This is a genomic window from Streptomyces sp. NPDC001549 (assembly GCF_042894025.1).
GTDB lineage: Bacteria > Actinomycetota > Actinomycetes > Streptomycetales > Streptomycetaceae > Streptomyces > Streptomyces kutzneri.
The window spans coordinates 74,666-130,978 of sequence record NZ_JBIAVJ010000021.1; the positions used below are offsets into that span (position 1 = coordinate 74,666).

At 71.6% G+C, this 56,313-nt stretch carries 51 protein-coding genes, 1 tRNA gene and 1 pseudogene (1 of these 53 running past the window's edge); 27 read left to right on the top strand and 26 right to left on the bottom strand.

All coding sequences use genetic code 11. The annotated features are described in order from the left end of the window. Positions 1 to 144: 144 nt before the first annotated feature. The 3 genes from ACFY04_RS29380 to ACFY04_RS29390 all read right to left on the bottom strand — a co-directional run bounded on the left by ACFY04_RS29380 (position 145) and on the right by ACFY04_RS29390 (position 5,752). On the bottom strand, positions 145 to 3,171 hold the full coding sequence (locus ACFY04_RS29380) for a tetratricopeptide repeat protein (protein WP_389121233.1): 3,027 nt from the start codon (positions 3,169 to 3,171) through the stop codon (positions 145 to 147). Further along, positions 3,168 to 5,057, bottom strand: a complete 1,890-nt coding sequence (locus ACFY04_RS29385; protein ID WP_389121234.1) for an HSP90 family protein — start codon at positions 5,055 to 5,057, stop codon at positions 3,168 to 3,170. Before ACFY04_RS29385 ends, ACFY04_RS29380 begins: the two co-directional genes overlap by 4 nt. A gap of 155 nt (positions 5,058 to 5,212) precedes the next feature. Further along, positions 5,213 to 5,752 (bottom strand): RNA 2'-phosphotransferase, encoded by a 540-nt coding sequence (locus ACFY04_RS29390; RefSeq protein WP_389121237.1) that lies wholly within the window; start codon positions 5,750 to 5,752, stop codon positions 5,213 to 5,215. 143 nt (positions 5,753 to 5,895) lie between these two features. Here ACFY04_RS29390 and ACFY04_RS29395 point away from each other — a divergent pair, with 143 nt between their 5' ends. Further along, complete coding sequence (locus ACFY04_RS29395) at positions 5,896 to 6,687, top strand: aquaporin (RefSeq protein WP_389121239.1); 792 nt, start codon at positions 5,896 to 5,898, stop codon at positions 6,685 to 6,687. Between the two features lie 152 nt (positions 6,688 to 6,839). On the opposite strand, the gene ACFY04_RS29400 is transcribed toward ACFY04_RS29395, so the two are convergent. The 4 genes from ACFY04_RS29400 to ACFY04_RS29415 are packed head-to-tail and all read right to left on the bottom strand — an operon-like array spanning position 6,840 to position 11,338. Continuing rightward, complete coding sequence (locus tag ACFY04_RS29400; protein WP_389121242.1) at positions 6,840 to 7,754, bottom strand: MerR family transcriptional regulator; 915 nt, start codon at positions 7,752 to 7,754, stop codon at positions 6,840 to 6,842. Between the two features lie 10 nt (positions 7,755 to 7,764). Beyond that, positions 7,765 to 8,685, bottom strand: coding sequence for a metal-dependent hydrolase (locus tag ACFY04_RS29405; protein WP_389121244.1), 921 nt, complete (start codon positions 8,683 to 8,685; stop codon positions 7,765 to 7,767). Then, on the bottom strand, positions 8,682 to 10,463 hold the full coding sequence (locus ACFY04_RS29410) for an SDR family oxidoreductase (RefSeq protein WP_389121443.1): 1,782 nt from the start codon (positions 10,461 to 10,463) through the stop codon (positions 8,682 to 8,684). The genes ACFY04_RS29405 and ACFY04_RS29410 overlap by 4 nt, the downstream gene beginning before the upstream one ends. Before the next feature lie 5 nt (positions 10,464 to 10,468). Next, positions 10,469 to 11,338 (bottom strand): M24 family metallopeptidase, encoded by an 870-nt coding sequence (locus ACFY04_RS29415; protein WP_389121247.1) that lies wholly within the window; start codon positions 11,336 to 11,338, stop codon positions 10,469 to 10,471. A gap of 217 nt (positions 11,339 to 11,555) precedes the next feature. Between ACFY04_RS29415 and ACFY04_RS29420 the strand changes: the two genes are divergently transcribed. The 5 genes from ACFY04_RS29420 to ACFY04_RS29440 all read left to right on the top strand — a co-directional run bounded on the left by ACFY04_RS29420 (position 11,556) and on the right by ACFY04_RS29440 (position 15,784). After that, a complete protein-coding gene (locus tag ACFY04_RS29420) occupies positions 11,556 to 12,545 on the top strand; it encodes an ABC transporter ATP-binding protein (protein WP_351150528.1) in 990 nt (329 codons plus the stop codon). Beyond that, positions 12,535 to 13,422, top strand: coding sequence for an ABC transporter permease (locus tag ACFY04_RS29425; RefSeq protein WP_389121250.1), 888 nt, complete (start codon positions 12,535 to 12,537; stop codon positions 13,420 to 13,422). Before ACFY04_RS29420 ends, ACFY04_RS29425 begins: the two co-directional genes overlap by 11 nt. After that, entirely contained in the window at positions 13,419 to 14,330 is a 912-nt protein-coding gene (locus ACFY04_RS29430) for an ABC transporter ATP-binding protein (protein ID WP_389121251.1), read from the top strand. Before ACFY04_RS29425 ends, ACFY04_RS29430 begins: the two co-directional genes overlap by 4 nt. A gap of 15 nt (positions 14,331 to 14,345) precedes the next feature. Continuing rightward, entirely contained in the window at positions 14,346 to 15,065 is a 720-nt protein-coding gene (locus ACFY04_RS29435; protein WP_301369137.1) for an ABC transporter permease, read from the top strand. A gap of 83 nt (positions 15,066 to 15,148) precedes the next feature. Further along, positions 15,149 to 15,784, top strand: coding sequence for a rhomboid-like protein (locus ACFY04_RS29440; protein WP_389121253.1), 636 nt, complete (start codon positions 15,149 to 15,151; stop codon positions 15,782 to 15,784). Between the two features lie 7 nt (positions 15,785 to 15,791). Here ACFY04_RS29440 and ACFY04_RS29445 read toward each other — a convergent pair whose 3' ends face one another. Beyond that, positions 15,792 to 16,448: a response regulator gene (locus ACFY04_RS29445; protein ID WP_389121255.1), complete on the bottom strand. Its 657-nt coding sequence runs from the start codon at positions 16,446 to 16,448 to the stop codon at positions 15,792 to 15,794. A gap of 10 nt (positions 16,449 to 16,458) precedes the next feature. Then, positions 16,459 to 17,454, bottom strand: coding sequence for a sensor histidine kinase (locus tag ACFY04_RS29450; protein WP_389121257.1), 996 nt, complete (start codon positions 17,452 to 17,454; stop codon positions 16,459 to 16,461). Between the two features lie 164 nt (positions 17,455 to 17,618). Here ACFY04_RS29450 and ACFY04_RS29455 point away from each other — a divergent pair, with 164 nt between their 5' ends. Continuing rightward, the gene (locus tag ACFY04_RS29455; RefSeq protein ID WP_389121259.1) at positions 17,619 to 18,161 is read left to right on the top strand and encodes a hypothetical protein; all 543 of its coding nucleotides are present in this window, start codon (positions 17,619 to 17,621) and stop codon (positions 18,159 to 18,161) included. A 137-nt stretch (positions 18,162 to 18,298) separates the two neighbouring features. On the opposite strand, the gene ACFY04_RS29460 is transcribed toward ACFY04_RS29455, so the two are convergent. The 9 genes from ACFY04_RS29460 to ACFY04_RS29500 form a co-directional block, all read right to left on the bottom strand. After that, the gene (locus ACFY04_RS29460; protein ID WP_314243285.1) at positions 18,299 to 19,111 is read right to left on the bottom strand and encodes an HAD family hydrolase; all 813 of its coding nucleotides are present in this window, start codon (positions 19,109 to 19,111) and stop codon (positions 18,299 to 18,301) included. After that, entirely contained in the window at positions 19,108 to 20,385 is a 1,278-nt protein-coding gene (serS, locus tag ACFY04_RS29465) for a serine--tRNA ligase (RefSeq protein ID WP_389121262.1), read from the bottom strand. Before serS ends, ACFY04_RS29460 begins: the two co-directional genes overlap by 4 nt. Positions 20,386 to 20,911: 526 nt before the next feature. Then, a complete protein-coding gene (pheA, locus tag ACFY04_RS29470; RefSeq protein ID WP_030713748.1) occupies positions 20,912 to 21,847 on the bottom strand; it encodes a prephenate dehydratase in 936 nt (311 codons plus the stop codon). Positions 21,848 to 21,889: 42 nt separating this feature from the next. Next, entirely contained in the window at positions 21,890 to 23,248 is a 1,359-nt protein-coding gene (gene efeB, locus ACFY04_RS29475; RefSeq protein WP_389121264.1) for an iron uptake transporter deferrochelatase/peroxidase subunit, read from the bottom strand. Further along, positions 23,173 to 25,254, bottom strand: coding sequence for a copper resistance CopC/CopD family protein (locus ACFY04_RS29480; RefSeq protein ID WP_389121266.1), 2,082 nt, complete (start codon positions 25,252 to 25,254; stop codon positions 23,173 to 23,175). Before ACFY04_RS29480 ends, efeB begins: the two co-directional genes overlap by 76 nt. 22 nt (positions 25,255 to 25,276) lie before the next feature. Next, positions 25,277 to 25,756 carry a copper chaperone PCu(A)C gene (locus ACFY04_RS29485; RefSeq protein WP_389121267.1) on the bottom strand — a complete coding sequence of 160 codons (480 nt, stop codon included), beginning with the start codon at positions 25,754 to 25,756 and terminating at the stop codon, positions 25,277 to 25,279. Then, positions 25,753 to 26,406 (bottom strand): SCO family protein, encoded by a 654-nt coding sequence (locus ACFY04_RS29490; protein ID WP_389121268.1) that lies wholly within the window; start codon positions 26,404 to 26,406, stop codon positions 25,753 to 25,755. The genes ACFY04_RS29485 and ACFY04_RS29490 overlap by 4 nt, the downstream gene beginning before the upstream one ends. Before the next feature lie 69 nt (positions 26,407 to 26,475). Then, the gene (locus ACFY04_RS29495; RefSeq protein WP_389121270.1) at positions 26,476 to 27,201 is read right to left on the bottom strand and encodes a YcnI family protein; all 726 of its coding nucleotides are present in this window, start codon (positions 27,199 to 27,201) and stop codon (positions 26,476 to 26,478) included. 108 nt (positions 27,202 to 27,309) lie between these two features. Next, the gene (locus ACFY04_RS29500) at positions 27,310 to 28,155 is read right to left on the bottom strand and encodes a hypothetical protein (protein ID WP_389121271.1); all 846 of its coding nucleotides are present in this window, start codon (positions 28,153 to 28,155) and stop codon (positions 27,310 to 27,312) included. 210 nt (positions 28,156 to 28,365) lie between these two features. Between ACFY04_RS29500 and ACFY04_RS29505 the strand changes: the two genes are divergently transcribed. Then, positions 28,366 to 28,809, top strand: a complete 444-nt coding sequence (locus ACFY04_RS29505) for an ATP-binding protein (RefSeq protein WP_109779343.1) — start codon at positions 28,366 to 28,368, stop codon at positions 28,807 to 28,809. 112 nt (positions 28,810 to 28,921) lie between these two features. Here the strand turns inward: ACFY04_RS29505 and ACFY04_RS29510 are convergent, their stop codons facing one another. Together ACFY04_RS29510 and ACFY04_RS29515 are read right to left on the bottom strand one after the other, a co-directional pair. Next, on the bottom strand, positions 28,922 to 30,388 hold the full coding sequence (locus ACFY04_RS29510; protein ID WP_389121273.1) for an aminopeptidase P family protein: 1,467 nt from the start codon (positions 30,386 to 30,388) through the stop codon (positions 28,922 to 28,924). A 119-nt stretch (positions 30,389 to 30,507) separates the two neighbouring features. Then, on the bottom strand, positions 30,508 to 32,064 hold the full coding sequence (locus tag ACFY04_RS29515) for a PP2C family protein-serine/threonine phosphatase (protein ID WP_389121275.1): 1,557 nt from the start codon (positions 32,062 to 32,064) through the stop codon (positions 30,508 to 30,510). 397 nt (positions 32,065 to 32,461) lie between these two features. On the opposite strand from ACFY04_RS29515, the gene ACFY04_RS29520 reads away from it, so the two are divergent. Beyond that, positions 32,462 to 33,235 carry a bifunctional DNA primase/polymerase gene (locus tag ACFY04_RS29520; protein WP_389121276.1) on the top strand — a complete coding sequence of 258 codons (774 nt, stop codon included), beginning with the start codon at positions 32,462 to 32,464 and terminating at the stop codon, positions 33,233 to 33,235. A gap of 109 nt (positions 33,236 to 33,344) precedes the next feature. Next, positions 33,345 to 33,917, top strand: coding sequence for a hypothetical protein (locus ACFY04_RS29525; RefSeq protein ID WP_389121278.1), 573 nt, complete (start codon positions 33,345 to 33,347; stop codon positions 33,915 to 33,917). Between the two features lie 180 nt (positions 33,918 to 34,097). Here the strand turns inward: ACFY04_RS29525 and ACFY04_RS29530 are convergent, their stop codons facing one another. The 3 genes and pseudogenes from ACFY04_RS29530 to ACFY04_RS29540 all read right to left on the bottom strand — a co-directional run bounded on the left by ACFY04_RS29530 (position 34,098) and on the right by ACFY04_RS29540 (position 36,744). Then, complete coding sequence (locus tag ACFY04_RS29530) at positions 34,098 to 35,072, bottom strand: DUF5926 family protein (protein WP_301369169.1); 975 nt, start codon at positions 35,070 to 35,072, stop codon at positions 34,098 to 34,100. 186 nt (positions 35,073 to 35,258) lie between these two features. Continuing rightward, positions 35,259 to 35,896, bottom strand: a pseudogene (locus ACFY04_RS29535) (ATP-binding protein). Positions 35,897 to 35,955: 59 nt separating this feature from the next. Beyond that, the gene (locus ACFY04_RS29540; RefSeq protein ID WP_184791803.1) at positions 35,956 to 36,744 is read right to left on the bottom strand and encodes a glycerophosphodiester phosphodiesterase; all 789 of its coding nucleotides are present in this window, start codon (positions 36,742 to 36,744) and stop codon (positions 35,956 to 35,958) included. A gap of 240 nt (positions 36,745 to 36,984) precedes the next feature. Here ACFY04_RS29540 and ACFY04_RS29545 point away from each other — a divergent pair, with 240 nt between their 5' ends. The 6 genes from ACFY04_RS29545 to ACFY04_RS29570 all read left to right on the top strand — a co-directional run bounded on the left by ACFY04_RS29545 (position 36,985) and on the right by ACFY04_RS29570 (position 42,495). Then, positions 36,985 to 38,475, top strand: coding sequence for a trypsin-like peptidase domain-containing protein (locus tag ACFY04_RS29545; RefSeq protein ID WP_389121281.1), 1,491 nt, complete (start codon positions 36,985 to 36,987; stop codon positions 38,473 to 38,475). Between the two features lie 100 nt (positions 38,476 to 38,575). Then, complete coding sequence (locus tag ACFY04_RS29550; RefSeq protein ID WP_389121283.1) at positions 38,576 to 39,481, top strand: LysR family transcriptional regulator; 906 nt, start codon at positions 38,576 to 38,578, stop codon at positions 39,479 to 39,481. A gap of 79 nt (positions 39,482 to 39,560) precedes the next feature. Continuing rightward, positions 39,561 to 40,109, top strand: a complete 549-nt coding sequence (locus tag ACFY04_RS29555) for a cysteine dioxygenase (protein ID WP_389121286.1) — start codon at positions 39,561 to 39,563, stop codon at positions 40,107 to 40,109. Then, positions 40,109 to 41,155, top strand: a complete 1,047-nt coding sequence (locus ACFY04_RS29560; RefSeq protein WP_389121289.1) for a YeiH family protein — start codon at positions 40,109 to 40,111, stop codon at positions 41,153 to 41,155. Before ACFY04_RS29555 ends, ACFY04_RS29560 begins: the two co-directional genes overlap by 1 nt. Positions 41,156 to 41,407: 252 nt before the next feature. Next, positions 41,408 to 42,355, top strand: a complete 948-nt coding sequence (locus ACFY04_RS29565) for a trypsin-like serine peptidase (RefSeq protein ID WP_389121291.1) — start codon at positions 41,408 to 41,410, stop codon at positions 42,353 to 42,355. Positions 42,356 to 42,407: 52 nt separating this feature from the next. Next, positions 42,408 to 42,495, top strand: a tRNA-Ser gene (locus ACFY04_RS29570). Between the two features lie 93 nt (positions 42,496 to 42,588). Here the strand turns inward: ACFY04_RS29570 and ACFY04_RS29575 are convergent. Next, a complete protein-coding gene (locus ACFY04_RS29575; protein ID WP_389121293.1) occupies positions 42,589 to 43,014 on the bottom strand; it encodes a hypothetical protein in 426 nt (141 codons plus the stop codon). A 50-nt stretch (positions 43,015 to 43,064) separates the two neighbouring features. On the opposite strand from ACFY04_RS29575, the gene ACFY04_RS29580 reads away from it, so the two are divergent. The 11 genes from ACFY04_RS29580 to ACFY04_RS29630 all read left to right on the top strand — a co-directional run bounded on the left by ACFY04_RS29580 (position 43,065) and on the right by ACFY04_RS29630 (position 53,077). Next, entirely contained in the window at positions 43,065 to 43,733 is a 669-nt protein-coding gene (locus ACFY04_RS29580) for an ABC transporter ATP-binding protein (protein ID WP_389121295.1), read from the top strand. After that, complete coding sequence (locus ACFY04_RS29585) at positions 43,730 to 43,855, top strand: hypothetical protein (protein ID WP_328789715.1); 126 nt, start codon at positions 43,730 to 43,732, stop codon at positions 43,853 to 43,855. Before ACFY04_RS29580 ends, ACFY04_RS29585 begins: the two co-directional genes overlap by 4 nt. 358 nt (positions 43,856 to 44,213) lie before the next feature. Continuing rightward, positions 44,214 to 44,675 carry a DUF6344 domain-containing protein gene (locus ACFY04_RS29590; RefSeq protein WP_389121296.1) on the top strand — a complete coding sequence of 154 codons (462 nt, stop codon included), beginning with the start codon at positions 44,214 to 44,216 and terminating at the stop codon, positions 44,673 to 44,675. A gap of 684 nt (positions 44,676 to 45,359) precedes the next feature. Continuing rightward, positions 45,360 to 45,668, top strand: coding sequence for a hypothetical protein (locus tag ACFY04_RS29595; RefSeq protein WP_389121298.1), 309 nt, complete (start codon positions 45,360 to 45,362; stop codon positions 45,666 to 45,668). 167 nt (positions 45,669 to 45,835) lie between these two features. Beyond that, positions 45,836 to 46,987 (top strand): acyl-CoA dehydrogenase family protein, encoded by a 1,152-nt coding sequence (locus ACFY04_RS29600; protein WP_389121300.1) that lies wholly within the window; start codon positions 45,836 to 45,838, stop codon positions 46,985 to 46,987. Continuing rightward, positions 46,984 to 47,967: a bifunctional MaoC family dehydratase N-terminal/OB-fold nucleic acid binding domain-containing protein gene (locus ACFY04_RS29605; protein ID WP_389121301.1), complete on the top strand. Its 984-nt coding sequence runs from the start codon at positions 46,984 to 46,986 to the stop codon at positions 47,965 to 47,967. Before ACFY04_RS29600 ends, ACFY04_RS29605 begins: the two co-directional genes overlap by 4 nt. Beyond that, positions 47,967 to 49,025 (top strand): acyl-CoA dehydrogenase family protein, encoded by a 1,059-nt coding sequence (locus ACFY04_RS29610; RefSeq protein ID WP_389121302.1) that lies wholly within the window; start codon positions 47,967 to 47,969, stop codon positions 49,023 to 49,025. Before ACFY04_RS29605 ends, ACFY04_RS29610 begins: the two co-directional genes overlap by 1 nt. Continuing rightward, entirely contained in the window at positions 49,022 to 49,435 is a 414-nt protein-coding gene (locus ACFY04_RS29615; protein WP_389121305.1) for a MaoC family dehydratase, read from the top strand. The genes ACFY04_RS29610 and ACFY04_RS29615 overlap by 4 nt, the downstream gene beginning before the upstream one ends. Next, positions 49,432 to 50,598: a lipid-transfer protein gene (locus ACFY04_RS29620; RefSeq protein WP_389121307.1), complete on the top strand. Its 1,167-nt coding sequence runs from the start codon at positions 49,432 to 49,434 to the stop codon at positions 50,596 to 50,598. The genes ACFY04_RS29615 and ACFY04_RS29620 overlap by 4 nt, the downstream gene beginning before the upstream one ends. 134 nt (positions 50,599 to 50,732) lie before the next feature. Beyond that, entirely contained in the window at positions 50,733 to 51,266 is a 534-nt protein-coding gene (locus ACFY04_RS29625; protein WP_389121309.1) for a SigE family RNA polymerase sigma factor, read from the top strand. 161 nt (positions 51,267 to 51,427) lie between these two features. Next, entirely contained in the window at positions 51,428 to 53,077 is a 1,650-nt protein-coding gene (locus ACFY04_RS29630) for a long-chain fatty acid--CoA ligase (RefSeq protein WP_389121311.1), read from the top strand. 30 nt (positions 53,078 to 53,107) lie between these two features. Here the strand turns inward: ACFY04_RS29630 and ACFY04_RS29635 are convergent, their stop codons facing one another. Next, positions 53,108 to 53,683, bottom strand: coding sequence for an antibiotic biosynthesis monooxygenase (locus tag ACFY04_RS29635; protein ID WP_389121313.1), 576 nt, complete (start codon positions 53,681 to 53,683; stop codon positions 53,108 to 53,110). Positions 53,684 to 53,696: 13 nt separating this feature from the next. Further along, a protein-coding gene (locus tag ACFY04_RS29640) for a PAS domain-containing protein (RefSeq protein ID WP_389121315.1) crosses the window boundary here: on the bottom strand, positions 53,697 to 56,313 show its 3' portion. The gene runs 725 nt beyond the window's last position; 2,617 of the gene's 3,342 nt are visible here — the last part of the coding sequence; its start codon lies beyond the right edge, outside the window; it ends in the stop codon at positions 53,697 to 53,699.

The window sequence follows — 56,313 nt, forward strand, 5'->3', positions numbered from 1 at the left end:
GCCCCCCCCCCCGCCGCCCCCCGCGCCCCGCCGCGCGGGGCGCGCCGCGCCCCCCCCCCCCCCGCCCCCCCCGGGGCCGCGGGCCCCCCCCCCCCCCCCCCCCCCCACGACCGGGACGGCGACGTCTAGGCCATCTCTTTCGACCTAGTCCCTGTCGTTCAGCTGCGCGAGCAGGCGCTCCGCGGACGGCAGGAGCCAGTCCGGCACGGCGTCCTCGGGCAGCGCCCGGGCCTCGTCGATCAGCGCGGTGACGCGCGCGGCACCCGCGTCCGCGTCGCCCCGCTCCTGCTCGGTCCAGGCCGCGTTGTTCAGGCACTGGAACCGGTCCCGCAGATGGTCGGGGCCGAGCTCGGCGTAGACCCGGGAGGCCCGGTCCCACAGCTCGATCTCCTCCAGGCGCAGCCCGTCGACCTCCGCGGGGCTCAGCCGGGCCGCCGGCTCCGCCCCGGCATCGGCCAGGTCCTGGTCCCCGTCGTCCTTGTCGTTCTCCTCGTCCTCGTCGGCGGCCTCGTAGGACTGCTCGTTCGTGTTGACGTGCCGGTCGAGCACCTGCGCCAGCTGGTGCCAGGTCTGGGCGAGTTCGGACCGCAGCTCAGGGGCTGCGGGCTCTGCCGCCAGGGCCGCTTCCAGCACCTCGGCGGCCTCCTCCATCCGCTTCCGGGCCGCCGACACCGCGGTGGCGGTGACCTCCTCACGCAGCCCCAGCCAGGCCAGGGAGCGCAGGATCCGTACCTCGGCGACCGGGACCTCGCCGGTCAGCCGGTGCAGCTCCAGGGCCCGCTCGTACGCGGCGGCCGCCTCCACGGCCAGTCCCGCGTCGCTCAGGGTGTCCGCGGCCGAATGCGCGAGGCCCGCCTGCGGACGCGGATCCTCCCAGCCCTTGGTGACCTCCGCCGCCAGCAGGTACTGCTCCGCCGCCGGCCGGGGCTCGTTCAGCCGGCGCAGCAGATCGCCCAGGAACTCCCGTACGGACACCGCCTGCTGGTCGCCGTGCTCCAGCAGGTCCGCCAGCGCCGACTGCAGGACCTCCGCCGCCTCGGCGCTCCGGCCGTCTCCCGCGTAGGCCCGGGCCAGCAGCAGCCGGGCATGCGCACCGCCGTCGGCTGTGAGCCCGGCCTGGTCGAACCAATGGGCTGCGGCCAGCGCGTGCTCCGCGCTCTCCACGGCCGCGTCACCCCGCTGCAGCAGGATGTCCGCGAGGGTCAGCCGTACGACGCCCTGCGTCTCGGCATCGGTCACCTCGGCGGCGTGCTCCAGCGCGGAGCGTGCCGCGGCCTCCGCCTCCTCGGGCCGCTCCAGCGTCATCAGCACCCCGGCCCGCAGCACCAGCGGGTCCACGGCCTGCCACGGCCGGCCCGCCAGGGCAGCCCGCGCGCCGGACGCCGCGAGCAGCGGCACGGCCCGTTCCGGGTCGCCCTGCGTCAGGGCCACCCGGCCTAGCATCTCCTCGGCTTCCGCCACCAGGTCCGCCAGGGTGCCCTCATGCGCGGCGACGAAGTCGGTCAGCGCGGCGGCCAGCTCCCCGTGGTGATCGTGGTGGTCGCCCGCATCGGGCGTCTCCACCGAGCGCAGGTACGACTCCATCCGGATCGCCGACAGTTCCACGAGCGCGATACGCCGGGCCCGCAGGGGTTCGGCGGTGTCCAGCGCCTCGGCGGACCGCAGGGCGACGCGCAGCAGTGCCCGGACCTCCGTCGGCGCGGCTCCGGACTGTGCTGCCACACCGGCCAGCCGCAGCTCGGCGAGGGCCGCGCGCTCGGCGACGCCGAGCGCCCGGTAGCCGTCCCGGACCGCGCTCAGCAGCTCCGGCGCCTCCTCGGCCCCGCGCCGCCCGGCGGCCAGGGCCTGCTGGTCCGCGAGGTCGGTGCGGACCAGCGGATCGGCCTCCGGCAGCGCGTCCAGTCGTACCGCCACCTCGGCCCACAGCGCGTCCGTGCCCGGATGGCCCAGGTCCCGGGCACGGCGGGCCCGCTCCACCAGCTCGGTGAAGGCGGCGGCCGTCAGGGCCGGCCCGGGCCCGGGGGAAGCGGGAAGGGGGGCCGAGGCGGTCTGCGGCAGCGCCGCGCTGCGCACCCCCAGCGGCAGCTCGGCCAGCAGCGGCTCCCGGCCCACCTGTGCGAGGAACCGGTCCGAGAACCGGGTCGTGCCGTTGCGCGCGTCGAACTGCCGCGCGATGTCCAGGCAGCCGGCGTACAGCACCTCGTACAGCTCGTCGACGGTCCGAGGCCTTCCTTCGTAGGACACGGCCGGGGTCCGCCCGTGCCCCAGCTCCCGCAGGCGGCGCAGCAGCACGAGGATGGCGCCGTGGAAGGCCAGCCGGTCGTCGAGGTTGGCGAGCGGAGCCACATGGGCGGCGTGTTCGGCCAGGATCTCCAGGCCGCGCGGTTCGTTGCCGGTGAGCGCGCAGAACTCGATGTGCTTGCCGACCGAGGGCAGCAGGCTCTCGTTGCCGCGGGCCATGCGGTAGCCGCGCAGGTGGTGGGAGCGCGCCTCGTCGGCCCGGCCGAGCCGCAGCAGCGGCAGCAGCGAGGTGGCGAGAAGCCGGTGGGGCTCCTCGGCGCAGGTCAGATCACCGTCGAGGACCGGCTTCCACAGCTCTAGGGCCTCGGTGTCGTCGCCGTGCAGGACCGCGTACTGACCCTGCCCGTTGAGTTCGCAGGCCCGGCAGTCGCTCATGTCGTCGCGCTCGGCGGCCAGCCAGCGCCGGAAGGCCCGCTCGGCGCGCTCGTCCTCGCCGATCGCGTCGGCGAGCCACAGCTCGGCCTCACGAACGGGCCGCTCGCTGTAGCCGGCGATCCGGTAGCGGCGTTCCATCTCGTCCAGCCAGCCGGTGGCCGACTCCAGCGGAATCCCGGGAGAGTCGGAGATGGCCGTAGCCACCCACTTGAACTGCCAGAACAGCGAATGCGCGTCCCAGTGGGAGAAGGCGCCCGGGTCCTTGTCGTACTCCTGGAGCAGCCGGGCGAAGGGGACCAGCATCCTGGACGACTCGGAGCTGTAGAGGTAGGCGTTGATCAGGTTGTCCAGGGCTTCGCGGAACAGGGCCCGGTCACCGCTCGTCTCCGCCGCGCCGGCCAGGGCCTCGGCGTGCGCGTTGCGCACGGCGCCGTTCGGCGATTCGCGGTTCTCCGCCAGACCCCGCACGATCTCCTCGCGCGTCAGCGTCGTCACTTCCGGTCCTCCTGGGCGTCGCGGGAATCGGTGGAGTGGGTCGCCCATTCCAGGAGTCCGAGGAAGGCCCGGTTGAGCAGGGTGGAGTCGGCGGGGCGCAGCGGCCGCTGGGACATCAGCAGGGCCTGTCCGTAGAGCGATTCGACGGCGGTACCGGTCAGTGCCTCGTCGGGAAGCGTGGCGATCCGGCGGACGAGCGGGTTGTTGTGGTTGAGGACCAGCCGGGCGCGCGGTGCGGAGCCGCGCAGCGCGCCGAGGATGCCGCTCCACAGGGAGTCGGCGCTCTCCAGCGCGGCGGTGCGGTCGCGCTCCTGGCGGGCCTGCCGGTCGTCGAGGTACAGCGCGGGCACGGCGACGGGCTGGAAGGCGCGCAGCACCACGTCGCAGCCCTGGGCTTCCAGCCGGGTGCGCGCGGTGGCCAGGAAGGGGGCGAGCGCCAGTTCGGCGGCGGTCGGCACCGGGTCCAGCCGCTCGGTGACGGCCCCGGCGTCGAGTTCGGTGACCTTGAGCTCCGGCCGTACGGCGGGCAGCAGGGCCAGCAGGTCCGCGTCGTAGGTGTAGCCGGCGTTGATGACGCCGAGCCCGTGGGCCGCGGCGATCGGTGCGATCTGCCGGAACTCCTCGACGGTGCGGGTGAAGTGGATGTCCGTGTGGGCGGCCGCGAACTCCTGGAGGCTCATCGAGCCGTCGCTGGTCTCGAACGGCAGCCACGGCAGCATCAGCCCGAGCAGCTCGGAGTCGTGCCGAGCCATGGACTTCACGCCGAGGTGGTGGACCTGCAGGAAGGCGGCCAGGCGGTCCGGATCGCTCGCCGCGAGCTCGGCGAGCCAGCCGCGGACACGGGCGCCGAGGGCGTCCCGTACGGCGGCGAGGGTCTCGTCGTCGTACAGGTTCTCGCGGGAGGCGGTGGGGCGCAGGGTGTCCGTGTCGAGGACGGCGCGGACGAAGAACGCCCAGTCGGGCAGCAGGTTGTCGGCCCGGTCGGTCAGCAGCATGCCTTTGAGGTGGACACGGTGTCCGGCCCGGTGGGCGGGGCTGGTCGGTTCGGGAAGGATGTACGCCACTCCGCGTACGCCGGCGACCGGCAGGTCGAGGTCGATGCTGTCGAGCGGGGTGAACCCGAAGAGCTGTGCGCAGTGCCCGGCGAGCGCGACGCGACGGGCGGCCGGGGTGGGGAAGGGGCGGTCCCACACGGCGGGCCGGTCGGTGACGGGGCGCGGCTCGCCGCCCTCGCCGTCGTCGAAGGTGATGTCGTACGGCAGCAGGGAGCCGTAGTCGCGGGCCAGTTCCTCGACCTTGGCCGGGACGGCCCATTCCGTGGCGCCCGGGCGGGCTTCCAGTACGACGGTGGTGCCGGGCTCCGGCCGTGCCTCGTGGGGCAGTTCGCGGACGGTGTACGAACCGTCGTCCGTGGCCAGCCATTCGACGGGTGCGGCCTGGGGGTCGCGGGCGGAGCGGGTGACGACCCGGATCTGACGGGCCACGACGAAGCACGCGAGCAGGCCGATGCCGAACTGGCCGAGGAACTCCTGGCGGGTCGCCTCCAGGCCCTGCTCGTTGAGATCGGCGCCTTCGCCACCGCGTTTGGAGCTACGGCCGATGGTGGCGAGCAGGGAGTGGGCCTCGGCGGCGGTCAGGCCGATGCCGCTGTCCTCGATGGTCACACGGCCGCCGGACGCCGAGAGCCGGATGCGGACCTCCGCCGCCGGGTCGAGGGCGTGGCGCGCGGTGATCGCGTCCACCGCGTTCTGCAGGAGCTCGCGGACGTAGACGCGCGGGCTGGAGTAGAGGTGGTGGGAGAGGAGGTCCACCAGGCCGCGCAGATCGACCTGGAAGCTGTGGGGCGTCGACGGGGGCGTGGACGGGGATGTGGACGTGGACGTCATAGGGCGTCACCTCGCGTGCATACGGGGATGGTTCGGTGATCGCGAGGTCCCCCCCTCACAGATCCCGGAGTGGTTCACACATTAGGGGGATGGTCGGACAATCTCTGCGTGAATTCCGGTGTCCTGAATGCCGGGCTCGGACGCCCGGCCCGGAACTACTGGAAGCGCAGGAACTGCGGCGGTACGGCGTCCACCAGCCACACCCCGTTGGCGCTGATCCGGAAGACGTGCCCGGCCGCTCGCATCGCCCCGGCGTCCACGCTGAGCACGACGGGCCGGCCGCGGCGCGCGCCGACCCGGGTGGCGGTCTCCCGGTCGGGGGACAGGTGCACATGGTGGCGGGCCATCGGGCGCAGGCCCTCGGCGCGGATCGGCTCCAAGGCGGCGGCGACGGTGCCGTGGTAGAGGTACGCGGGCGGTTCGGCCTCCGGCAGGTCCAGGTCCACGGCGACGGTGTGTCCCTGGCTGGCCCGGATCCGGGTGCCGTCGACGGCGAACCGCTGCTTGTCGTTGGCGGCGACGACGTGGTCGAGCTCGGCCCGGCTGAAGTGGAAGCCGTGCGCGGCGGCCGCGCGCAGCAGGTCGTCGATCTCCACCCAGCCGTGGGGATCGAGCACCAGTCCGATCCGTTCCGGCTCGTGTCGCAGGTGTTTCGAGACGTACTTCGACACCTTCACGGTGCGTCTTTCATCCATGGATCCAGCGTGCCCGGTCGGGCGGCCTCGCGGCACGGATTTTCCGGGGGCGGCCGGTGGTGACAGGTGGTGGACGCCCCCTATCGCTCTTCCAAGATGCGGAATATATTTTCCATTGCCACTTCTGTTCAGAGGGAGAAACCATGACAGCCCAACCCTCACTGTCACGCCGCGCCGCTGCTGAGCTGGTCGGTACCGCCGGCCTGCTCGTGGTCGTGATCGGCTCCGGGCTCAAGGCCGCCGAGCTCAGCCGCGACACCGGCGTCGCCCTCATCGCCAATTCGTTCGCCTCGGCCATCGGCCTCGGGCTGATCATCACGATCTTCGGGCCGCTGTCCGGCGCCCACCTCAACCCGGTGGTCACCCTCACCTCCTGGTGGTCCCGGCGGACCGGCGGCGAGGGCCTGGGCGGCCGCGAGGCGCTCGTCTACACCGTGGCCCAGAGCGCCGGAGCCATCGGCGGCGCTCTCATCGCGGAAGTCATGTTCGGCCGGACCCCGGGCACCTTCGCCACCCAGGTGCGCGACGGCGGTCACCTGCTCATCGGCGAGGTGGTCGCCACCGCCGGTCTCGTCCTCCTGATCCAGGGCCTCGGCCGGATCGGGCGCTCCGGGCTCGTCCCGGCGGCGGTCGCCGCGTACATCGCCGCCGCGATCTGGTTCACCTCCTCCGGTTCCTTCGCCAATCCGGCGGGCACCATCGGGCGCAGCTTCAGTGACTCCTTCACCGGCATAGCCCCCCAGTCGCTGCCCGGGTTCGTCGGCGCCCAGCTGGTCGGCGGGATCCTCGGCCTGGCCCTGTCCGTCCTCCTGTACGGGACCGGGACCGGGACCAGGTACAGGTCCAGGTCCAGGTCCCGGTTCGGCCGGAGCGCGAAGCCGGCGCCGGTGGACGGAGCGAGCCCCGCCAAGGCGGCGTACGAGACCGTCGGGTGAGACGGCGGCTCAGTTGCCCACAGGGAAAGGGGACTTGTCCACAGCCGTTTGGGCGGGTTTTGGCGGCAAACGCGTGATCCGCCCTGTGGAACCTGTGGACCGGATCCGACCGGAAGTGACCGGGCCCTCCGACGCGACCAGCCGCCCGGGCGTCACCGCTCGCCGCGGCGCGCCAGATCGTTCATCGTCCGGGCCTGGAGCTCCCGCTCCGTCGCGGCCCGGACGAACTCCGCCACATGGTCGGCACCCACCAGATCCTGCACCGCCCGTACCGTTCCGGTCGGCAGCGCCACCGGCGAGGGCCCCGTCGGCCCCGGTGCGCCGGCCGACCCCAGGTGCCGCTGAAGGTGCCGGGTCGCGAAGAGCCGCATCGCCCGCGCCAGCTCCGCGTCCACGGTCTGCTGGGCCAGCGGCCGCAGCCGCCGCACCATCGTCGCCGCCTCCGCCGCATCCGCGTCCGTGGGCGGCACCTGCCCGAGGTAGCGCGCGAAGACGTGCTCGGTGGTGAACTCCAGGAACCGCGAGGCGATGTGCTCCACCTGTCCCCGCAGTTCCCGCAGGTGCCCGGTGATCGCCGGCAGCGGCACCCCGGCCGCGTACAGCTCGGCGGCCACCGCCAGCTCCTGCGGGGAGGGCACGAGGAACTGGTCCGGGCGCCCCGGGATCCGCTCCAGCACCCCGAGCTCGCACGCCTCGTCCACGGCGTCGTCGTCCGGGCGGCCGCCGAACCGCTCGTTCAGCTCCTCCCGGCTGATCCGGGCCGCCTCCTCGTCGGTCCACGGCCCGTGTACCTCGGCGACCAGCCCGAGTACGCCGCCCAGACCACGCCCCGCGTCCCAGGCCTCCAGCAGTTCCTTGATGGAGGCCAGGGTGTAGCCGCGGTCCAGCAGATCCGCGATCTGGCGCAGCCGCGCCAGATGCGTGTCCCGGTAGACGTTGGAACGGCCCCGCCGCTCCGGTTTCGGCAGCAGGCCACGGTCCTGGTACGCCCGGATCGTGCGCACCGTCGCCCCGCTGTGGTGTGCCAGATCCTCGATCCGGTACTCGGCTACTGCCTGATCGGACAATCCCGGCTCCCTACGACATCGCGGCTCGGCCGACCGCGCCCGCCGCGGCCCGGGCGGCAGGTGAAGCCGCAAGGTACTCGACCGCCCTGCGCAGCGAGCCCTCCTGCGAGGGATGGTACGACCGCCGGAAGTAGCGGGGTATGGCCATGCCGAGCTCTCTCCACGGAGGCAGCAGGCCCTTGGCCACCGCGCGGTTGTGCGCGCCGAGCGAGTAGCGCAGCCGGCCGCCCAGCTCCGGGTCGTTGCGTATGAGGTACGAGGCTCCCCACACCCACAGCCACGCCAGCACGGGCGCGACCACGACCATCCCCTCGACGCGGCGCGCGTAGCGGGGCAGACCGGCTCCCCCGCAGTGCTGGTACATGTCGAAGGCGACGGAGCGGTGCTCCACCTCCTCCGCCCCGTGCCAGCGCAGCAGGTCCAGCATGATCTCGTCCGCCCCGGCCCGGTCGAGCCCGTCGGCCCGCAGCACCCAGTCCCCGAGGACGGCCGTGAACTGCTCGATCGCGGCGACCACGGCCAGCCGGAAGCGCAGCCACTCCCGCGCCGTGACCGGCACCCCGAACGGCGGGGCCTCTCCGAGCAGTTTCTCGAAGAGGAAGTCCACGTGCCGCGTGTACGCCTCCGTCGGCAGCCGCTGCTCGGCGAGGTGGTCCAGGGCGTAGGAGTGCTGCACGCTGTGCGTGGCCTCCTGGCCCATGAAGCCCTTGACGTCACTGCGCAGCTCGGGGTCGGTGACTAGGGGCAGGCCCTCCTTGAGGACCCTGACGAACCACCGCTCCCCGGCGGGCAGCAGCAGGTGCAGCACGTTGATGACGTGGGTGGCGGTGGGCTCGTCCGGTATCCAGTGCAGGGGGGTGGTCTTCCATTCGAAGGCCACCCGGCGCGGACCGATCGGGTGCCGGCCGATCGGGTCCGCGGACCCGCTCACAGCTTTGGCTCCAGCCTCGCGATGCGGCGCAGGGCGCGCGGGGCGAAGCGGGACATCCACAGGGCGCCCTTGGACTCCGGAGTCACGGGCACGACGGCCTCGTTGCGCACCACCGCCCGCAGGATCGCGTCGGCGACCTTCTCCGGCGGGAAGTTGCGCAGACCGTACAGCCGCGAGGAGCGCTCCTGGCGGCGCTTCTCCTCTGCTTCGTCCACCCCGGCGAAGCGCGAGGTGGCGGTGATGTTGGTGTTGACGATGCCCGGGCAGATCGCGGAGACGCCGATCGACTTGGAGGCCAGTTCTGCGCGCAGGCACTCCGACAGCATCAGCACCGCGGCCTTCGAGGTGCTGTAGGCGGGCAGGGTCCTGGACGGCAGGTAGGCGGCGGCGGAGGCGGTGTTGACGATGTGCCCGCCCTGGCCGCGCTCGGCCATCTGCTTCCCGAAGATCCGGCAGCCGTGTATGACGCCCCACAGATTGACGTCCAGGACCTTCTTCCAGTCCTCGGCGGTGGTGTCGAGGAAGGCGCCGGACAGGCCGATCCCGGCGTTGTTGACCAGGACGTCGACGATTCCGTACTCGGCGGCGACCTTCGCCGCGAGCTTCTCCATCGCCTGCTCGTCGCTGACGTCCACGCACTCGGCCCAGGCCTGGGCGGCGCCGACGAGCCGTGCCATGTCGGCCGTGCGCGCCGCGCCTTCCGCGTCGCGGTCGACGGCGACCACCCGGGCCCCGGCCTCGGCGAAGGCGAAGGCGGTCGCCCGGCCGATGCCGCTGGCCGCGCCGGTCACCAGGACCAGCTGGCCCGCGAAGCGGTCGGCGTACCTGCCCGGGGCCTTCTGCTCCGGTGCCCGCGTCGCGGGCTCTTCCCGGTCGGTGACGAACTCGGTGATCCAGGCGGCCAGCTGGTCGGGCCGGGTCCGGGGCACCCAGTGCTTGGCGGGCAGGGTCCGCCGCAGCAGATCCGGGGCCCACCGCTCCAGACCGTCGTAGAGCCGCTCGGACAGGAAGGCGTCCCCGGTCGGGGTGATCAGCTGCACCGGTGTGTGGGCGTACGCATCGGGGCGCGGCCGGCGCAGCCGCGGCCGCACGTTGTCGCGGTAGAGCCAGGCCCCGTGTGCCGCGTCCGAAGGCAGTGAGGCCGTCGGATAGGAGCCGGCCGGCACCTTCTCGATGCGCTGGAGCATCGCGGGCCACCGCTTGCCGAGCGGCCCGCGCCAGGCGAGCTCCGGCAGCACGGGGGTGTGCAGCATGTAGACGTACCAGGACTTGGCGCCCTGTCCGAGGAGCTGCGCCGCCGCCCGCGGGGTGGGCCGCGTCATCCGCTTCTTGATCCAGTGCCCGAAGTGGTCGAGGGAGGGCCCCGACATCGAGGTGAAGGAGGCGATCCTGCCCTCGGTGCGGGCGACCGTGGCGAACTCCCAGCCCTGTACGGAGCCCCAGTCGTGTCCGACCAGGTGCACGGGCCGGTCCGGGCTGACCGCGTCCGCCACCGCCAGGAAGTCGTCGGTCAGCTTTTCCAGCGTGAAGCCGCCGCGCAGCGGCTGCGGCGCGGTGGAGCGCCCGTGGCCGCGCACGTCGTAGAGCACCACGTGGAAGCGCGCCGCGAGCCGCTCGGCGACCTCCGACCAGACCTCCTTGCTGTCCGGGTAGCCGTGCACCAGCACCACCGTCGGCCGGCCTGTCTCACCGAGCTCGACGACGCACAGCTCGATCCCACCGGTGCTCACCCGGCGCTCGCGCGCACCCGCCAGACCCACCGCTCCCGCTCCACCCATGTCGCTCATGCTGCCTTCTCCTCGGCCCAGCGCCGCACGTGCGGCAGATCGTCGTCCAGCCAGAACGCGCTCTCCTCGGGGTCCCGGGAGTCGGTGACGACCAGGATCTCCTCGAACTTCGCGCCGGTACCCCGGAATCCGAGGTGTGGTTCCACCGCCCACAGGCCGGGCTGCGGCGGATGGTCGGAGAAGTGGTACGGGCTCCACAGCGGGGACCAGCCCTCACGGTGGCCGTGCAGGGCATCACTCGCCAGCCCCTTGAGGGACTGGGTGCCGAAGCCGAAGGCGGTCGGCGACCAGCGCCGCTCCTTGACCCGGTCGATCTTGTGCGCGATCACGCCGAAGGGATAGGCCCGGTGCCGGTTGGCGTACCCCTGCCGGGTCATCAGCCGTTCGACGTTCTCGTAGATCTCGCGCAGGGAGCGGCCCTCGCGCACCTGCTCCAGGATCAGCACGCGGTGCGCCTGGAGATCGGACAAGAGCCGGTCCTGCACCGGGTTGAGCCCGAGGCTGCCCGAGTAGCCGATGTCCGCCGAGTACCCCTTGTAGACCGGCGCCATGTCGAGGATGAACGGCATCCCCGGCTCCAGCTTCCGGTTGGTCGGGAAGAACTGCAGGGGGATCCTGAAGTTCGCGAAGGCGGTGCGGTCCCCGAACCAGGCGAAGGGCAGGTGGAACCAGTCCCGTACGCCGCGCTCCCGCAGCCACTCGCGCTGCATCCGCGCGGCCTCGCGCTCGGTCACCCCGGGCCGCAGCTGGGCCGCGACGGCCTCGGCGCACTCGTACGAGAGGCGCTGCACCTCTCTGAAGCCGCCCAGGTCGGCGGAGCGTCGTCCGGAGAGTCGCGCGGTGCGTTGCTTGGTGTCCCCAGCCATGTCAGCCCGTCCATCCGTGTAGCCGTACGCGCCCGTAAGTTGACACTGATGAATGTGACAATGACCGGAGATCACGTCAAGGGTCGTGCACGGACCTGTGGACAAAGTTGTCGGGTCCACATCAGCCTCCCGTACGGGCATGTACGCCTGAAGGCTGAGACGGGATCCAGCTCCAGGTCTGACGTTTCACGGGAGCTGCGCCACTAACGTCGAACCCGTGACTGTCATCGCGACCGAAAGCCTGAGCAAGCGGTACCCCCGAGTGACCGCCCTCGACCGGCTCTCCCTGGACATCGGGCCTGGTGTGACCGGCCTCGTTGGTGCCAATGGAGCCGGCAAGTCCACGCTGATCAAGATCCTGCTGGGACTGTCCCCCGCCACCGAGGGCAGCGCCGCCGTGCTCGGCCTCGACGTCCACACGCATGGCAGCGCCATCCGTGAACGCGTCGGCTACATGCCCGAGCACGACTGCCTGCCACCCGACGTCTCGGCCACCGAGTTCGTCGTCCACATGGCGCGCATGTCCGGGCTGCCGCCGACCGCGGCCCGCGAGCGCACCGCCGACACCCTGCGCCACGTCGGACTGTACGAGGAGCGCTACCGTCCCATCGGCGGCTACTCCACCGGCATGAAGCAGCGCGTCAAGCTCGCCCAGGCCCTCGTCCACGACCCCCAGCTGGTTCTCCTCGACGAGCCGACCAACGGCCTGGACCCGGTCGGCCGCGACGAGATGCTCGGCCTGATCCGCCGGATCTACACCGACTTCGGCATCTCCGTCCTGGTCACCTCCCACCTCCTCGGCGAGCTGGAGCGGACCTGCGACCACGTGGTCGTCGTCGACGGCGGCAAGCTGCTGCGCTCCAGCTCCACCAGCGACTTCACCCAGATCACCACGACCCTCGCGGTCGAGGTCACCGACTCCGACACGCACCCGGACGGCACCGCCGCCCTGCGCAAGGCGCTCACCGAGGCCGGCGTCACCCTGCACGTCGGAGAGGAGCAGGGCCTGCCCGGAGCCGGCCACATCCTCCTCGTCGAGGCCACCGGCGAGCAGACGTACGACACCGTCCGCGACACCGTCGCCGACCTGGGCATCGGCCTGGTCCGCATGGAGCAGCGCCGTCACCACATCGCGGAGGTCTTCCGCGACAACGACCAGCCCTCGCCCACCGTCCAGCAGAAGGGAGCCGGTTCCGATGGCGCCTGACACCTCGACCCAGATCCACAACATCGGCTACCGGTCCTACGACGGACCCCGGCTCGGCCGTGCCTACGCCCGCAAGTCGCTGTTCTCGCAGTCCCTGCGCGGTGCCTACGGACTCGGCCGCTCGGCCAAGTCCAAGGTCCTCCCGATGATCCTCTTCGCGGTGATGTGCGTACCCGCGCTGATCATCGTCGCGGTCGCCATCGCGGTGCCCGGCTCCACCGACCTGCCGATCAAGTACACGACGTACGCCCTGACCACGCAGGTGATCATCGGCCTCTTCCTCGCGTCCCAGGCGCCGCAGTCGGTCTCGCGGGACCTGCGCTTCAAGACGGTGCCGCTCTACTTCTCGCGGCCCATCGAACGGGTCGACTACGTCGTGGCCAAGTACGCCGCCATGGCCTCGGCCCTCTTCATCCTCACGGCGACCCCGCTGCTGATCATGTGGATCGGCTCGCTCCTCGCGAAGTTCGACTTCGCCGACCAGACCAAGGGATTCGGGCAAGGACTCGTGTCGGTTCTGCTGCTCTCGCTGCTCTTCGCGGGCCTCGGCCTGGTCATGGCCGCGCTCACCCCGCGCCGCGGGTTCGGCGTCGCCGCGATCATCGCGGTGCTCCTGATCCCGTTCGGCGCGGTGACCGCGGTCCAGGGGATCGCTTCCAGTACCGGGAACACCGGGGCCATCGAGTGGATGGGCCTGTTCTCCCCGATCACTCTCATCGACGGCGTACAGACCGCGTTCCTGGGCGCGACCTCCGCCTTCCCCGGCGGCGAGGGTCCCTCGGCCGGCGTCGGCGTCGTCTACCTGCTCGTCGCCCTCGGCCTCATCGCCGGCTCCTACGCCGCCCTGATGGCCCGCTACCGGAAGGCCGGGCTGTGACCACCATCGACATCGACCACACCTCCCGCTGGTTCGGGAACGTCGTCGCCGTCAACGACGTGACCATGAGCATCGGCCCCGGCGTCACCGGGCTGCTGGGTCCCAACGGCGCCGGTAAGTCCACCCTCATCAACATGATGGGCGGCTTCCTCGCCCCCTCCACGGGCACCGTCACGCTCGACGGCGCACCGATCTGGCAGAACGAGCAGGTCTACAAGCAGGTCGGCGTCGTGCCCGAGCGCGAGGCCATGTACGACTTCCTCACGGGACGGGAGTTCGTCGTCGCCAACGCCGAACTCCACGGCCTCGACGACGCGGCCGCCCAGCGGGCGCTCGCCACCGTCGAGATGGAGTACGCCCAGGACCGCAAGATCTCCACGTACTCCAAGGGCATGCGCCAGCGCGTGAAGATGGCCTCGGCCCTCGTCCACGAGCCGTCCGTACTGCTCCTCGACGAGCCGTTCAACGGCATGGACCCGCGCCAGCGCATGCAGCTCATGGACCTGCTGCGGCGCATGGGCGACGAGGGACGCACCGTCCTGTTCTCCTCCCACATTCTGGAGGAGGTCGAGCAGCTCGCCTCGCACATCGAGGTGGTCGTGGCCGGCCGGCACGCCGCCTCCGGCGACTTCCGCAAGATCCGCCGCCTGATGACGGACCGCCCGCACCGCTACCTCATCCGCTCCTCCGACGACCGGGCTCTCGCCGCGGCCTTGATCGCCGACCCCTCCACCGCCGGCATCGAGGTCGACCTCAAGGAGGGCGCGCTGCGCATCCAGGCCGTCGACTTCGGCCGCTTCACCGAGCTGCTGCCCCGCGTGGCCCGGGAACACGGCATCCGGCTGCTGACGGTCTCGCCCTCGGACGAGTCCCTCGAGTCGGTCTTCTCCTACCTCGTCGCGGCCTGAAAGGAGCTGGCACCCATGTACGAACCCACCGTTGCCCGGCTCACCTACCGGGCCCTGCTCGGCCGGCGCCGCGCGCTGATCCTCTTCGCGCTGCCCGCCCTGCTGATCGTCATCGCCCTCGTCGTCCGTGCCTTCGTCGGCGTGGACGACAAGGTCGCGGCCGACCTCCTCGGGGGCTTCGCCCTCGCCACCATGGTCCCGTTGATCGGTGTCATCGCCGGCACCGGAGCCATCGGGCCCGAGATCGACGACGGCTCCATCGTCTACCTGCTCGCCAAGCCGGTGAAGCGTCCGACGATCATCATGACCAAGCTGACCGTGGCGATCGCCGTCACGATGGTCTTCTCGGCGATCCCCACCCTGATCGCCGGATTCATCCTCAACGGCAACGGCCAGCAGATCGCCGTCGCGTACACGATCGCCGCCCTCGTGGCCTCGATCGCCTACAGCGCGCTGTTCCTGCTGCTCGGCACCGTCAGCCGGCACGCGGTCGTCTTCGGTCTGGTCTACGCCCTGATCTGGGAGTCGCTCTTCGGCAGTCTGGTCTCCGGAGCCAAGACTCTCAGCGTCCAGCAGTGGGCCCTGTCCGTCGCCGAGAAGGTCGCCGGGAACGGGTACGTCGACGCCACCGTCGGTCTTCCCACCGCCGTGATCCTGCTCTGCGCGGTCACCGTCGGCGCCACCGTCTACGCGGGCCAGAAGCTCCGCCGCCTCACCCTGGCGGGCGAGGAGTAAGTCCTGCCGCACCACATGCGAACCTGTGCCCCGCCCGGCCCACCGGCCAGGCGGGGCACAGGTTTGCGCGGCATCATCGGTGCATGGTCGCGCACACCGAGCCGGAGCCGTCCAGGCCACTGCGGTCCTGGATACGCTCCTCGCCCGGAACGCACATCTGGCTGCTGATCATCGCGGTCACCAGCATCATCGTCGCGATCGCACCCGACCAGGTCGACAGGGTCCTGCTCCACCGCAACAGCAGCAACATCAACCAGCTCGTCAAATACCCCGTCCGGGCACTCGTCAGCAGTGCCTTCTGGATCGCGAACCCGGCCTCTCTGGCCCTCTACGCCGTGCTCTTCGAGCTGTTCCACGCCCCCGTCGAACGCTGGCTCGGCACCCTGCGCTGGCTCCTGATCGTCGCGACCGCCCACGTCGTCGCCACCCTGGTCAGCCAGAAGATCCTTCTGACGGCCATCCAGGACCACCGGGCCCCGCACAGCATGACCCACGTCGTCGACATCGGTGTCAGCTACGGGCTCGCGGCCTCCATCGGCGTCCTCACCTACCGGCTCCCAGGCCCGTGGAGATGGCTCTACCTGGCCGGAGTGCTCGCCTTCTTCGGGGTGCCCCTGGTCACCGGCGGCACCTTCACGGACCTCGGCCATGCCATCGCGCTCTCCGTCGGCCTGCTCGCCTGGCCGCTCACCCGCAACGTTGTTTCACGTGAAACATGACGAGGATCTAGCCGGCCTCGGCCTCCGGCTCCGCTTTGGCGATGCCGTGCTCCCAGGCCCAGGCGGCGATTCCCACCCGGTTGCGGGCCCCCAGCTTGGCCTGGACGTTCGCGATGTGGGTCTTGGCCGTCCCCGCGGTGATGAACAGTTCCGCGCCGATCTCGGCGTTGGTGAGCCCCCGCGCCACCAGGCGCACGATGTCCACCTCCCGCTCCGTCAGCGGATGCGCCACGGGCCGGGCGACCGGACCCGCCTGCGTCAGCCGACTCAGCAGCCGCACCGTGATCTGCGGACTGATCAGTGTGTCCCCCGCCATCGCCGCCCGCACCCCCTCGATGAGCAGCGCCGGCCCGGACCGCTTCAGCAGAAAGCCGCAGGCGCCGTTGCGCAGCGCGGTGTGCACGTACTCGTCCAGGTCGAAGGTGGTCACCACCACCACCCGCGTCTGCGGCGCCAGCAGCCGGGTCACCTCCAGCCCGTCGAGCCGCGGCATCCGGATGTCCGCCAGCACCACATCGGGCCGCAGTTCCCGGGCCAGCGCCACCGCGCTCTCCCCGTCCGCGGCCTCCCCCACCACGGTCATGTCCGGCTGTGAATCGAGGATCAGCCGGAAACCGCTGCGAATGTCCTCTTGGTCGTCGGCTATCAGGATGCGTGTGGTCACGCCGCCATGATCACCCGAGGGTGTGCTCCTGTGCCGGGAAGACGGCGCAAACCCGCCACCCGCCGTCGGCGCTCGCGCCGGCCCGCAGCGTCCCGCCCGCCGCCTCCACCCTGCCGCGCAGACCGGCCAGCCCGGTTCCGCTCCGCCGCCGCAGCCCCAGTCCCCTCAGTCCGCCCGCGCCACGGGCCGGCGCGGAGTTGGCCACGCTCAGCTCGATCCCCTCCGCCGCCCGGTGCAGGCGCACCCGTACGACCGCCGCCCCGGGCGCGTGCCGGCGTACGTTCGTCAAGGCCTCCACGGCCACCCGGTAGGCAGTGGTGTCCGCCTCCCGTGACAACTCGCGGACCGCCGCCGGATCGGCCTCCAGCACCCCGCCCTCGAACCGCTCCACCAGCTCCGGCAGCTCCGAGGTCCCCGGGACCGAGGCGGACCGCGCACCGGCCGCCTCCCGCAGCGCGTGCACCGTCCGGTCCATCGAGGCGAGCGCGCCGAGCCCCGCCGCCTCGATCCGCTCCAGCGCGCGGACCGCCTGCTCGGGGTCCTTGTCCGCCACGAACCTGGCTGCCTGGGCCTGCACCACGATGGCACTCACGTCGTGCGCCACGAAGTCGTGCAGATCCCGGGCCAGTTCCAGCTGCTGGTCGCGCCGGCCGTCCCGGACGGCCTGGCGCATCCGGCTCGCCTGTCGGCGCAGATATCCCCCGGCCGCCAGGGCCCCGAGCGCGGGCACCGCCCAGAACGCCGCCGCCCCGCAGGCCTCCAGCCACGACGCCGTCCCCCACATCAGCGGTACCGGCCACACCGCGACGGCCGTCACGCCCAGCGAGGCCGCGACGGACCCCGAACGCACCGGGGACCAGCGGGCCACCAGGGCCAGCAGCGGCAGCAGCAGACCCACCCAGATCAGCAACCACGCCGGGGGAGCACCCAGGAACACCGCGAGGAGGCCGACGGCGCCGGCAAGGGCAAGTAACGGGGCATACGCGGCACGAAGGTTGACGGTCATGACCCGACCCTACGAGCGCACCCCGGAGACCGGCCATCTGCCGATCGGCAGAGCAGCGCCGACGTCATGGGACCCACCGGCCTGCTGATCGGCGGATGGTTCCGAAGACCTCGCCCGACCAGGATCGAGTCATCAACCAGCGCCCCCTGCAAAGGACTTGGCAGATGACCTCCAACACCGTCGTTCGCGCCTCGCAGACCGTGCCCGGAGTCTCCCCGCGGCTTCGCCGGCTCGCCCGGCTCACCTCGCTGACCGTGCTTCCCAGCTGCCTGTGGCGGCTCGCGATCGCGGTCGGCATTCCCATGGGCTGGGGCCCGGGCAGCGATCTGCACCACTCGTACTACCCGGGTACCGGGTCCCTGGTCCTCATCTTCGTCTGCGTCCTGCAGGAGTGCCTGGGCCTGCTGAGCCTCGGTATGGTCCAGCGCTGGGGCGAGGAGCTGCCCGGCTGGATCCCCGTACTGGGCGGACGCCGGATCCACCCCCTGGTGGCGGTGGTTCCCGCGACGCTGGGCGCGATCGCGCTCACCGGCATCACGGTCCTGGGCGCCTGGATCTGGAGCGAGACCAACGCCGCCAATCCCGATGCCCCCACCGGGCTCGCCCTGCAGATCTTCGACCTGACCTACGCGCCGCTGTTGCTCTGGGGTCCACTGCTGGGCATCCTCACCGTCGCCTACTGGCGCCGCCGCCGGGTCCACGGCTGATGCACGGAAATTCGCTGGTAAGGGACCTGCGCCCGGTGCAGAGTGAGTCGTGCGGGGAGCAACAAAAGGTCCGGGTCAGCCACTTCGAGCGCGCCTTGCGGCGCGGGCTGTCCCGGACCTCTCCTCCGTCGTGCGTGCTACGCGGCGCCCAGCAGACGCTCCAGCACCACCGCGATGCCGTCCTCCTCGTTGGAGGTCGTCACCTCGTCGGCCACGGCCTTGAGCTCGGCATGGGCATTGGCCATCGCCACCCCGTGCGCGGCCCAGCCGAACATCGGAATGTCGTTGGGCATGTCACCAAAGGCGATCGTCTGCGCCGCCTTCACTCCCAGCCGGCGCGCGGCCAGCGACAGGCCCGTGGCCTTGGTCAGCCCCAGCGGCAGGATCTCGACTATGCCGGGACCCGCCATGACGATGTCGACCAGGCTGCCCACGGTCTCCCGGGCCACCTTGACGAGCGCGTCGTCGTCCAGCTCGGGATGCTGGATGTAGAGCTTGTTCAGCGGAGCCGTCCAGAGCGCCTTGGTGTCGTCCAGGTATATGGCCGGCAGGCCTTCCTGCGCCTGGTACCCGGGCCCGAACAGGACCTCGCCGTCCACCCCGTCCCGGCTGGCCGCCAGGGCCAGCGGACCGATCTCGGCCTCCAGCTTCGACAGCGCCAGACCGGCCAGCTGCCGGTCCAGCGTCACCGAGGTCAGCAGCCGGTGCGCACCCGCGTCGTAGACCTGCGCGCCCTGCCCGCAGACGGCGATCCCCTTGTAGCCGAGATCGTCCAGTACGTGCCGGGTCCAGGGCACGGCCCGGCCGGTGACGATGATGTGCGCCGCGCCCGCCGCGGTGGCCGCGACGAGCGCTTCACGAGTGCGTTCCGAGACGGTGTCGTCGCCACGCAGCAGCGTGCCGTCGAGATCGGTCGCGACGAGCTTGTACGGGAACGGGGCCGGGCTCACTTGGTGATCGGCTCCAGGACCTCGCGGCCGCCGAGGTAGGGACGGAGCACCGGGGGCACCCGTACCGAACCATCGGCCTGCTGGTGGTTCTCGAGGATCGCGACGATCGTGCGCGGTACGGCGCACAGCGTGCCGTTCAGCGTGGACAGCGGCTGGGTCTTCTTGCCGTCGCGGTAGCGGATCGACAGGCGGCGGGCCTGGAAGCTGTCGCAGTTCGAGGCGGAGGTCAGCTCGCGGTACTTGCCCTGGGTGGGGATCCACGCCTCGCAGTCGAACTTGCGCGAGGCGGAGGAGCCCAGGTCACCGGTGGCGACGTCGATCACCTGGAACGGCAGCTCCAGGCTGGTCAGCCACTGCTTCTCCCATTCCAGGAGCCGCTGGTGCTCGGCCTCGGCGTCCTCCGGCGCGACGTACGAGAACATCTCGACCTTGTCGAACTGGTGGACGCGGAAGATGCCGCGGGTGTCCTTGCCGTACGTACCGGCCTCGCGGCGGAAGCACGGGGAGAAGCCGGCGTACCGCAGCGGCAGCTTCTCGGCGTCGATGATCTCGTCCATGTGGTACGCGGCGAGGGGGACCTCGGAGGTGCCGACCAGGTAGAAGTCGTCCTTCTCCAGGTGGTACACGTTCTCGGCGGCCTGGCCGAGGAAGCCGGTGCCCTCCATGGCGCGCGGGCGGACCAGCGCCGGGGTCAGCATCGGGATGAAGCCGGCCTCGGTGGCCTGGGCGATGGCCGCGTTGACCAGCGCCAGCTCCAGCAGGGCTCCCACACCGGTCAGGTAGTAGAAGCGCGAGCCGGAGACCTTGGCGCCGCGCTCGACGTCGATGGCGCCCAGCAGCTCGCCGAGCTCCAGGTGGTCCTTGGGCTCGAAGCCCTCGGTGGCGAAGTCCCGGATGGTGCCGTGCGTCTCCAGGACGGTGAAGTCCTCTTCGCCGCCGACCGGGACGTCCTCGTGGACGATGTTGCCGAGCTGGAGGAGAAGCTGCTTGGCGGCTTCGTCGGCCTCGTTCTGCTCGGCCTCGGCGGCCTTGACGTCCTGCTTGAGCTGTTCGGCCTTCTTCAGCAGCTCGGAGCGCTCCTCGGGAGAGGCCTTGGGGATGAGCTTGCCGAGGGACTTCTGCTCATTACGCAGTTCATCGAAGCGCATGCCGGAGGACCTGCGGCGCTCGTCGGCGGAGAGCAGCGCATCGACGAGTTCGACGTCCTCTCCACGGGCGCGCTGCGAGGCGCGGACACGGTCAGGGTCTTCACGGAGCAGCCGGAGGTCAATCACCCCTCCAGGCTACCGGGCTGGGCTTCCTGGGATCACACCGATATCACGCTGCGTGTCGCTATGTCCCAATTGCAACGAATGGATAAGTCTTGACGGCTGACCGGAAGTGGCCCTTCTCGGAGCGTCAATAAAAGCGGTCCCATTCCCCGAAAAGGGGCAGAATGCCGACGGCGCGGCGAGCGCTGAGCAGGGCCGGAGGGGCTTCTTGTCCACAGGAATTGCCGGGGCCCGGATCTTATCCACAGGCTGTGTGCCGTCTCTGTGGACACAGGAATAGATCATTCCTGATCGGTGGATGGCCGGGATGAATCAGGGTTCAAACCACCCTCACACACTCATTCGGGTGGGAATGACTCGCCCCAAAGAGTTGATCGGCGATGCGGGGGTGACACCGTTCACCTCCCGCTCCCCAGAGCGAAACCTGAACCGTCCGGGCGATTTGTCGACCTTGTCGTGCCGTTCTGTCGACTTGTCCCCAGGCCCTCGTCTCCGCCTGTGGATAACTCTGTGGACAGTGGACGACGTCCTACGCCCGCCCGTCGAGGCAACGCCCCAGCCAGTCGGAGGCGGCCGTGAAGTCACCGTCGGAGGTCCCGGGCCGGGGAGCCCGGACATCACTCTGAGCGACACCGGCCCGCGGGTAGGAGCCGAGGAAGCGGACCTGGGGGCAGGTCCGCTTGAGGCCCATGAGCGCCTCGCTGACCCGCCGGTCGGAGATGTGGCCCTCGGCGTCGACGGCGAAGCAGTAATTGCCGATGCCCTGTCCGGTCGGACGGGACTGGATCAGCATCAGGTTCACCCCGCGGACCGCGAACTCCTGAAGGAGCTCCAGCAGCGCACCGGGGTGGTCGTCGCCGAGCCACAGCACGACGGAGGTCTTGTCCGCGCCGGTCGGCGCGGCCGGCCGGGCGGGGCGTCCCACCAGCACGAACCGGGTCTCGGCGTTCTCCGCGTCGTGGATCTCGGTCACCAGCGGGACGAGTCCGTAGGTGGCGGCGGCGAACTCGCCCGCGAAGGCGGCGTCGAAGCGGCCCTCCTGGACCAGCCTGGCACCGTCGGCGTTCGAGGCGGCCGACTCCCACACCGCGTCGGGCAGGTTCGCCCGCAGCCAGTTGCGCACCTGCGGCTGGGCGACCGGGTGCCCGGTGACGGTCTTGACGTCCGACAGGGCGGTCCCGGGCCGCACGAGCAGCGCGAAGGTGATGGGCAGCAGCACCTCGCGGTAGATCATCAGCGGTTCGCCCGAGGCCAGCTCGTCGAGGGTGGCGGTGACCCCGCCCTCCACCGAGTTCTCGATCGGGACGAGGGCAGCGGCCGCCTCGCCGTTGCGTACGGCGTCCAGGGCGGCCGGGACCGACACCATCGGGACGAGTTCGCGGGTCGCGGCTTCCGGCAGGGTGCGAAGGGCGGCCTCGGTGAAGGTGCCCTCGGGACCGAGATACGTGAAGCGGGTGGCTGACATGCGATCAGCCTAATGCCGGGGTGCCGCCCGCCGGGTTGCTGTTCACCCTTCGAGCAGCCGCTGCCCCACGTACTCGCCGCTGCGGGGGCCGGGCGGAACCGCGTACAGCCCGCTCGACTCGTGCCGGATGAACGCCGACAGCGCGTCGCCGCGGTCGAGCTTGCGCTGTACGGGTACGAATCCGCGCAGCGGATCGGCCTGCCAGCAGACGAAGAGGAGCCCCGCGTCGGGAGCGCCGTCCGGGCCGATCCCGTCGTGGAAGGAGAAGGGCCGCCGCAGCATGGCGGCCCCGCCGTTCTGCTCGGGGGCGGAGATCCGGGCGTGGGCGTTGGACGGGATGACGGGCTTCCCGTCGGCGCCGAGCTTGTCGAGCGCCATCTCGGTGGTCTCGCCGCCGCCGGTCAAGGGGGCGCCGGTGGCCTTCGTACGGCCGATGACCTGCTCCTGCTGGGCGGGGGACTGCTTGTCCCAGTCGTCGAGGAGCATGCGGATGCGCCGGACGACGGCGTACGAGCCCCCGGCCATCCAGGCGTGCTCGGCGGGCCCGGGGCCCGCGCCGGGAACGAAGATGCGCTTGTCGAAATCGGGCTCCGAGGGCTTCGGGTTGCCGGTGCCGTCGACCTGGCCCATCAGGTTGCGGGCGGTCATCGGGGTGCCGGTGGCGCCGGGAGACCGGTTGAAGCCGTTCATCTGCCAGCGGACGCGGGCGGCCTCCCCGGCATCCTTCTGCAGGGCACGCAGGGCATGGAAGGCGACGAGGCCGTCGTCGGCGCCGATCTGGACCCACAGGTCGCCGTTGCTGCGCTGGGCGTCCAGCCGGTCCGAGGAGAAGTCCGGCAGCGGGTCGAGGGCGGTGGGGCGGCGGGCGGTGAGGCCGGTGCGCTCGAAGAAGGAGTGGCCGAAGCCGAAGGTGACGGTGAGGGAGGACGGACCGGCGTCCAGGGCGATTCCGCTGTCGGAGGTCGAGGCCGGCTCGCCCGCCATCAGCCGCCGGGCGGTGTCGGACCAGCGCCGCAGCAGCGCGGCGGCCTCCGTACGGCCCGCCCCGGCGGTGAGGTCGAAGGCGACGAGGTGCCCCTTGGCCTGCAGCGGGGTGGTGATGCCGGCCTGGTGGTCTCCGTGGAAGGCCACCTGGGTGGCGCCCAGGGAGGCCAGACTGCCGGCCGCGCCGGGGGCCGAGCCGCTACCGGAGCCCTCCAGTGCGGAGTGCGCCAGGGCGCCGCCTGCGGCTCCGAGGGCGATCCCGACGGCGCCTGCGGCGCCGACGGTACCCAGCAGCCTGCGCCGGGAGATCTCGATGTCGGGGTTGCTCTCGGTCACGCTGGTCAGCCGATCTTCACGGTCTTCTGGACGGTGGTCTGGTCGATGTCGGAGGTGCGGACGGTCACGTCGATGCGCCATTCACCGGCGAGCGGCAGCTGGACACCCGATGCGGTCCAGTGTCCGGGGGCCGCCTGCTCGGGGACGAGCGGCAGGGGGCCGATGTCCTTGGCGGGAAGGGTGAAGGCGACCTTGATCTCGGGGAGGTCGAAGGGGGTGCCGTCGGCGGAGTCGGACCAGAGGTGCAGGGTGTTCGCGCCGACCCGCCCCGGGTCGAGTTCGAGCCGGACGGAGCCCTTGCCGTTCGGACCGCCGGTGTCGAAGGGCAGGGTGATCTTGACGGCCCGGTCGGGGACGGCGGTGGCGGTGGAGCCGCGGCCCGTCTCCTGCTCCACGGTCCGCCCGGGTTCGGTGCTGGTGAGCACGGTGGTGACGGCGAGCAGGATCACGGCGATGGCTGCCTCGGCGAGGACGGAGCGGCGCAGGCCGGCGCGGTCCGGGTCGGCGTCCCGCAGCCGCTTCTCAAGCGCGCTCTCACGTGCGGCACGCTGCCGGGCGAGCTGGGCGGCGCGCTCCGGGTCCGCGGGGACGGGCGGGGGCTCTGTTTCACGTGAAATACCGGAGCCTTCCGAGCCGGTGCCGGGGGCCGTTTCACGTGAAACATCGTCCGCGGTCTGTCCGGCGGCGACCACGGCGGCGACGGCGGTTGTGGCGGCCGCGTCGTCCGCCGGGGCATCGGCGAGCCGCGCGGTCCACTTGCGGGACACGAAGGCGATGCCGAGGAGGACGGCGACCAGGCCGATCTTCAGGAGCAGCAGCTGCCCGTAGTCCGTGCCGGTGAGGGCGGACCAGCTGCCGAGCTGGCGCCAGGACTGGTAGACGCCGGTGACGGCGAGCACCAGGACACTGACGAAGGCGACCCGGGAGAAGCTCCGGACGGCGGCGCGCTCGATCCCGGGGACCTTGTGGAGGGCGACGAGCAGCGCGGCGAGACCGCCGAGCCACGTCGCGACGGCCATCAGGTGCAGGATGTCGGCCGGCATGGCGATACCGGGCTGGATCCCGGTGGAGGCGTGCTCCGAGAGGGCCCAGGTGGCGGCGATACCGCCGGACACGACGGCGCCGCCGATGGCCAGCCCGAAGGTGAGATCGCCGGTGTCGTCCGGCCGCTCTGCGTCATCGGTCTCATCGGTCCCGTCGGCCTGGTCGGCCCCGGAGCTCTCCCCCTCGGCACGGTCGGCCTCATCGGGTCCGAGGCCCGCCACGCGGCGCGCGTAGACGCCGAAGAGGACTGCGACGAAGAGGGCGGCCGCGCCCAGCAGGAGCAGCCTGGAGACGAGCGAGGCCCCGGTCTTGGTCTCCAGGACGGCCCGCAGCCCGTCGAGATCGAACACATCGGAGAAGTTGCCGGACCCCGTGTACGGGGTCCGCAGCACCAGCATGGCCAGGGTGGCGGCGGTCAGGGTGACCCAGGCGCGCACGACGAGCTTCTGGAGCGGCCGTTCGGCGGCGCCCCTGCGCCAGCACAGCAGGATGAAGGCGGCGCCGCCCACGAGGACGGCGAACCCGGCGTAGGCGGCGTAGCGGGCGAGCCCGTACGCGATGCCGACGGGCCCGCCGCCCGCCCGCGCCGTGGGGAGGGTGACATCAGTGGCCGAGGGCGCGCCGATGGAGAACGTGAAGGCGCCGGAGATCGGGTGGCTGTCGGCCGAGACGGCCTGCCAGGCGACGGTGTAGGTGCCATCCGGCAGCCCGGTGTGCAGCGCGCTGCCGTAGCGGACGGTGTTCCCGCTGCACATGTCGCGCAGTTCACCGGTGTCCACGCGTTTGCCCTGGGGGTCGAGCACGCGGATGGAATCGTCGCCCATGGCGACCTGCTCGGAGAAGGAGAGCGTGACCTGGGCGGGCGCCGTGGCGACCACCGCCCCGTCCTTGGGGTCGCTCGCGGTGAGTGCGGCGTGCGCCGTGGCCGGTGAGGCCGCGGTGAACAGGGTTGCCAGCAGAGCTGCGAGGACCAGCGCGAGCCGCGGCAGGACTGCCGTGGCACGGGCGCGGGCCGTGGATGGGGCGGGGGCGGTGGCCGTCATGGCGTGTCAGCTCCTCGGTCCGTCAGTGGGCGTTGCCGGACGTAGCTGTCGGAGCCTGAGGGTTGTACGTCCGGTCCTTCACTTCCAGTTCGACCTTGACCGGGCCGGACGTCTCGAAGTGGAGCTCGACGGTGACCTTGTCGCCGACCTTGGGAGTGCTCTTGAGCCCCATGAACATGATGTGGTTGCCGCCGCGCTCCAGCCGGAGCTCGCCGTCCGCCGGCACGTCCATCGACTGGACCTGCTGCATCTTCTGGTCCTTGGTCTCGTGGATCTGGAGATCGTCGGAGATCGGGGAGGTGGCGCCGGTGAGCTTGTCGGCGTTCTCGGTCGGGTTCGAGATGACCATGAACCCGCCGGCCATTTTGTCGTTCACGGGCTGCGGCATGAAGGCGCCCTTGACGATCATCTGCGACTTGGTCTCGCCGGAGCAGCCGGATATGGCGAGCGCTGCCGTCAGGGAGAGGGCGACGGCCAGGATGCGGGTGGTGCGGGCGTTCACGGGTTCTCCCCCTTGATGAGCTTCGGCAGGTCCTTGGTGTAGTCGTCGACGGTGGTGCCCTCGCCGTAGAGGACGTAGCCCTCGTCGGTCTTGGGCGAGAACGCGATGACCTGGGCGCCGTGCATGGAGACGACCTTGCCGTCGGCTCCCGTCGTGGCGGCCTCGATACCGATGCCGAGCGTGCGTGCGGCGGCCTGGATGGTCGCGAAGTTCCCGGTGAGTCCGATGAAGGACGGGTCCTGCGACTTGAGCCACGCGCCGAGGGACTCGGGAGTGTCCCTCTCAGGGTCGGTGGTGACGAAGACGACCTGGAGGTTGTCCTGGTCGGCCTTGGGGAGTGCCTTCTTGGCGACGGCGATGTTGCTCATCGTCAGCGGGCACACATCGGGGCAGCTGGTGTATCCGAAGTAGATGAGGGTCGGCTTGCCCTTGGTCTGCTCACGCAGGTTCCACTGCTTGCCGGTGGTGTCCGTGAGGACGAGATCCGGCTTGTTGAAGGGGCGGTCCAGGAGGGTCGCGGCCTTGGTGGTGCTCTGACCGCCGGAGATCTGGGTGACTCCGCCGGTCTTGGCGGGCTCACCGCCGCAGGCGGTGAGGGTGAGTGCGGCCGCCGCGAGCAGCGCGGCGACCGTCACACGTGTGGTGCGCATGAAGAAATGTCCCTGGGATCGGGGATGCTACGGACGTTTCGGAACGGCAGCGCCCATGGGCGCGGCAGGTCAGGCGGAGCGGCGGCGCGAGGCGATGCCGAAGGCGACACCGCCGAGCCCGACGACGATGCCGGCGATGCCGAGGGCGCGCGCGGTGGTGTCGGAGCCGTGTTCGGCGGCGGCCTTGTCGTGGCCGTGCTCGGCGTCCTTGTCGGCGTTCTTCGGCTCGTCGGCCTTCGCGCCGCTGTCGTGGTGGCCGTCGCCCTTGGCGGCGGTGAGCTTCAGGACGGGCGCGGGGTTCTGCGGCTCCGCGGCGCCTTCCTTGGCCTCCTCGATCCAGCGGACGACCTCGCCGTTGTCGTACGTCTGGATGGACTTGAAGACCATCTGGTCGGAGCTCTCGGGCAGCTTGCCCACGGAGAGCGGGAACTGCTGGAACTTGCCGGGCTCGATCTTGCCGCCGGACCAGGTCACCTTGGTGACCGCCTTGGTGATCTGCTTGCCGTGCACGGTGAGCGGCGTGGCGAGATCGCTCGTCTCGACCTTCACGGTCCAGCCGGGAACGTCCTGCGGCATGACGGAGCTGAGCGGCTGGTCGACCGGGAAGTTGACCTCCAGCTGCGTGGTCGACGCGTTGTCCCGCTCGTTGGGGACCTTGAAGTTGATCGTCGCGTAGCCACCCTTGGCGGCCTCTCCGGCGGGCTGCACGCCGACATGGGCGAAGGCAGGGCCGGAGAGCACGAGGACGGAACCGGCGGCGATGGCGGCGGCGATGGAGACGCGAGAGGTCTTCATGGCAGGAACACTCCACGGAAGCAGTGGCGGCGGTGGCTCCGCGCACGGGCGCGCGCGGAGTTCGCGGCACCGGTATCCCGCTCTGTGTCCGGGAAGGAGGGTGCCGCGTCAGGCTGCGAGGGCGAGTGCCACGGGTGGGCCGCGCCGGATCACCGTGTGCTGGAGTGCTTCCCGCCCCGTGCAGAGGGCGGGGTCGGACCCGGTCCGCGCGTCCTGCGGGGTACGGGTGGCCGAGGAGCCCGGGAGCCCGGCGCCGAGGGCGCGTACGAAGGCCAGCGCGGCGCGCAGCGGACGTATCGGGGCGGCTTCGGCGGAGCGGCGGGACAGCTCGACCAGCCGGAAGAGCGCGGCGTCGCCGCGGCCGAGCAGCCAGCCCGCGGCGAGTGCCGCCAGCAGGTGGCCGGCCACCATGGCCGGGCTGAACAGGCCGGTCGCGGGCGCCGCGGTGACGGCCTGGGCCACGTGCGCGTGCGCGCCGTGCCCCTGCGCCACGACCTGTCCGGCCTGCGCGACCTGTGCCGTCTGTCCGGCCAGGGCGGCCGGGTCCAGGCCTGCCGCCTCCAGGACCTGCCGGGCGTCGGCCGGGCTGAGCGGTACGGAGTTGCCCCCGCACACCAGCCGCGCGGCGAGCTCGGCGAGCGATGCGTCGGCGGTGCCGGCCGGCGCCTGCGCGGCGGCCGCGCTGTGCTGGCCGAGGCCGAACATCGCGTGCAGGCCGAGTTGTCCGATGGTGAGCCCGGCGGCGATGCCGGGCAGCGTCCGCCGTCGGCCCGCGAGCGGGGCGGCGACCGCGAAGACGGCGAGGAAGCCGAGACAGAGGGACCACCAGGGCACGGTGGCGCAGGACGCCAGGGCGTGCCCGGTCGCGGACAGCACGACACAGACCGCGGTGAACACCGCGGCCCGGATCAGCCGGAGGCCGGCTCCGGCGTGCGTCGCGTGGGGGTCAGACATGGCCGGGCCATCATCGCACTGCGCTCAGGCCCTTCATACGGCAGGTCCGGAAGGTCCGCATGAGTCCTCTGTGCGAGGACCGTCCGGGCCCGTCGCCGACAGCCGCATACACCGCTCCCCGGGAGCGCCGCATCGGCCGGACGGGCGTATTGAGGTCTCGGACGGCCGAAGGGCGCTTACGCCCCCTCGCGGGCGGCAATACGTAACCGTATGAGCATCTGGTGGTCTCTCCACTTGAGGCGCGAAGCCGCGAGCGTGCCGCTCGCCAGGCGACTGCTGCTGGGGACGATGGAGACCGCGGGGGTGGACCCGGACATCTCCTTCGATCTCTCGGTGGCGCTGAGCGAGGCGTGTGCGAACGCGGTGGAGCACGGCGGGGGTGGCGAAATCCCGGACGATACCGAGGCGTACCACGTCACGGCCTATCTGGACGGGGATTGCTGCCGTATCGAGGTGACCGATTCCGGTCCGGGGTTCCCGCCCGCGACGGTGGCTCGCCGCAGACCCTCCCTGGCCGAACACGGCCGGGGCCTGCACCTGATCGCCGAACTCGCCGACCACGTCCGCTTCCGCAACCGGCCGGGCCGCGGCGCGGTGGTGAGCTTCGACAAGATGCTGAAGTGGCGCGACGACGCGCTTCTGAAGGTGTCGTAGGCCTCGTGGCGTCGTAGGTGCCGGTGTCGTAGGTGTCCCGGGTGTCCTGGGAAACGCCGATGGGCGGGACCCCGTACAGGAATCCCGCCCACCGATACGCAAGGCGCAGGCGTCAGCCCTTCAGGCGCGCCATCCAGGCCTCGACCTCGGTTGAGGTGCGGGGCAGGGCGGCGGAGAGGTTCCGGTTGCCGTCCTCGGTGACGAGGATGTCGTCCTCGATCCGGACGCCGATGCCGCGGTACTCCTCGGGCACGGTCAGGTCGTCGGCCTGGAAGTAGAGACCCGGCTCGACGGTCAGGCACATGCCCGGCTCCAGCGTGCCGTCGACGTACGCCTCGGTGCGCGCGGCGGCGCAGTCGTGGACGTCCATGCCGAGCATGTGGCCGGTGCCGTGCAGGGTCCAGCGGCGCTGCAGGCCCAGCTCCAGGACGCGCTCCACCGGGCCCTCCAGCAGGCCCCACTCGACGAGCTTCTCGGCCAGCACGTGCTGGGAGGCGTCGTGGAAGTCGCGGAACTTCGCACCCGGCTTCACCGCGGCGATGCCGGCTTCCTGGGACTCGTAGACCGCGTCGTAGATCTTGCGCTGGATGTCGGTGTACGTGCCGTTGATCGGCAGCGTGCGCGTGACGTCGGCGGTGTAGAGGGAGTGGGTCTCCACACCGGCGTCGAGCAGCAGCAGGTCACCGGAGCGGACGTCGCCGTCGTTGCGGACCCAGTGCAGGGTGCAGGCATGCGGGCCGGCGGCGCAGATGGAGCCGTAGCCGACGTCGTTGCCCTCGACCCGGGCGCGCAGGAAGAAGGTGCCCTCGATGTAGCGCTCGGACGTGGCCTCTGCCTTGTCCAGGACCTTCACGACGTCCTCGAAGCCGCGGACGGTGGAATCGACGGCCTTCTGCAGCTCGCCGATCTCGAACGCGTCCTTCACGGCGCGGGCCTCGGAGAGGTAGACGCGCAGTTCCTGGTCGCGCTCCTTGGTCACCTTGTCGGTGAGGGCGGACTCGATCACCGAGTCGTGGCCGCGTACGGCGCGGACCGGGCCCTCGGCCTCGGTGAGGGCCTCGGCGAGCTTGCGGACGTCCCTCGCGGGGATGCCCAGGAGCTGCTCGGCCTCGGTGAGGGAGTGCCGGCGGCCGACCCACAGTTCGCCCTGGCCGGACAGCCAGAACTCGCCGTTCTCCCGGTCGGAGCGCGGCAGCAGGTACACGGTCGCGGTGTGACCGGCCGGCCCGGTCGGCTCCAGGACCAGGACGCCGTTCTCGGTCTGGTCGCCGGTCAGGTACGCGTACTCGGTCGAGGCGCGGAAGGGGTACTCGGTGTCGTTCGAGCGGGTCTTCAGGCGGCCCGCGGGGATGACGAGGCGCTCGCCCGGGAAGCGCCGGGACAGCGCGTCGCGGCGGGCGAGGGTGTGGGCGGCCTGGGCGATGGGCTCCAGTCCGCGCAGCTCGGTGTCGGCCCAGCCGCCGCGCATGTTCTCCGCGAGTTCGTCGCTGACGCCCGGGTACAGACCGTTCTTGCGCTGCTTGTGCGTCTTCTTGGGCTGCTCTTCTTCCGGGGTCTCCGGGGTGAGCTCGTCAGCCACGTCTTCTCCTCAGCTACGACGGTACGGACCTGGGTGTGGACCGCATCCATCGTATGCGTGTGCGGTGAGAGCTGTTCCGAATCATGCCGTCCGTCATGATTCGGAACAGGCTCCGGGCCTCATTCGAACCGGGCCGCGAGCAGCACGATGTCCTCGGGGGCGTCGGTCGGCTCCCCGCCGGGCAGTACGGTCCGCAGGATGTGCTCGCACAGGGCCGCCGGGTCCTCGCGGACGCTGCGGGGGACCCCCGCGGCCGCGGCGTGCAGCCGGGCGTAGGCCCGGTCCATCGGGTCGCCCGTGTGGTGCAGCAGCCCGTCGGTGTAGAGAAGCACCGTTTCTCCGGGTGCGGGTTCGATCTCCACGCTGGGCGCCTCCCAGCAGGACAGCATGCCCAGGGGCGCGGAGAGGGAGGTCTCCACGTACTCGGTTCGGTGCTCACCGATCAGCAGCGGCGGGGTGTGCCCGGCACCAGCCAGAATGATCTTGCTGCCCTGGCCCTCGGAGTTCGGCCCCCCGGCGGGTTCGCAGTAGGCGAAGAGCGCGGTGGCGGCGCGGGCGGGCTCGGTGAGGCGCAGCAGCAGCTCCAGGTCGGACAGGACCGCCACGGGGTCCTCGCCCTCCATGACGGCGTAGGCGCGCAGCGATGCGCGCAGCCGCCCCATCGCGGCGACGGCGCTCGGCCCGGATCCGGTGACCGAGCCGACGGCCAGTCCCAGGGCGCCCTCCGGCAGCGGCAGGGCGTCGTACCAGTCGCCCCCGCCGAGCGGCCCCGTGTGGTGGCGGGCCGCGAGCTGTACCCCGGGGATCCGGGGGAGCCGGCTCGGCAGCAGTTCCTCGGAGACGGTGGCCAGCTGCGTGCGGGAGCGTTCCACCTCCAGCATCCGGGCCAGGTGCTCGGCGGCGTGCCGCACGTACAGTCCGGCGAGGTCGCGCTGGCGGTCGCTCGGCTCGGCCTGCTCGTCGTAGAGCCAGACGGCCGCGCCGAGCCGGCCGGTGGCCTCGGCGGTGAGGGGGAGCGCGTAGCTCGCGGCGTAGCCGAGACGGGCGGCGACCTCACGGTGGCGGGGGTCGACGGGGGCGGCGAAACCCCCGGCTCCGGGGGGCGCGCCCGGTTCGGGGAGGAACTCGGAGCCGCCCTGGGCGTCGGGCAGACCGTCGAGGATCCGCCCATAGGAGGTGGCGCTGCGCGGCACGGTCTCGATGTGGCCGAGCTCCGCGTGGCCGAGCCCGAGGCCGATCGTGCTGGTCGGGCCGAGTCCGTCGGAGGGTTCCAGGACGATCAGACCGCGACGGGCGCCGACGAGCGCGGCTCCGGCGCGCAGGAATTCGCGCAGCGAGGTGTCGAGGTCACTGGCGCGGGCGAGGCGCTCGGTGAGCTCGTGCAGGGTGGTGAGGTCCGAGACCATGCCCGCCAGCCGGTCCTGGATGACACTGCCCGGGCCGCCGGGCGGCGGGGCCGGTGCGGGGGTCGTCCGGACGGGCGCGGGCGCCGCAGTGTGCGGCGACGCGGTTGCCGCTGGATCGATTCCAGCCACTTTCGGCAGATGCGGGGCGCTCATGGCGTCCGCCTTTCCACCTGGTGCGATTCGCCAAATAGCATCGCAAACCCCCAGATCGTGCTGCGCCGCCATCAAGGAATCCACATCTACACGCACACGTGGATGCATGTCCAGCATTGCCCAGGTGGGAATCCTGGTGTCCGTGGGACGGCAACTCACTGTCGAGCCAAGGCTAGAACTTGGCCGGAAAAAGCTGGAAGCAGTCGGTTTTTGCGATCGACTGAGCGGGCTCCGCAGGGGCCTCGGGTACGTACTCGGTGATGTGCGTGGCCAGTTGGCGCCGCCGGGAACCACCCGGCACGGGCCGTCGTCCTTAGCGGCGGCCGCCGGTCTCGGCGGCCGGCGCGGGTCGCGCTCCACCCCCGCGGGACGTTTGACGGACCTGTAAGAAAACTGCACGAACCGTGTGAACCTGCTTCTGGCGGACAGTGACGCGAAACCTGTACGTGTGGTGAGACACCGGTTACATGGTGTGATGTGGCCCTCGGCGTTCAACGGAAAGGAACGAGCGCACATGCGCGAGATCCTCGGAAGGCGTCTCCAGCGGCTCCGCGATCGCTTTCAATCCCTGCGCCCCGGCCCGGGACAGAGCGGCAGCACGTCCGCTCTCCTCGACGCGGCGCTCGTCTGCGCCACCACCTGGCAGTGGCCCGTCCTGCCCGGCGTCGGCCGGTCCGGCACCGACGGCAAGCGATGCGCCTGCCCCGACCCCGACTGCGCCGTCCCCGGCGCGCATCCCTTCGACCCCGGACTGCTCGCCGCCACCACGGACCCCCGGATGGTGGCCTGGTGGTGGACCAACAGGCCTGCCGCCCCTGTCCTGATGGCCACCGGCGGGACCGCCCCGTGCGCGGTGAGCCTGCCGGCCGGCGCGGCCGCGCGCGCCCTCGTACGACTGGACGCGCAAGGCATGCGGCTCGGTCCGGTCGTGGCCACGCCCACCCGCTGGGCGTTGCTGGTGGCGCCCTACTCGCTGGAGCGGCTCGGCGAACTCCTGTACGCCAAGGATCACGTGCCCTCCTCGCTGCGCTTCCACGGTGAGGGCGGCTACCTGTTGCTGCCGCCCTCCGCCGCGTCCAGCGGTGGCCAGGTGCGCTGGGAACGGGAGCCGCGGGCGCAGTCGGCGGCTCAGCAGCCGCGGGCACGGTCTGCGCAGTCGCGGTCGCCGCGGGCGCAGGTACAGGCGCAGGCGGGAAACCTCTGGCTGCCCGAGATCGAGGCGGTCGTGGACGCGCTGGTCGAGGCCAGCAGCGGGGCGCCCGGCGGCGGCAGCAGGCTCGCGTACTGACCTGCCGGGCCTGCGGGGATCACTCGTACGGGTGTCGGCAGGACGAGTTTCCAAGGGAATTGGGCGCGGGGATCTCCGTGCCCCATTCCCGCCTCGCTATCTTCGGCGAATGAATCTCCGCCTGATCGGTATCGGCGCCGGTGTGCTGATCATCTTGTCGCTCCCGCTCGCCGGGGCGATCGCCGGGCCGGATTTTGCCGGTCAGGACGACGGAAAGAGCGGCGGCCTGTTCTCGGCGCTCGGGCTTTCGGACTCCTCCCGCAGATCCCCCGCGGCGCCCGCGCGCTCGGCGCCGACGGCCGGCCCGCAGCAGCCCGGCCCGGCCGAGCAGCCCCGTACGGATTCCCGCTGCGGCCCCGAACTGTCCTCGCCGCACGGAGTGGAGGCGCAGACCTGCGTGCTGGTCGGTGAAGGCCAGACGTGGGGCCGGAGTTACTACCGGAACACAAGTGGTCGCGCACTGGACGCCGTGCTGACGATGATGGGTCCGGCCGGGCGCACGGTCCAGATCCGGTGCGCGGTGGGCGCGGGCGACGAACCGGGCCTGTGCGAAACGCCGAGGGAGGCCTCGGCAGGCGATCCGGAGAGTTACTCGGCCGTAGCGGAATTTGCAGTTCCGGATGATGAAGGGGAACTGCTCTTGAGGTCCGGGAGCAACTCACCGGCACCGGGTGACGGTTGATCGCACCCCGAAAATCAAGGGCCCGGTCGCTGGCGACGGGGGATGCACCAGCGACCGGGCTACAAGAACGGTAACAAGAGATCGCCTGTTCGCAAATTCGATCTCCGATATTCAGACATCGATTTGCAGACGATTAGCGGGAGTTGTGACTCCGGTCACCGTCTCCACGCGGGCGCTCCGTCAGCTGAGCGTCACCTGGCGGTTGGTGAGTCCGCCGCGGGCCCGGCGCTCCTCCGTGGTCAGCGGGGCGTCCGTGGCCAGAGCCCCGGCCAGCCGCTCCGCGAACTCCGCCGCGGGCTTCTCGACGTCGTCGGCCGTGACCCCGGTGGGCAGGTCCCAGACGGGGACCATCAGGCCGTGGGCGCGGAAGGAGCCGACGAGCTTCGTGCCCTCGCCGAGCGAGGACGTGCCGGCCGCGTGCAGCCGCGCGAGGGCGTCGAGCAGCTTCTCCTCGGGGTGCGGCATGACCCAGCGCAGGTGGTTCTTGTCCGGCGTCTCGCACCAGTAGGCGGCGTCCACGCCGGTCAGCTTGACGGTGGGAATGGCGGCCGCGTTGGCGCGCTCCAGCGAGGCGGCGATCTCCGGCGAGGCGTTCTGGGCGCTCTCGGATTCCGGAATCCAGAATTCGAACCCGGTGTGCACAACCGGCTCGAAACCGCCGTCGGCGTCCAGGAGATCCTGAAGTCGGGGACCCTCGGCGGGAACCCGGCGGGCGGCGACCGGCGTACCGGGCTCCGCCACGAGGGCACGCTCCAGGGTGTCGGCCATGTCGCGGCCGAGGTCCCCGGAGGACGAGTCGTTCTGCAGGCCGAGGAGGACGGACCCGTCCTCACGGCGCAGCGCCGGCCACGCCATGGGCAGTACGGTCACCAGCGTGACGGAGGGAACGCCCTCGGGCAGGCCGCCCTTGAGGGACAGCGGGACGGTGGCGGCGGGCACCAGCTCGCGCAGCGCGACCCAGTCGCACTCGCCCGGCAGTCCCTCGAAGGGGCGCCGCACGTGCTCGGTGACGGCGTGCGCGGCGGCTGCGCCGTGGCAGGCCTTGTAGCGGCGGCCGGATCCGCAGGGACAGGGCTCGCGGGCGCCCACGACGGGGATCTCACCGTTGTTGAGCTGCGGCTTTGCAGTCTTGGCTGCGGGGCGCTTCTTGGCCATCGTGCGTGTCTCCCGGTTGCGGCGGTACGGCGTCGTGTCTGGGCGCGAGCCTAGCCGTTCGTACCGCCGGAACCGGTTGGGTGCGGCCGGGAGCACGGTCGGCGTGCGCTCCCGGACGGCCGCCTGTGCGGATGACCGGTACTGCTGTGCTGCTGTCGTGCGGTCGTGCTGTCGGGGATCCCGGGTTCAGGGATCGAGGTCGTCGAATGCCGTACTGAAGTCGATCGCCGGGGGCGCAACGCGCGTAGCGAAATCCTCGTGCCGGGGCCCACAGGCAACGATCACCCACACGGTGACCTCACCCGCCGCTCCGTCCCGGACACCCCAGTCCTGGGCCAGGGCGCTGATGATGTTCAGCCCCCGGCCGCCCCGTGCGGTGACCGAGGGCGTGGCAGGAACCGGGCGGGTGGGCCCGCCTCCGTCCGTGACCTCGACCGTCAGTCGTCCCGCTCTGTCGACGCGCCATGCGGCGCGTATCTCCCCGTCCCCGACTTCCCGAGCGCCGAGCGGCCTGCCATGTCGACAGGCGTTGCTGAGCAGTTCGGAAAGGATCAGTACGGCATCGTCCACGACCGATTCGGGCACCCCGCTGATGCGCAGTTGCTCGCGCATCCGGTGTCTCGCCTCGCCCACGCCCGCAGGACCATGGCGTACGTCCATGCACGACGACGTGGGCACTTCTTGTGCCACCACCAACGCCACCCCCGGAACCTCCTTAGCCCCACGCATGGTCTGGATGCCCCAATGGCCTGGACCGGAAACCGCCGAAGGAGCCCGAAGCGGGCCCCTCTGACGCATTCATGCGGACCGAATGCGGAGCGGATGCGCCGGAGCACACCCTGTAACGAACGAGTTGAGGGTGGCGGGTGTGCAAAAAGGGACTTCAGCGCCCGAGTTGGGACAGAACTTGGCGGGGTCTGTTCGTGATGATTGCTTCCACGCCCAGATCAGCGCAGAGCTGAACGTCTTCCGGTTCGTTCACTGTCCATACGTGCACGGAGTGGCCCGCGCCCTGGAGCTTGTGGATGAAGCCGGGGTGGTTGCGCACGATCCGCATCCCGGGGCCGGCGATCGTCACACCAGCCGGCAGCCGCCCGTCCCGCATCCGGGGTGAGATGAACTGCATGAGGTACACGGTCGGGATCGTCGGCGCGGACGCCCGGATCCGGTGCAGGGAGCGCGCGGAGAAACTCATGACCCGCACCGGGTGCGGACCCTCGGCGGGCGGGGCGTCGAGGCCGAAGCGCTTGAGGAGGACGAGGAGGCGCTCCTCCACCTGTCCGGCCCAGCGGGTCGGATGCTTCGTCTCGATCGCGAGCTGCACCGGCCGTCCGGCGTCGGAGACCAGCTCCAGCAGGCGCTCCAGGGTGAGGACGGAGGTGCGCTCGGGGTCCGCGTCCCAGTCGGGGGACTCCTCGCGGTCCTTCCAGGAGCCGAAGTCGAGGGCGGCGAGATCGGCCAGCTCCAGGGCGGAGACGGCCCCGCGGCCGTTCGAGGTGCGGTTCACCCGGCGGTCGTGGACCAGGACCAGATGGCCGTCCGCGGTCAGCCGGACATCGCATTCGAGGCCGTCGGCGCCGTCCTCGATGGCCTTGCGGTAGGCGGCCAGGGTGTGCTCGGGGGCATCCTCCGAGGCGCCGCGGTGGGCGACGACCTGGATGGTGCGCGGCATTGCGTGGGTCACCGGGTCATGGTGCCACCGAGAGGTCCCCAGGTGTCGGGGCCGGCCCCGAGAGTGCATCCGAAATGTCGGATATAAAGAATGGGGAGAGATGCACAGGTCCGGCTTACAGTGCTCTGACGGGTCATGGGAAAGGCTTTGCCCAGGAACTTGTGCGGCACGTCGAACGTTCAGTCGGACCGATATCGCCAGAGAATTTTCCGAAGCCGTGTGTGACGAGGAGAGAGCGCTGTGAGCACCGAGAACGAGGGCACCGCGGCCCCGACACCCCCCGCGGCCCCGTCCGTACCCCCTGCTCCGGCCTCCGAGACGCAGGATGCGGCCCCCGCGCCCGCTGTCGGCGAGCCGGTGACCCAGCAGCTGCCGCCGACCCCGCCGCCGGGTACCGAGCCCACCCAGCAGATCCCGCCCGCACAGGCGCCCCCGGCCTACGGCCAGGCTCCCGCACAGACGCCCCCCGCCTACGGCCAGGCTCCCGCCCCGGCCGCGCACGGAGCCGAGGGCTGGCCGCCCCCGCCGCCCACGGTGCCGGAGTACGGAGCGGGCGGCCACGGCGGCGCCTGGGGCGCTCCCCTGACCACCGACGGTGCCCCGGCGCCCAAGCCGAAGGGCAGGGGCGGCCTGATCGCGGGCGTGCTCGTGGCGGCCCTCCTCGCGGGCGGCATCGGCGGCGGCGTCGGCTACTGGGCCGCCCAGCGCAGCAACGACGGCACCGGCTCCACGACGATCAGCGCCGCGAACACCCCCAAGGACCTCAAGCGCGAGGCCGGCTCCATCGCCGGTCTGGCCGCGGGCGCCCTGCCCAGCGTGGTCACCATCGAGGCCTCGGCCGGCGACGGTGAGGGCGGCACCGGCACCGGGTTCGTCTACGACCAGCAGGGCCACATCCTCACCAACAACCACGTCGTGGCCTCCGCCGCGAACGGCGGCAAGCTCTTCGCGACGTTCTCCGACGGCAAGCGGTACGACGCCGAGGTCGTGGGCCGTGCCCAGGGCTACGACGTCGCCGTTCTCAAGCTGAAGACCCCGCCGGGCGGCCTCAAGCCGCTGCCCCTCGGCGACTCCGACAAGGTCGCGGTCGGCGACTCGACCATCGCGATCGGCGCCCCCTTCGGCCTGTCCAACACGGTCACCACCGGCATCGTGAGCGCCAAGAACCGCCCGGTCGCCTCCGGAGACGGCAGCGGCAGCAAGAACTCGTACATGAGCGCCCTCCAGACGGACGCCTCGATCAACCCGGGCAACTCGGGCGGTCCGCTGCTCGACGGACGCGGCGCGGTCATCGGCATCAACTCCGCGATCCAGTCGGCGGGCAACGGCGGCTTCGGCGGCGGCCAGGCCGGTTCCATCGGCCTCGGCTTCGCCATCCCGATCAACCAGGCGAAGAACGTCGCCGAATCGCTGATCAAGACGGGCAAGCCGGTCTACCCGGTGATCTCGGTCTCGGTCGACCTCCAGGCCAAGTCCGAGGGCGCCAAGATCTCCGAGCAGGGCGGGGCCGCCAACGAACTGGTCGACCCGAACGGTCCGGCCGGCAAAGCGGGCCTCAAGCCCGGCGACGTCATCACCGAGTTCGGTGGCAAGCCGGTCGACAGCGGCCCGACCCTGATCAGCATGATCTGGACGTACAAGCCCGGCGACATCGTGAAGCTGACCTACCTGCGCGGCGGCAAGCCGACCACGGTCGACATCACGCTCGGCTCGCGGGTCGGCGACAAGTAGCAGCACCCGAGCACCACCGGTCGCGGCGGCGGCCCGATGAGGAGGGGCCGTAGGCTGGATTCCGCCTACGGCCCCTCCAACGTCCGCTTATGCTTCGCTGGTGTTCGATTCTCGGCACATACGGACCTTTCACGCGGTGGTCGCCTCCGGGTCGTACTCGGCCGCCGCCCGCGTGCTGGGGTACACCCAGCCCGCCATCACCCAGCAGATGAAGGCGCTCGAACGCGCCGTCGGGACCCCGCTGTTCACCCGCGTGGGCCGCAAGATGCAGCTCACCGAGGCCGGGGAGTCCCTGTCCCGGCACGCCGAGACCATCCTCGGCAACCTCTCCGCCGCCGAGGCCCAGCTGAGGGCGTACACCCGGCTGCGCACCGGCCGGGTCAGGCTGTGCGGCTTCCCCAGCGCCAATGTCACCCTCGTCCCCGAGGCCCTGAGCGGCCTGGCCAAGGACCATCCGGGCGTGCAGGTGGAACTGCTGGAAGGCGAGCCCCCCGAGTCGCTGCGCCGGCTGGAGCGCGGGGAGTGCGACATCACCCTGGCCTTCACCTATCCCGGCCTGCACGAGGAGATCCCGGAGGAGGTCGCCGAGGTCAGGTTGCTGGAGGACCAGCTGACGGTGCTGCTCCCGACCGGGCACCCGCTGGCCCGCCGCCGCGCCGTGCACCTGGCCGACCTCGCCGAGGAACGGTGGATCGCGGGCTGCCCGCGCTGCCGGGCGAACCTGCTGCACGAGTGCGCGGAGCTGGGCTTCGTGCCCGACATCCGCTTCGCCACCGACGACAACCTGGTCGTGCAGAGCCTGGTCGCACAGGGACTGGGTGTGGCGATGATGCCCGCACTGGTGCTGCCCTCCCTCTCGCTGAGCCGGGTCTGCGGGCGAGCCCTCCAGCCCGCCGCGCGCCGGCACATCGCCGCGTACGTCTACCGCGACCATCTGCGGATCCCGGCGACGGCCGTGGTGCTCGACGCGCTGAAACAGGCGGCGGCGAACCGGGTCGGCTGCTGACCAACCCATAAGCAGTGCTTGGGATTTCAGGTCATAACTGTCGTTGGACGTGATGGAACGTCGGCAGCACGCTGCCGATATGACCACCACCACGCCGGCCCGTACCACCACGAGGATGGCCGCCCTCGTCAGTGAGATCCGTACGGTCGTGGAGCGGGGGCTGGCTCCCGACCTCACCGCGTACCTGGTGGGCGAACGGCTCGCCCCGCACCTGGGTGCGCCCGACCTGCTGACTCCGGCGCAGCGCGAAGCCGACCCGGAGCGGTACCGGCAGCACGTCCTGCACGCCGAGTCCGACGGCAGTTTCTCTGTGGTGGCACTGGTGTGGCTGCCGGGGCAGGAGACCTGCATCCACGACCACGTGTCCTGGTGCGTGGCCGGAGTGCATCAGGGTGAGGAGAGCGAACGCCGCTTCCGGCTGGCGCCGGGCGCCGGTCCTGCCCGGCTGGTGGCCACCGAGGACGTGGTCAACGCCCAGGGCGACGTCTGCGGGTTCGCCCCGCCCGGCGACATCCACAAGGTGCGCAACTCCTGTACGACCAAGGCGATATCGGTGCACGTGTACGGCGCCGACGTCTCCCGGCTGGGCACCAGCATCCGCCGCGTCTACACGCTCCCCGTCGACTGATGGCCCTCCTCCACCGCCCTCAGAGCGCGACGGTCCGGCATGTTTCACGTGAAACACCCACTCCGTGGCCCGGGTTGGCAATGGCTGCGGGCGGTGCGCTGACGGCCTGGTGCGTCCACCGCCTCGTGCCCGCCGTGCCGATGCTGACCGCATCGGTGGTGCTGGGCATCGCGGTGGCGCATCTGCCGGGCCTGCGGACGTTCGTACGCACGGCCGCACGCCCGGGACTCTCCCTGGCCGGCCGTCGGCTCATGCGGATGGGCATCGTCCTGCTGGGCCTCGGCCTGGGTCTGGACCAGGTGCTCCGGCTGGGCTGGGCCACCGTGGCCATGGTGGTCGGCGTGGTCGGGGCCACCTTCCTCGGCACCCTCTGGCTGGGCCGCCGGCTGGGACTCCCGGGTGATCAGCCGCTGTTGATCGCCACCGGCTACTCGATCTGCGGCGCCTCGGCGATCGGAGCGGTGAGCGAGGTGTCCGGCAGCGACGAGGAGGACGTGGCCGCCTCGGTGGCACTGGTCACCCTCTGCGGGACGCTCGCCATAGGGATACTCCCGCTCCTCCAGGGGCCGTTGGGACTCTCCGACCCCGCCTTCGGGCGGTGGGTCGGCGCGGGGGTCCACGACGTCGGCCAGGTCGTGGCCACCGCGCAGACCGCGGGCCCCGCCGCCCTGGGCGAGGCGGTCCTGGTCAAGCTGATGCGTGTGGCGCTGCTCGCCCCGCTGGTGGCGGCCGTGGCCTTCTCGGTACGGGCCCGGCGCCGCGGGGTGCGCACCGCCTCGGGCCGCAGGCCGGCGCCGGTGCCGCTGTTCGTCCTCGGGTTCCTGGCCGCGGCCGCGCTGCGCGCCACCGGGGTACTGCCCGACGTAGCGCTGGAGTGGGCGCACACCGCCCAGGAGGCCCTGCTGGCAGCGGCCCTGTTCGGCCTGGGGAGCGCGGTGCACCTGCCGACACTGGCACGGACCGGCGGGCGGGCCGCGGTACTGGGACTGGGGGCGTGGGTGGTCGTGGCGGGGGTTTCGTACGCGGGCGTGATGCTCACCGTATGACGCCGTTCGGTGCCGTACGGCGTTGCAACGGCGTGGAGTTGGCCATTTCCTGGCCGGAACCGACCGAACGTTCCGACTGCCCGCTGACATTGCGACGCGCCCGTGCCACTCTGCCCGGTAATCCGCACGACGCACGAATGCACCACGCACCACGCACCACGAACCGCGCACAGCCGATCCGCACCGACCGCTCTTCACCCCCACCCTGCCCGGCTTCGCCACCCGGCCCGGGCACGGCAGAAGGAGTCATGCGTGAATCGTCATCGCACGGCCTTGTCCGTCCTGCTCGCGGCCGGCGCCCTGGTCGCGGGCGCCCTGACGGCGGCCACCCCCTCGATTGCGGCGGAAGCCCCCGCATCCTTCCGGCAACAGCACACCCACGGCTTCTGGACCGCCGAGCGGATGCGCGGCGCCACCCCGCTCGACGTGACGGCGGTGCCCGGCGTGGCCCGCACCCCGGTCGCCACGTCGGCGGCCCCCACGACCATCGCCCCGACGGCGGCGGCGTCCCCCACGGCGTTCCCGCAGGCGGGCGGCGCCTGGACGGGCGGCGGCGCCGTGGTGAAGACCTCGGGGCGAGTCTTCTTCACGATGGGCGACCGGACCGCATCCTGCTCCGGCGACTCGGTCACCAGCGCCAACGGCAGCACCGTCATCACGGCCGGTCACTGCGTGAAGTACCAGGGGGCCTGGCACACGAACTGGGTCTTCGTCCCCGCCTACAACAACGGCTCCGCCCCCTACGGCCAGTGGTCGGCCACCAAGACCTTCGCCACCGACCAGTGGGCCGCGAGCGAGGACATGAACATGGACGTCGGCCTCGCCGTCGTCGCCCCGCTGAACGGGCAGACCCTCAGCCAGGCCGTCGGGGCCCAGGGCATCGCCTTCAACGGCGGCTACAACAAGAAGATGTACTCCTTCGGCTTCCCCGCGGCGGCCCCGTACGACGGCACCAAGCTGGTCTACTGCAGCGGCAACAGCGGCAAGGACTTCCTGCTGACCAAGGACCACAGCCTGGGCTGCAACATGACCGGCGGCTCCAGCGGCGGCCCCTGGTTCCAGGACTTCAACGAGGCCACGGGCCTGGGCACCCAGGTCTCGGTGAACAGTTTCGGCTACACCTTCCTGCCGAACCGGATGTACGGCCCGTACTTCGGCAACGAGGCGAAGGCGGCCTACGACAAGGCCCAGACCTCCTGACCTCTATAGCCGCTCCCGTCACCCCCACCTGGCCGGTACTCTGTACCGGCCAGGTGGGTTGCCCGAGCGGCCTAAGGGAACGGTCTTGAAAACCGTCGTGGCGCGAGTCACCGTGGGTTCAAATCCCACACCCACCGCCAAGCGGGCCATGGCCCAGCACAGAAGGGGTGCCACCGATCCGGTGGCACCCCTTATGCATGCGAAGCCGACCATCGAGTTCAGCTCTGGCGGAGTCAGCCGTCGAACCAGACGACCAGGCGGACCCCCTCGTCGCCGTGCAGGCTCGCCAGGGTCCTCATGACCGACCACACGGCACCCCAGTCGCTGTCAGGCACGGCGTGCTTCCGTCGGAGGCGCCCGACGCGGAAGAGGCGATCGCCGTCGGGCCACTCGGTGCCCTCGGGGTAGGCGCGGCCAGCGCGGTACAGAGCGTGGGGGTCGGTGACGGAGGCGAGCTCGGCAAAGCGGTCGGGGCCGGTGTTCCGGCCGTGCAGCACCCAGGTCCCGTCCGGGCTGCGGCGGTACTCATGGACGCACTCGTCGACCTCGTTCGCGACCTCGTCCCAGTCGGTGGCCGCCAGCTCCGCCCAGGTGCTCGTCGCCGTCGAGGTCGCGGCCGTGCTCGTGGCCCTCGTCGTCTTCCACCGCCGGATCGTCAAGGAAGGGGCGACCGAGTCGTGACCCCCCACCTTTCTGCAGGAGCTTCCACGTGATCGAGATCGAGAGCCTGTCCAAGTCCTTTGGCCCGCGAACCCTCTGGTCCGATCTCTCCTTCACCGTGGAGCGCCGCCAGATGCTGACGCTCACGGGCCCGAGCGGCTCCGGCAAGTCGACGCTGCTCAACTGCCTCGGCCTGCTCGACGCACCGAGCTCCGGGGCGATCCGGCACGAGGGCCGCGACATCACCGGCTTCGGCCCGCGAGCCACGCGGCACTACCGGCGTGACGTGCTCGGGTACCTCTTCCAGAACTACGCGCTGATCGAGAACGCGAGCGTCGCGGCCAATCTGGAGGTCGCCATGAAGCCGCGACGAGCGAGGAAGGGCGCTCCGACCGTCGCCGAGGCCCTCGAGCGGGTCGGGCTGGCCGGACGTGAGAAGGAACAGGTCCACCGGCTCAGCGGTGGCGAGCAGCAGCGCGTCGCGCTGGCCCGCCTCATCGTCAAGCAGCCCGCCCTCGTCCTCGCCGACGAACCGACGGGCGCCCTCGACCACGACAACACCTCCATGGTCGTCGAGATCCTCCGCACGATGTGCGAGGAGGGCTGCGCCGTCGTCATCGCCACCCACGACAACGCGGTCCGCGACCGCTGCGACGTGGTCCTGACCGTTGGCGACGCCACACACCCCGTACCCGTGAAAGAAAGGCAGCTCTCATGAACGCCCGCCTCGTCCGCCGTGCCGTGATCGGCGCCGTGCTCCTCGCCGGCATCGCCGTGCTGGCCGTCTACGGCACGCACGCCGGCACCATCCTCGGCCGGATCGGGCTCCGGATCTTCTGACGCTCCGCATTCCTCCCCTTTCCTGAAGCAGGCCCGGGTCGCCGACCCGGGCCTGCTTCCGCGTTCATGCCTGCGGTGGGTGAGTACGCCGCCGGGGCAAGGAGGGTGAGGGGATTTCCGGCTTGCCGGTCGGTCGGCGGCGTGCTGAAGCAAATATGCAGGTCAGGGTGGGTTTTGGTGCGGCTTTTCCGGTGGCTCCGGGGAGGGCGGCCCGGGGTCTGCGGCACGCCCTTGGGCCGTCCGAGTGGTGTTTGTCGGAAGATCGGCGCGGGTCGTGGGGATGGTGCGGTTGCGGCCACATCATGACGAATGTATTCAGATCCGCCCGTCCGAACATCGTGAATCGAGGCACCCCGTCATGACCCACCGCAGCATCCTCACGTCGATCTGGACCTCTGTCCTCGCCGCCCTGGTGGCCCTCCTCTCCGGCTTCGGCCTCGCGGCGAAGCCGGCTTCGGCCGTCGCCCCCGCCCCCGCCCCCGCCGCTGCGGGCACCGCCACCACCGCCGTACGCCGGCCGGCCGTCGCGGCCCGGCGGACCTGGCGGGCGATGATGCGGGGAGGCTCGCTGCCGCCGACCATCAAGCAGCGGATCCACGCCGAGGCGCACGGCAAGACCCCTTCCGTACGACGTTCCACCACCGCCGCGGCCATGGGTGCCGGTGCCGGAACCGCCTCCCGGACGCTGACCTCGGCCGCCGCCCCCGCAGCGGCACACACCGCGGTACCTGCCGCCGCCATCGCGGCACCCGCCGCGGAATCCGCAGCACCCGCGGTCGCCACCGGTGCCGCCCGGGACGCGCTCGCGCTCGCCGCGTAGCCCCGCAGCCCCGCAGCCCCGTAAGCCCGTAAGTCCGGTACATGCAGTCCACGAGAGCGCAGGGCAGTCGCAGGGTCCGGCTCGCAGGCGTACGCGCCGCCGCCGGGCAGGAGCAAGGACGAGAGCAGCGGCGAAAGCGGCAGTAAGACCAGCAGAGACCGGCAGTAGGTGCAGCAGTACGAGGACCAGCGGGAACGAGAGCAGCAGCAGGCCCGGTAGCAGGCGCTGGAGCCCGGTCGGTCGTGACCGTGGATCGCGCTACGTGGGTGCCCCCAGGGCGGGGCACGGATGGATCACCCTGGCTTGCGCCGGGGCGCGCGGGGGCGCGCAGGGGGCGTGAAGCTTGGTATTGCAGGGCTGCAGGCCCGGGAGACGGTGGGGTTCCCGGACGGCGCGGCCCTTTTCGGCATGTCCGGGACAGGCGGTCTGACGGAACGCTTCATCCCTTGTGTGGCGTGGGGTTCAGCTGCTTCCAGGGTGCTGACCTGGGGCTTCGGGGGCGCGAATGAGGTTTATCCGATGTTGGTCATACTTGCGGGGGAATCGGGGACTCCGCGGTGGTTCGCCGGGGATTCGGTGGGCAACTCTGGTCTCGCGACGTCGTCACCACACGGAACGAACGACCGAGGCGGTCGGCCAACTGCCTTGGAGCAAGTCCCACTTCGGTTTCTGGAGGATAAAGACATGGCAAGCATCCGTACCGCCCGCGTCATCGCCGCCGCCGCCGCGCTCCCCCTTGCCGCCGCTCTCTTCGGCGGGGTGGCGTCGGCCGACAACGGCTCCTTCGCGAACGACGGATCGAATGCGAGCGTCGCCGGCATCATCGGCAGTGGCGTGGGCGGCGACAACAACGGCAACTCGTCCACGTCGCAGCAGGTGGCCACCGGTTCCGGCGCATCCAACCAGAACAACACCGCTCAGGTGAACGGCTCGGCCTTCACCGCGATCAACCAGTCCAATTCGACCGTCGCGGTCAACTTCTTCCCCTGGTGATAGCCGCGGCCTGAGCCGCTCCGATTCTTGAGGGCGCCCGTGCGACCGGACCGGCTGGGGTCCGGTAGCGCGGGCGCCCTCGCGCATGTCCCCCGACCTTGACACCGCGGGTGAATCTGACGGACAGTCAGGTTCCCTCGATGATGTGATGCCGGGAGGCCAGCGCCGTGCACCTCGCTCCGACCGAAGGCCAGTTGCGGCTCCGCGCCGAACTGCGCGCGTACTTCAAGGACCTGCTGCCGGACGGCCTTCCCGACGACCCGGACCGCCAACGCGAACTCCTGCGCCGCACAGGCGCCGACGGGCTCCTCGGCCTCGGCTGGCCCGTCGAGTACGGCGGCCAGGGCCGCGGCGCCGACGAGCAGTTCGTCTTCTTCGACGAGGCCTACCGGGCCGGTGCCCCCGTCTCCATGGTCACGCTCAACACCGTCGGTCCGACCCTGATGAAGTACGGGACCGAGGAGCAGAAGTACTATTTCCTCCCCCGGATCCTCGCGGGCGACATCGTCTTCGCCATCGGCTACTCCGAACCCGAGGCCGGCACCGACCTCGCCGCCCTGCGCACGCGCGCGGTCCGCGACGGATCCGACTGGCTGATCGACGGGCAGAAGATCTTCACCTCCAACGCCCAGAACGCGGACTGGATCTGGCTCGCCTGCCGCACGGACCCCGAAGCCCCCAAGCACAAGGGCATCTCGATCATCCTGGTGCCCACCGATACCGCGGGCTTCTCCTGGACCCCGATCGACACCGTCGGCGGGCTCACGACCACGGCCACGTACTACGACTCCGTCCGCGTGCCCGCCGGTCGTCTCGTCGGCCCCGAGCACGGCGGCTGGGGTCTGATCACCAACCAGCTCAACCACGAGCGCGTCGCCCTCGCCGCCATCGGCATGCAGGCCGAGGACTTCTACGCGTACGCGCTCGACCACGCCCGCGCCCCCGACCCGGTCACCGGCGACCGGCCCGCCGACCTCCCCTGGGTGCAGTCCCGGCTCGCCGAGGCGCACGCACGCCTGGCCGCCGTACGCCTCCTCAACTGGCGGCTCGTCCAGGACGTGGGCAGCGGCGCCCTGGCCCCCGGTGACGCCAGCGGGGTGAAGTTCCTCGGCACCGAGTCCACCGTCGAGGTGTACCGGATGTGCCAGGAGGTGGTGGGCGAGGAGGCCCTGATCCGCGGGCCCGCGGCCTTCGCGGGCGGCGAGCTCGAACGGATGAACCGGGCCGCCCAGATCAACACGTTCGGCGGCGGGGTCAGCGAGGTCCAGCGGGAGATCGTCGCCATGATGCGGCTCGGCATGAAGGGGAGGAAGCGATGACGGCGGACACGGACGTGAACGACGTGGACGTGGACGACGCGGCCGGGGTCGCGGCCGAGGCCGAGGAGGCAGCCCGGTTCCACACGCTGCTGGCGGCCTTCGAAGGGCAGCCGGCGGCCACCGCGGGCCGGGGCAAGGACGTGGTCAACGAGCCGATGATCCGCCACTGGTGCGAGGCGATGGGCGATGCCAACCCCGCCTACACCGGCCCGGACGCCATCGCGCCGCCCACCATGCTCCAGGCCTGGACCATGGGCGGTCTCTCCGGCCACGCGGACCGCTCCTCCGCCTACGACGAGCTCCTCACGCTCCTCGACGGCGCCGGCTTCACCTCCGTGGTCGCCACCGACTGCGAGCAGGAGTACCACCGCCCCCTGCGTCCCGGCGCCGCGATCACCTTCGACGCCGTCATCGAGACCGTGTCGCCCCGCAAGACGACCAAGCTGGGCACCGGCCACTTCGTGACCACCCGCATGGACGTCCAGGCGGACGGGGAGCTCGCCGGCACCCACCGCTTCCGCATCCTCAAGTACGCTCCCGCCGCCAGGCCGGTGCAGCGGCCCCCGGCACAGCGGCCCCCGTCGCAGCGCCCCCGCCCGGTGATCAACCGCGACAACCAGGGATTCTGGGACGGGGTGCGCGGCCACAAGCTGCTGATCCAGCGCTGCACCTCCTGCTCCACCCTCCGCTTCCCCTGGCTCCCCGGCTGCAACGCCTGCGCGAGCCCCGACTGGGACACGGTCGAGGCCTCCGGCGCCGGCACGGTGTTCAGCTACGTCGTCATGCACCACCCACCCTTCCCGGCCTTCGACCCGCCCTACGCGGTCGCACTCGTCGAGCTCGCCGAAGGAGTCCGGATGATCAGCAACATCACGGGCGTGCCCTACGACAAGGTGCGCATCGGCCTCCCCGTCCAACTGGAGTTCCTGCGCGTCGACGCCGGCCTCGAACTCCCCGTCTTCCGCGGGAGCCATGGCTGATGGACTTCCACCCCACCGAGGAGCAGGCCGCCGCGGCCGGCCTCGCCGCCCGGATCCTCTCCGATCTCGCCACCCACGAGCGCCTCGCCGAAGCCGGCACCGGCAGCGACGCCGAGCTGTGGAAGGCCCTCACCACGGCCGGACTGACCGCCGCGGTCGAGGAGGTCGGCCTGCTCGGGCTCGTCCTGCTGCTGGAGGAACAGGGCCGCACCACCGCGCAGGTCCCGTACGCCGCCACCTGCGTGTACGGGATCCTCCCCGTGGCCGCCCACGGTACCCCCGAGCAGCGCGCCCGCCTGCTGCCCGCCCTCGGCACGGGCGAGGCGGTGGCCACCGGAGCGTTCCCGGCGCGCGGCCGGATCACCGCCGACGGCGGCCGGCTCACCGGGACCGCCCCCGCCGTGCCGTGGCTGCGCGACGCCACGCACGTACTGGTCCCGGACGCGGACCGGGCGCTGTGGCTCGTACGGACCGACGCGCCCGGTGTGCGGACCTCCCCGGTGGAGACCACCGCCCCCTGGGCGGCGGGCCGGCTGACGCTGACCTCGGCCGAGGGAGAACGCCTCGGCTCCGACGGCGCGTACGAGGACACGCTCGCCGCCGCCCGCACCGCCTTCGCCGGGCTCCAGGCGGGCGTCTGCGCGGGCTCTCTCGCCCGCGCGGTGGAATACACCTCCACCCGGGAGCAGTTCGGCAGGCCGCTCTCCACCAACCAGGGGGTCATGCTGCGCGCGGCCGACGCGTACATGGACACCGAGGCGATCCGGGTCACCACGTACGAGGCGGCCTGGCGCATCGACCAGGGGCTTCCGGCACACGAGCACGCGCTGACGGCCGCCTGGTGGGCCTCGGAGGCGGGCAAGCGGGTCGTGCACGCGGGCCAGCACCTGCACGGCGGCATGGGCGCCGACCTGGACCACCCCGTCCACCGGCATTTCCTGTGGGGACGCCAACTGGACGCCTACCTGGGCTGCGGCAGCGAGCTGCTGGCCGAGCTGGGGGCCTCGATCGCCGCGTCCACCGCATTCGCTTCGAGCGCCGAGGGAGAGCGGGCATGAACGTCGGCGACACGCTGCCGCCGCTGGACATACCGGTCACCCGCACGCTGATCGTCGCGGGCGCCATCGCCTCCCGCGACTACCAGGACGTGCATCATGACGCGGCGCTCGCGCAGGAGAAGGGCTCCCCGGACATCTTTATGAACATCCTGACCACGAACGGCCTGGTCGGCCGGTACATCACCGACCACCTCGGCCCGCGCGCCGTCCTGCGCAAGGTGGCGATCCGCCTCGGCGCCCCCAACTACCCGGGCGACACGATGACCCTCACCGGCACCGTCACCGCCGTCTCCGGGGCCACCGCCCCCGGGGCAACCGCCTCCGGGACCACCATCGAGATCCGGGTCGTCGGCGCCAACGGTATCGGCCACCACGTCACGGGAACGGTCACCGCGGAGGTGCCGGCATGAGCGTCCGCACCCGCGACGAGCTCGGCGGCCGCGCCGCCATCGCCGGCATCGGAGCGACCGAGTTCTCCAAGGACTCCGGCCGCAGCGAGCTCAAGCTCGCCGTCGAGGCCGTGCACACCACCCTCGACGACGCCGGACTCACCCCCGCCGATGTCGACGGCATGGTCACCTTCACCATGGACACCAGCCCCGAGATCACCGTCGCCCAGGCGGCCGGCATCGGGGACCTGTCCTTCTTCTCCCGTATCCACTACGGCGGCGGCGCGGCCTGCGCCACCGTCCAGCAGGCCGCCCTCGCCGTCGCCACCGGGGTCGCGGAGGTCGTCGTCTGCTACCGCGCCTTCAACGAGCGTTCCGGGCGCCGCTTCGGGTCCGGGGTCCAGCAGCGGGAGCCCTCGGCGGAGGGGGCGGCGCTCGGCTGGTCGCTGCCCTGGGGGCTGCTGACCCCCGCCTCCTGGGTGGCCATGACCGCCCAGCGCTACCTGCACACCTACAACCTCACCCCCGAGGCATTCGGGCACGTCGCGGTCACCGACCGGCGGCACGCCGCGAACAACCCCGCCGCCTACTTCCACGGCAAGCCCATCACCCTTGCCGACCACGCCGCCTCGCGCTGGATCGTGGAGCCGCTGCGGCTGCTCGACTGCTGCCAGGAGACGGACGGCGGCCAGGCCGTCGTCGTCACCACGACCGAGCGCGCCCGGGACCTGAGACACGCCCCCGCCGTGATCACCGCGGCCGCGCAGGGCGCCGGGCGCCGCCAGGAGGGCATGACCTCCTTCTACCGTGACGACCTCACCGGGCTGCCGGAGATGGACGTGGTCGCCCGCCAGCTGTGGCGGACCAGTGGGCTGCGGCCCTCGGACATCGACGTCGGCATCCTCTACGACCACTTCACCCCCTTCGTGCTGATGCAGCTGGAGGAGTTCGGCTTCTGCGCGCCGGGCGAGGCCGCGGATTTCGTGGCCGCGGACGCACTGCCGCTCAACACCCACGGCGGCCAGCTCGGAGAGGCGTACCTGCACGGGATGAACGGCATCGCCGAGGCCGTCCGCCAGCTGCGCGGCACCTCCGTCAACCAGGTCGCGGGGGCGGCGCACGCTCTTGTCACGGCCGGTACCGGGGTCCCGACCTCCGGTCTGATCCTCGGCGCCGACGGCTGAATTCCGGGACCCGCGGCCCCCGCCCCCTCCACCTTCAGGGGGTAGGGGCGGCCCTGTTCCTACAACCTGAGGTGGATCCACCATCGGCACCTGCGGCCGATCCCAGGGAGGGTGGGCGCTCCTAGCGTGGAGACATGACCACGCCTGTGTGCACGCTCGCCTCGAATCCGACGCCGTACCCGTCGTTCTCGGCGTACGTCCGGACCCGCGGCACGGTCCTGATGCGCACCGCGCGCTCCCTCACCGCCAACCCGTGCGATGCGGAGGACCTGCTCCAGACGGCCCTCGCGAAGACGTACGTGGCCTGGGACCGGATCGAGGACCACCGCGCCCTGGACGGCTACGTCCGTCGGACCCTCGTCAACACCCGTACCTCCCAGTGGCGCAAGCGCAAGGTCGACGAGTTCGTGTGTGACGAGCTTCCGGAGACCGAGGCGCTTTCGGCCTGTGATCCCGCCGAGGCGCAGGCGCTGCGCGACGCGATGTGGCGCGCGGTGACCCGGCTGCCCGACCGGCAGCGGGCCATGGTCGTCCTGCGGTACTACGAGGATCTGAGCGAGGCGCAGACGGCGGAGCTGCTCGGAGTCTCGGTCGGCACGGTCAAGAGCGCGGTCTCGCGCGCGCTGGGCAAGCTCCGCGAGGACCCGGAGCTCCTGCCGGTCCGGTGAGACAGAGGGTGTTTCACGTGAAACGTGAGGACGTTCGGGATGTTTCACGTGAAACACGCCCTGGTTTCTACTCCCGGGTAGTGACATGCCGACCGGTACGTGCGCAGAATCGGCAGCATCCGTAGCCGCCGCAGCGCCGCAGCGCTCACCGGGAGGACGCTTTGCTCAGCACCATGCAGGACGTACCGCTCCTCGTCACCCGCATACTCCGACACGGGATGACGATCCACGGGAAGTCCCAGGTCACGACCTGGACCGGGGAGGCTGAGCCACACCGCCGCAGCTTCGCCGAGATCGGCAACCGCGCCACCCGTCTCGCCGGCGCCCTGCGCGACGAGCTCGGAGTGCAGCAGGACGAGCGGGTCGCCACCCTCATGTGGAACAACGCCGAGCATGTCGAGGCGTACTTCGCGATCCCCTCCATGGGCGCGGTCCTGCACACCCTCAACCTGCGGCTCCCCCCTGAGCAACTGGTCTTCATCGTCAACCACGCCGCCGACCGGGTGGTGCTGGTCAACGGCACGCTGCTGCCCCTGCTCGCGCCGCTGCTGCCGCACCTGCCGACCATCGAACACGTGGTGGTCAGCGGCATCGGCGACCGCTCCGTCCTCGAAGGCCTGAACGTGCGGGTGCACGAGTACGAGGAGCTCCTCGCGGGCAGTTCCGACAGCTTCGAATGGCCCGAGCTGGACGAGCGCCAGGCGGCCGCGATGTGCTACACCTCCGGCACCACCGGGGACCCCAAGGGCGTCGTCTACTCCCACCGCTCGCTCTACCTGCACTCGATGCAGGTCAACATGACCGAGTCGATGGGGCTGACCGACAGGGACACCACCCTCGTCGTGGTCCCGCAGTTCCACGTGAACGCCTGGGGGCTGCCGCACGCCACCTTCATGACCGGTATCAACATGCTGATGCCGGACCGGTTCCTGCAGCCCGCCCCGCTCGCCGAGATGATCGAGCGGGAGAAGCCCACGCACGCCGCGGCAGTCCCCACCATCTGGCAGGGACTGCTGGCCGAGGTCACCGCCAACCCGCGCGACCTGACCTCGATGAAGCAGGTCACCATCGGCGGCGCGGCCTGTCCGCCCTCCCTGATGGAGGCGTACGACAAGCTCGGCGTCCGCGTCTGCCACGCCTGGGGCATGACCGAGACCTCGCCGCTGGGCACGATGGCGCACCCGCCGGCCGGCCTGAGCGCCGAGGAGGAGTGGCCCTACCGGATCACCCAGGGCCGCTTCCCGGCGGGCGTCGAGGCCCGCCTGATCGGCCCCGCCGGCGACCTCCTGCCTTGGGACGGACAGGCGGCGGGCGAGCTGGAGGTGCGCGGAAACTGGATCGCCGGCTCCTACTACGGTGGTGCGTCCGGCGAACCCTTCCGGCCCGAGGACAAGTTCAGCGCCGACGGCTGGCTCAAGACCGGCGATGTCGGCGTGATCAGCGCCGACGGCTTCCTCACCCTCACGGACCGCGCCAAGGACGTCATCAAGTCCGGCGGCGAGTGGATCTCCAGCGTGGACCTGGAGAACGCGCTGATGGCACACCCCGAGGTCGCCGAGGCCGCGGTCGTCGCCGTCCCCGACGAGAAGTGGGGCGAGCGCCCGCTGGCCACGGTCGTCCTCAAGGAGGGCGCGAGCGTGAACTACACGGATCTGCGTGAGTTCCTCGCCCAGACCGTCGCCAAGTGGCAGCTGCCGGAGCGCTGGACGTTCATCGAGGCGGTGCCGAAGACCAGTGTCGGCAAGTTCGACAAGAAGGTGATCCGCAAGCAGTACGCGGACGGAGCGCTGGCCGTCACCAAGCTCGACTGACGACCGGGGGCCTGATCGACAAGGCACCCCCTAACCCCGGGTGAGCCACGGCCGCAGCAGCCTGCTGATCGCGGGCATGGCCACGTAGGTCATCAGGGTGCTGAACACGACGGCGAAGGCGGCCGTCCGCAGTACGAAGTGCAGATCCACCAGGTACGGCCCGAGCACCGCGTTGCCGATCAGCGAGATCGGGAAGATGGCCAGCCCCGAGCTGATGACCATCTTCCACCGAGGCGGCGCGGGCCGGGTCGTACCCGGCTTGGCGAACCAGGTCTCCATGCCGTGCAGTTCCCGGCGGGCTATCTCCGTGTGGTGGTGGCCGAGGCAGTTGGAGAACCACTGCGCCCGCTCCGGGGAGTCCTGCCAGCGCTGGAACGCGGCCTGATTGCGGAAGCGGTGGACCAGGAACCACGGCCCGCCCTCCGCCGCCGGACGGAAGAGCCCGTACCCGAGGTGGTCCGGGAAGCCCGCGGCCGTCTCCAGGATGCCGTGAGCCCAGGCCTCGAAGGTCTCCTCGTGGCCGGGCTCCACCTGCCGTGCGATGAGCAGATTCACCTCCCCGTTGTCGGCGGGGACGGTGTGCTCGCTCGTGTTGATGATGGCCATCGGCCCAGGATTACTAGTTGGTGCCGATCTTGGCCAGCAGGTCCACGATGCGACCCTGGACGTCCGCCGTGGTGGACCGTTCCGCGAGGAAGAGGACGCTCTCGCCGGAGGCGAGCCGCGGCAGTTCGGCCGGGTCGATGCCGGTCGCGGTGTAGACGACCAGGGGGGTTCGGTTCAGCTGCCCGTTGGCGCGCAGCCAGTCCACGATCCCGGCCCGCCGACGGCGCACCTGCATCAGGTCCATGACCACCAGGTTGGGCCGCATCCGCGTCGCCAGTTCCACGGCGTCGGTGTCGGCACCCGCCCGTGCGACCTGCATGCCGCGCCGCTCCAGGGCGGCGGTCAGCGCGGTCGCGATCTCGTCGCGCTCCTCGATCAGCAGCACCCGGGAAGGGTGCTGTTCGCTGTCACGCGGCGCCAGCGCCTTCAGCAGCACGGCCGGATCGGCGCCGTACGCCGCCTCGCGCGTGGCATGCCCCAGCCCGGCCGTGACCAGTACGGGGACCTCCGCGGCCACCGCGGCCTGGCGCAGGGACTGCAGAGCCGTCCGGGTGATCGGCCCGGTCAGCGGGTCGACGAACAGCGCGGCGGGGAACGCGGCGATCTGCGCGTCCACCTCCTCGCGGGAGTGCACGATCACCGGCCGGTAGCCGCGGTCGCTCAGCGCCTGTTGCGTCTGCACATCGGGCGCGGGCCACACCAGGAGCCGGCGCGGGTTGTCCAGGGGCTCCGGCGGCAGCTCGTCGTCCACGGGCCGCGGCACGGGCCGGTTGACGACCTCGACGGCGCCGCCCGGGCCGTCCAGCGGCTCGGGGCCCTCGTCGGAGCCGGCTTCGGGCGCCCCTATGGCGAAGGCGCGGCCCTGCGGGGCGGGCTCGGCGAGCCGGCGACGGCGGCCGGAGCCGGAGGTCGCACCGGCCCCGGTGGCCGGGCCGGAGCCGCCCGGGTCGACGGAGATGCCCTGGCCGAGGGTGCCGAGGGCGCGCACGCTGATCGGCTGCGCGGCCTGGCCCTCCGCCGGGGTGTCCTGCGGCCGACGCGCACCGGGGAGCGCGACCTGGCCGGAGGCCTCGTCGTCCTCGGGAGCGGTACGGGCCGCCGGAACCGGCCACGCCGGGGCGCCGGCCAGCGCGCGGCGCCGCCCGGTCGGGTTCTCGGGGGATTCGTCGGGCTGCGCGGCGGCGGCAGCAGCGGCAGCGGCCTCGGGCTCGTCGGCCGGGGCGCCCAGAACCCGGCGACCACGCCGTCCGGCCGGGGCGTCGGAGTCGGCCGCGACGGGAGCCGGTGCCGGTGTCGGGCCGGCAGGCAGCGCGAAGCCGCCCTCGGGCGCGATGGGCCGCGCGGGAGCGGGCGCCGGCCCGAGCCCGGTCGCGGGGACGGGGCCGCCGGGCTGCGCCGGACCGGCCGGACCCAGTGCCCGGCGCCGCCCGGCGGGATGCTCCGTCACCGGAACCGGGGGCACCGCGGGCACTGGCGGGAGCGCGGGCATGGCGGTGCCCTGCGGGGGCACGGGCCGCCCGGGGCCGTCGTGCCCGCCGGTGCCCTCGGCCTCGCCGCTGCCGTCACCGGCCCGGCCGCGCCGGCGTCCGGTGCCCAGTCCCGCCGGGTTCACCGGGGACTGTGCGAGTTCGGGGCCCGTCTCGGGAGCGTCGCCGGCCTCGCCCGCGCGCCGCCGCCCGGAAGGCAGCGCCAGCGCGCCACCACCCTGTGCGGCCTGTGCGGCCTGTGCGGCCTGTGCCGCCTCGGGGCCGGGGGTCTCGTCGTCCAGGAAGGCGTCCACCCCGCGCCGGCCGCGCCGGCCGCCGGAGACCTTGCCGGGAGCCGCGCCCCCGGCCGTCCCCGCACCGTCCGTGGTCGGACCGGCCGGGGGCTCCTCCGCCGGCTCCGGCAGGGTCACCGTTCCGGCACCCGAGCCGAGCGGGAGCTCCAGCACGTACGCCCCGCCGGGTGCGCCCGGAACCTCCACCGTCTGCAGCACGCCGCCGTGCGCGGCCACGATCCCCCGCACGATCGGCTCGTGGACCGGGTTCCCGCCCTCGTACGGCCCGCGCACCTCGATCCGTACGACATCACCGCGCTGCGCGGCGGCCACCACGATCGTCGAATCGCTGTAGCCGCTGCCCTGGCGGGTCTTGCCGGTTGCGTCCACCCCGGCCACGTCCGCGACCAGGTGGGCGAGCGCGGTCGAGATCCGGTCCCCGTCCACCTCGGCCTCGATGGTCGGCGCGTGGACGGCGAACTGCACGCGGCCCGGACCGATCAGCTCGACGGCCCCGTCGACGCCCGCCGTGACGACGGTGTTGATCAGGACCTTCTTCTTCGCGAGCCGGTCCCGGCCGGTGTCCAGGCGCTGGTAGCCGAGGACGTTGTCCACCAGCGTGGTCATCCGTGAGTACCCGGCGGCCAGGTGGTGCAGCAGCTGGTTGGCCTCGGGCCACAGCTGTCCGGCGTCGTCGGCTGCCAGCGTCGCCAGCTCACCGCGCAGCTCGTCCAGAGGCCCCCGCAGGGATTCACCGAGGACGGCCATCAGCTGTGCGTGCCGCGCGGCGAGGGCGTCGTAGGGCCGCCGGTCGGTGAAGGTCATGACGGCGCCGACGAGCTGCTCCCCGTCCCGTACGGGCGAGGTGGTC

Bases quoted from the DNA above. Each gene is read 5' to 3' on its own strand.
- ACFY04_RS29385 (WP_389121234.1), bottom strand. From the start codon at position 5,057: ATGACGTCCACGTCCACATCCCCGTCCACGCCCCCGTCGACGCCCCAC.
- ACFY04_RS29390 (WP_389121237.1), bottom strand. From the start codon at position 5,752: ATGGATGAAAGACGCACCGTGAAGGTGTCGAAGTACGTCTCGAAACAC.
- ACFY04_RS29395 (WP_389121239.1), top strand. From the start codon at position 5,896: ATGACAGCCCAACCCTCACTGTCACGCCGCGCCGCTGCTGAGCTGGTC.
- ACFY04_RS29410 (WP_389121443.1), bottom strand. From the start codon at position 10,463: ATGGGTGGAGCGGGAGCGGTGGGTCTGGCGGGTGCGCGCGAGCGCCGG.
- ACFY04_RS29415 (WP_389121247.1), bottom strand. From the start codon at position 11,338: ATGGCTGGGGACACCAAGCAACGCACCGCGCGACTCTCCGGACGACGC.
- ACFY04_RS29425 (WP_389121250.1), top strand. From the start codon at position 12,535: ATGGCGCCTGACACCTCGACCCAGATCCACAACATCGGCTACCGGTCC.
- ACFY04_RS29435 (WP_301369137.1), top strand. From the start codon at position 14,346: ATGTACGAACCCACCGTTGCCCGGCTCACCTACCGGGCCCTGCTCGGC.
- ACFY04_RS29440 (WP_389121253.1), top strand. From the start codon at position 15,149: ATGGTCGCGCACACCGAGCCGGAGCCGTCCAGGCCACTGCGGTCCTGG.
- ACFY04_RS29450 (WP_389121257.1), bottom strand. From the start codon at position 17,454: ATGACCGTCAACCTTCGTGCCGCGTATGCCCCGTTACTTGCCCTTGCC.
- ACFY04_RS29455 (WP_389121259.1), top strand. From the start codon at position 17,619: ATGACCTCCAACACCGTCGTTCGCGCCTCGCAGACCGTGCCCGGAGTC.
- pheA (WP_030713748.1), bottom strand. From the start codon at position 21,847: ATGTCAGCCACCCGCTTCACGTATCTCGGTCCCGAGGGCACCTTCACC.
- efeB (WP_389121264.1), bottom strand. From the start codon at position 23,248: ATGGCGCATCGACGTGACCGTCCGCACCTCCGACATCGACCAGACCAC.
- ACFY04_RS29480 (WP_389121266.1), bottom strand. From the start codon at position 25,254: ATGACGGCCACCGCCCCCGCCCCATCCACGGCCCGCGCCCGTGCCACG.
- ACFY04_RS29490 (WP_389121268.1), bottom strand. From the start codon at position 26,406: ATGCGCACCACACGTGTGACGGTCGCCGCGCTGCTCGCGGCGGCCGCA.
- ACFY04_RS29495 (WP_389121270.1), bottom strand. From the start codon at position 27,201: ATGAAGACCTCTCGCGTCTCCATCGCCGCCGCCATCGCCGCCGGTTCC.
- ACFY04_RS29500 (WP_389121271.1), bottom strand. From the start codon at position 28,155: ATGTCTGACCCCCACGCGACGCACGCCGGAGCCGGCCTCCGGCTGATC.
- ACFY04_RS29505 (WP_109779343.1), top strand. From the start codon at position 28,366: ATGAGCATCTGGTGGTCTCTCCACTTGAGGCGCGAAGCCGCGAGCGTG.
- ACFY04_RS29515 (WP_389121275.1), bottom strand. From the start codon at position 32,064: ATGCTGGACATGCATCCACGTGTGCGTGTAGATGTGGATTCCTTGATG.
- ACFY04_RS29520 (WP_389121276.1), top strand. From the start codon at position 32,462: ATGCGCGAGATCCTCGGAAGGCGTCTCCAGCGGCTCCGCGATCGCTTT.
- ACFY04_RS29525 (WP_389121278.1), top strand. From the start codon at position 33,345: ATGAATCTCCGCCTGATCGGTATCGGCGCCGGTGTGCTGATCATCTTG.
- ACFY04_RS29530 (WP_301369169.1), bottom strand. From the start codon at position 35,072: ATGGCCAAGAAGCGCCCCGCAGCCAAGACTGCAAAGCCGCAGCTCAAC.
- ACFY04_RS29540 (WP_184791803.1), bottom strand. From the start codon at position 36,744: ATGCCGCGCACCATCCAGGTCGTCGCCCACCGCGGCGCCTCGGAGGAT.
- ACFY04_RS29555 (WP_389121286.1), top strand. From the start codon at position 39,561: ATGACCACCACCACGCCGGCCCGTACCACCACGAGGATGGCCGCCCTC.
- ACFY04_RS29560 (WP_389121289.1), top strand. From the start codon at position 40,109: ATGGCCCTCCTCCACCGCCCTCAGAGCGCGACGGTCCGGCATGTTTCA.
- ACFY04_RS29585 (WP_328789715.1), top strand. From the start codon at position 43,730: ATGAACGCCCGCCTCGTCCGCCGTGCCGTGATCGGCGCCGTGCTCCTC.
- ACFY04_RS29590 (WP_389121296.1), top strand. From the start codon at position 44,214: ATGACCCACCGCAGCATCCTCACGTCGATCTGGACCTCTGTCCTCGCC.
- ACFY04_RS29595 (WP_389121298.1), top strand. From the start codon at position 45,360: ATGGCAAGCATCCGTACCGCCCGCGTCATCGCCGCCGCCGCCGCGCTC.
- ACFY04_RS29605 (WP_389121301.1), top strand. From the start codon at position 46,984: ATGACGGCGGACACGGACGTGAACGACGTGGACGTGGACGACGCGGCC.
- ACFY04_RS29610 (WP_389121302.1), top strand. From the start codon at position 47,967: ATGGACTTCCACCCCACCGAGGAGCAGGCCGCCGCGGCCGGCCTCGCC.
- ACFY04_RS29615 (WP_389121305.1), top strand. From the start codon at position 49,022: ATGAACGTCGGCGACACGCTGCCGCCGCTGGACATACCGGTCACCCGC.
- ACFY04_RS29620 (WP_389121307.1), top strand. From the start codon at position 49,432: ATGAGCGTCCGCACCCGCGACGAGCTCGGCGGCCGCGCCGCCATCGCC.
- ACFY04_RS29625 (WP_389121309.1), top strand. From the start codon at position 50,733: ATGACCACGCCTGTGTGCACGCTCGCCTCGAATCCGACGCCGTACCCG.
- ACFY04_RS29635 (WP_389121313.1), bottom strand. From the start codon at position 53,683: ATGGCCATCATCAACACGAGCGAGCACACCGTCCCCGCCGACAACGGG.